Here is a 43,975-nt window from a genome sequence, read left to right as displayed (position 1 = left end):
ATTCGCATCTTCGCGCTTGACAACAGCAACCACGCCTAGATAATCCATAAATTCGAAAGTTACGCTAGCATTAGAGGAKGCTAAATAAGATTTCAAACTTTTGGTAAGCCACCATAAAGGCAAGGCTAATAAGTTGCCAGAGATACATCAGGCTTAAGCGCATTCGCATCTTCGCGCTTGACAACAGCAACCACGCCTAGATAATCCATAAATTCGAAAGTTACGCTAGCATTAGAGGGTGCTAAGTAAGATTTCAAACTTTTGATAAGCCACCATAAAGGCAAGGCTAATAAGTTGCCAGAGATACATCAGCCTTAAGCGCATTCGCATCTTCGCGCTTGACAACAGCAACCACGCCGAGATAATCAATAAATTCGAAAGTTACGCTAGCATTAGAGGGTGCTAAGTAAGATTTCAAACTTTTGATAAGCCACCATAAAGGCAAGGCTAATAAGTTGCCAGAGATACATCAGGCTTAAGCGCATTCGCATCTTCGCGCTTGACAACAGCAACCACGCCTGGATAATCCATAAATTCGAAAGTTACGCTAGCATTAGAGGATGCTAAATAAGATTTCAAACTTTTGGTAAGCCACCGTAAAGGCAAGGCTAATAAGTTGCCAGAGATACATCAGGCTTAAGCGCATTCGCATCTTCGCGCTTGACAACAGCAACCACGCCTGGATAATCCATAAATTCGAAAGTTACGCTAGCATTAGAGGATGCTAAATAAGATTTCAAACTTTTGGTAAGCCACCATAAAGGCAAGGCTAATAAGTTGCCAGAGATACATCAGCCTTAAGCGCATGCGCATCTTCGCGCTTAACAACAGCAACCACGCCTGGATAATCCATAAATTCGAAAGTTACGCTAGCATTAGAGGGTGCTAAATAAGATTTCAAACTTTTGATAAGCCACCATAAAGGCAAGGCTAATAAGTTGCCAGAGATACATCAGCCTTAAGCGCATTCGCATCTTCGCGCTTGACAACAGCAACCACGCCTGGATAATCCATAAATTCGAAAGTTACGCTAGCATTAGAGGGTGCTAAGTAAGATTTCAAACTTTTGATAAGCCACCATAAAGGCAAGGCTAATAAGTTGCCAGAGATACATCAGCCTTAAGCGCATTCGCATCTTCGCGCTTGACAACAGCAACCACGCCTAGATAATCCATAAATTCGAAAGTTACGCTAGCATTAGAGGATGCTAAATAAGATTTCAAACTTTTGGTAAGCCACCATAAAGGCAAGGCTAATAAGTTGCCAGAGATACATCAGGCTTAAGCGCATTCGCATCTTCGCGCTTGACAACAGCAACCACGCCTAGATAATCCATAAATTCGAAAGTTACGCTAGCATTAGAGGGTGCTAAGTAAGATTTCAAACTTTTGATAAGCCACCATAAAGGCAAGGCTAATAAGTTGCCAGAGATACATCAGCCTTAAGCGCATTCGCATCTTCGCGCTTGACAACAGCAACCACGCCGAGATAATCAATAAATTCGAAAGTTACGCTAGCATTAGAGGGTGCTAAGTAAGATTTCAAACTTTTGATAAGCCACCATAAAGGCAAGGCTAATAAGTTGCCAGAGATACATCAGGCTTAAGCGCATTCGCATCTTCGCGCTTGACAACAGCAACCACGCCTGGATAATCCATAAATTCGAAAGTTACGCTAGCATTAGAGGATGCTAAATAAGATTTCAAACTTTTGGTAAGCCACCGTAAAGGCAAGGCTAATAAGTTGCCAGAGATACATCAGGCTTAAGCGCATTCGCATCTTCGCGCTTGACAACAGCAACCACGCCTGGATAATCCATAAATTCGAAAGTTACGCTAGCATTAGAGGATGCTAAATAAGATTTCAAACTTTTGRTAAGCCACCATAAAGGCAAGGCTAATAAGTTGCCAGAGATACATCAGCCTTAAGCGCATKCGCATCTTCGCGCTTGACAACAGCAACCACGCCTGGATAATCMATAAATTCGAAAGTTACGCTAGCATTAGAGGGYGCTAAATAAGATTTCAAACTTTTGATAAGCCACCWTAAGCGCATTCGCATCTTCGCGCTTGACAACAGCAACCACGCCTGGATAATCCATAAATTCGAAAGTTACGCTAGCATCAGAGGGTGCTAAATAAGATTTCAAACTTTTGATAAGCCACCATAAAGGCAAGGCTAATAAGTTGCCAGAGATACATCAGCCTTAAGCGCATTCGCATCTTCGCGCTTGACAACAGCAACCACGCCTGGATAATCAATAAATTCGAAAGTTACGCTAGCATTAGAGGGCGCTAAATAAGATTTCAAACTTTTGATAAGCCAGCCTTAAGCGCATTCGCATCTTCGCGCTTGACAACAGCAACCACGCCTGGATAATCMATAAATTCGAAAGTTACGCTAGCATYAGAGGRTGCTAAATAAGATTTCAAACTTTTGRTAAGCCACCATAAAGGCAAGGCTAATAAGTTGCCAGAGATACATCAGCCTTAAGCGCATTCGCATCTTAGCGCTTGACAACAGCAACCACGCCTGGATAATCCATAAATTCGAAAGTTACGCTAGCATCAGAGGGTGCTAAATAAGATTTCAAACTTTTGGTAAGCCACCATAAAGGCAAGGCTAATAAGTTGCCAGAGATACATCAGCCTTAAGCGCATTCGCATCTTCGCGCTTGACAACAGCAACCACGCCTGGATAATCAATAAATTCGAAAGTTACGCTAGCATTAGAGGGTGCTAAATAAGATTTCAAACTTTTGATAAGCCACCATAAAGGCAAGGCAAATAAGTTGCCAGAGATACATCAGCCTTAAGCGCATTCGCATCTTCGCGCTTAACAACAGCAACCACGCCTAGATAATCCATAAATTCGAAAGTTACGCTAGCATTAGAGGATGCTAAGTAAGATTTCAAACTTTTGATAAGCCACCATAAAGGCAAGGCTAATAAGTTGCCAGAGATGCATCAGCCTTAAGCGCATTCGCATCTTCGCGCTTGACAACAGCAACCACGCCTGGATAATCAATAAATTCGAAAGTTACGCTAGCATTAGAGGGTGCTAAATAAGATTTCAAACTTTTGATAAGCCACCATAAAGGCAAGGCAAATAAGTTGCCAGAGATACATCAGCCTTAAGCGCATTCGCATCTTCGCGCTTAACAACAGCAACCACGCCTGGATAATCAATAAATTCGAAAGTTACGCTAGCATCAGAGGGTGCTAAATAAGATTTCAAACTTTTGATAAGCCACCATAAAGGCAAGGCTAATAAGTTGCCAGAGATACATCAGCCTTAAGCGCATTCGCATCTTCGCGCTTGACAACAGCAACCACGCCTGGATAATCAATAAATTCGAAAGTTACGCTAGCATCAGAGGGTGCTAAATAAGATTTCAAACTTTTGATAAGCCACCATAAAGGCAAGGCTAATAAGCTGCCAGAGATACATCAGACTTAAGCGCATTCGCATCTTCGCGCTTGACAACAGCAACCACGCCTGGATAATCAATAAATTCGAAAGTTACGCTAGCATTAGAGGATGCTAAATAAGATTTCAAACTTTTGATAAGCCACCATAAAGGCAAGGCTAATAAGTTGCCAGAGATACATCAGGCTTAAGCGCATTCGCATCTTCGCGCTTGACAACAGCAACCACGCCTGGATAATCAATAAATTCGAAAGTTACGCTAGCATCAGAGGGTGCTAAATAAGATTTCAAACTTTTGATAAGCCACCATAAAGGCAAGGCTAATAAGTTGCCAGAGATACATCAGCCTTAAGCGCATTCGCATCTTCGCGCTTGACAACAGCAACCACGCCTGGATAATCAATAAATTCGAAAGTTACGCTAGCATTAGAGGATGCTAAATAAGATTTCAAACTTTTGATAAGCCACCATAAAGGCAAGGCTAATAAGTTGCCAGAGATACATCAGCCTTAAGCGCATTCGCATCTTCGCGCTTGACAACAGCAACCACGCCGAGATAATCAATAAATTCGAAAGTTATGATAGCATTAGAGGATGCTAAATAAGATTTCAAACTTTTGATAAGCCACCATAAAGGCAAGGCTAATAAGTTGCCAGAGATACATCAGCCTTAAGCGCATTCGCATCTTCGCGCTTAACAACAGCAACCACGCCTGGATAATCCATAAATTCGAAAGTTACGCTAGCATTAGAGGGTGCTAAATAAGATTTCAAACTTTTGATAAGCCACCATAAAGGCAAGGCTAATAAGTTGCCAGAGATGCATCAGCCTTAAGCGCATTCGCATCTTCGCGCTTGAAAATAGTAACCACGCCGAGATAATCAATAAATTCGAAAGTTACGCTAGCATTAGAGGATACTAAGTAAGATTTCAAACTTTTGATAAGCCGCTTGAGATACTACAAGAGTAGCAGTTGTATCAACCTAATTGATTTTAAGTTGAGCATAAACATCGCGCTTAGAAATAGCCCGGTCGGTAGCGACTTTTTTCATGGCATCTTTTTCGGAAAATCCTTGCTTCAAATAGAGATCCATATGTGCCTCAAAGCTCATGTTGATCCATTTTTTGGCAGAATCAGCCTTAAGCTCATTGGCATCTTTGCCTTCGATAATAACAACGAACTCACCTTTAGGAGTAGTAGATTCGAATTCAACAATAGCATCAGATATTGTTGAGTGTATTAGTGTTTCAAATTTTTTTGTAAGCTCCCGTGCAAGCGTGATATTGCGATTGCCAAGATGCTCCAAAAGAAGCGATAGTGTTTTTGTAATTCTATGTGGAGATTCGTATAAAATAATCGTACGAGTTTCGTCCACAAGCGATGCGACGACGGCTAACCGTTCTTTTTTATCAGATGGTAAGAAACCTTCAAATACAAATCGACGTGTAGACTTTCCGGATAAAATGAGTGCAACAACAAAAGCTACAGGCCCAGGAGTTGCAGTAACTGAAATGCCTTCTGCAGCACAAGCTCGTACCAAATCTTCGCCAGGGTCTGATATTCCCGGAGTCCCGGCATCTGTTACTAAGGCAATAGAYTTMCCTTCGCGTAGTTGCCGYAAAATAGAGGCGGTCTTCGAATTCTTGTTGTGTTCATGATAACTTTCGAGTCTAGCGGTAATGTTATAATGATTTAGTAGTCTGATAGAAACTCGAGTATCCTCGCAGAGAATCAGATCTGATTCTTTTAATATTTCTAAAGTTCTAAGTGATATATCAGCTAAATTCCCGATTGGTGTTGCGCATAATGTTAGCATAAATTTTCCTTTGTATATTTGATATATATGTGTGTGTAATAGCAGTAAATGGGCTGATGCGCAAGAGATAATACGACATTATTCATACATTACAATGCCTATCATTTCAAGTAAGTATCTAGCATTGGTTTTTGTGCTAACACCATGTTTAAGTTTATAATCAAAAAACATTTGCTGATTATCAAAAAAGTCTTCAAAGTGGTAATTTTTTATGCCATCGAGCTGATCTAACGTACACATTTCAAGATCATGAGTAGTAATCAATCCGATGGCGCCATTGTTTTTGAGAGATCTGATAACCCCTTTAGCGCCGTTGATCCGGTCTTTAGAATTGGTGCCTCTAAATATTTCGTCTATAAGAAAAAATAGTGGCTTTGTGGATTGTAGAGCATTTAAAATAAGCTTGATGCGCTTAATTTCTGCATGAAACGACGACGTGTGCTCACCAAGATTATCATTGATGCGCATAGAAGTGTGAATATTAAATTCGCCGCAGTGAAAATTTTTTGCAGTGACGCCCGCACCTGCATAAGCTAAGACCAGATTGATGCCAATGGTTCGCAAAAACGTAGTTTTACCAGACATATTAGATCCTGTAATGATTAATACTTCATCATTCATCTTAAAAGTATTTGCAACGCGTGTTTGTGCCGAAATGAGAGGATGTCCTAACGCTTCTGCTCGAATTATTTTTGTTGCAGTTACTTGAGGAAAGATAGTCTGATCAGTTAAATTTAGCGTTGTCAAACTAGCGAGTGCTTCAACCTCAGCCAAAAAGGATATGGCTTGTCTAAGATTGCCACTGTATTGCTGTTGCCATTGTAGACACAGATGTGTGATCCAAAAATCCCACATGAATATACCATTTAGCGGCAAAGCTAACAACGGTTGTCGTGTGACACTTGCTAAAGAAGAGATTTTCTCCAGCTGTTTTAACGAATCAATCGCATTAAAAATATCGCTTGATTTATATGAAAGATAAGAAGAAGTAAAGCTTTTTGATGCCGCAACAGACAGCGCGTTAAGGTAAGGCTCAATTTGATATGACGCACTTTGAATTAACGCAACATTGGCTTTATTTTTATCAAGCAAGTATAAACCTATATTAATAATAACTAAAATTACTGCCGCTATAGTAAAAAAATTGCCTAAAAATAGCATTATAATAATCGCATAAGGAGTAGTTTTCATCAGCAAATTGACTAAATTAGACTCAAAAATCTTGATATTTTCTATATTAAGCCAAAATTCTGGATTCTTTCTAATCTCGGATTTTTCACCTAGGGCAACTTGTAAATCGATCAAAAAATCTATATCGTAGGTAAGCTCATTGACCGCCTTTTGCCTACTTTCAGAAACTTTAATGTCGCTCTGATGCAACAAAAAATCTGCTAATTTAATTCTGCCCATAAAACTCTTGCAAATGCTAATCTTCTGAAATAGCGAAGCTGGGCCAACGATATCCAAATCAAAAGCATATGGATGGTTGGCATCTGCAAGATCGACACCGGTATCGATAAAGTTCTTCCATTCATCTCCGATGCGCCGAATATAGTCTTGATTAATTGCTTGAGTGATTTGAGCAACACGAAGCTTTTTCTTAGTGTAAACATGCAAAACTACTTCTATAGCAAATGTAAATGATAAAGCAGTCGCAAGAACAGCAGAGGTAAAGGCAGCGCTTTTAATATAAAAATAAAGACACARTAAAAACCCTATAACTGTAAAAAGTCGCAAAGTCACAAATTGATTGCTTCTATTAGTTAAAAATATTTCTTCTTGACGTGCTTTATATATACGCACATTAAAATCATCAATTGACATAAGCCACCTCCACTGTTTTTATTACCATTATAATGGGTTTTTTAGAAAAAGAAAGGGGGTAAATGAAATTTTTTTTTTTATACCTAGTAGTTTGGCATTGCGTATTATATGATTGATAGTAGCAAAAATTATAGTAAAGGAAGTTATATTTATGATAGATACATTTTCAAGAACTCAGATGCTACTAGGAGAAGATGCGATGGAGCGCCTCAAATCTAAAACGGTCGCGATATTTGGAGTGGGAGGAGTGGGTTCATATACTGCAGAAGCACTGGGGAGAACGGGTGTGGGCAGGCTARTTTTAATAGATAACGACAACATTGCAAGGTCCAATATCAATMGACAAATTCATGCAACGCAAAAAACTGTGGGCTACGCTAAGGTAGACATAATGAAAGAGCGCCTACTCGAAATCAATCCCGAGATAAAAGTGACCGCATACAAAGAGCTCTACACCGAGGCGTCGGCAGCAGAACTGTTGCTAGATAGCTATGATTACGTGGTAGATGCGATAGACATGGTAACTGCAAAGATAGACCTAATTGTGAGATGCGTAGAAAGAGAAATAGCAATAGTGAGTGCGATGGGCGCTGCAAACAAGCTGGATCCAACAAAGCTTACAGTTGCAGATATTTATAAAACGTCGATGTGCCCTCTTGCTAAGGTGATGCGCCATGAGCTTCGCAAACGGGGTGTCAAAAAGTTAGATGTGGTATATTCAACAGAGCCGCCAATCACGCCAGCAATGTGTCCGAATGGTGAGACAAAAGGGAGACAAACTCCAGGATCCGTAGCATTTGTGCCGTCTGTATCTGGATTAATTTTGGCTTCTATAGTGGTACGCAACCTGGTAGCGAATTAGTATGCCGTCTTAATAAAATATTCAGGAGTGCTCTCTAGTAGTTGCTCAAATCTCGTGATACCCGAAAAAATATGCTCTTTATAAATGATTTTGATGGCATCGAGATCTTTTTCTTTAATATGCTGCAAAATAGCTGCATGCTCTAGATACAATTTTTCGAGAGTAAGATCTGTGTTAAGACGTGCAGAAACGACACGAAAGCGACTGTAGTCAGGAAGCAGGTTAATAAAAAATTTCCATAAATCAGGTCTATTAGAAAATCTGCAAAGAGTCTCATGAAATAGATTGTCTAGCTTATAAAACTCTATTGCACGATCCTCAATGGAAGCTTTGGATTTGTAAATTAGATCAGATTGCTCTGCAATGATTAATGAAAGATGTATAATTGTATCGGCAGTAAATAGCGAAAGACTTTCTTCCAAGATGCCGATCTCCACTTTTTCGCGTATAAACATAAGATCCAAAATTTTACGCAAATTGATGGGGCTGATCTGAGTCCCCTTATTTTTAATAATATTGATAAGTCCATCATACTCGAGGCGTTTAAACACTTCGCGAATGGGAGTTCGAGAGATATTAAAGCGTTTAGAAATTTCGATTTCGCCAATAAAGGTGCCGGGTTCTAGCTCCAAATTAATAATCTCATCTTTAAGTGTCTGATAAATGCCTGCTGTTGATAAATAAGGATTTGCTGCCATATGATTTTCCTCCTAAAACGTTTCTAACATTATATCATCGATTGCAAGGTTAATAGCGGAATGAGCGATTTGCGTGTATACATGCTCTAGTGTAAATATATAGGAAAAATAGTGTATAAAATTTTAAAGTTGAGACTTGTATACAATGGAATTTATTGCTATAATGTAATTATACAAATTAATTAAGGGAGGTTCAGCCTATGAAAATGACTTTTAGATGGTATGGAGAAGATGATAGAGTCACCTTGGACAAAATTAAACAAATCCCCAATATGAGTGGTGTGGTAACAGCAGTTTACACTGCAAAAGTTGGTGAAGTGTGGCCTACAGAAGATATCGTAAGATTGAAAAAGTTGGTTGTTAGAAGCGGTCTAGAAATGGAAGTTATAGAAAGCGTTCCRGTTCACGAAGACATAAAGTTGAAGCGCGGAGATTATAAAAGGTATATTGCAAACTATAAAGAAAATATTAGGAGATTGGCAAATGCGGGAATTAAGGTGATTTGCTATAACTTTATGCCTGTATTTGATTGGACTAGAAGTCAGCTAGATAAAGAGCTTGCCGATGGATCTAATGCACTAGTTTTCTATGAAGAACAAGTGGCAAAGATGGACCCGATAGCAGGAAATTTGGCATTGCCAGGCTGGGATTCTAGCTATTCCAAAGATGAGATGGCGGAGCTGATTGCTGCGTACAAAGAACTGGGAGAAGATGGGCTTTGGGAGAACATGGAATACTTCTTAAAGGAAATCATCCCCGTTGCTGCCGAGTGTGATGTTAAAATGGCGATTCATCAGGATGACCCCCCTTGGCCTATTTTTGGAATTCCACGAATAATCACAAACGAAGCCAACATCGACAGATTCTTAAGTATTGTTGATAGCAAATATAATGGACTCACGTTGTGTAGCGGCTCGTTAGGATGCTCTCCAGAAAATGATTATATCAAGATGGTCAGAAAGTATGGCGCGATGGRTCGMATTCACTTTGCGCATCTGCGTAATGTAAAATTACTAAACAATGGATTTGAAGAGTCCGCGCATTACAGCCCTTGCGGTTCGCTAGATTTTGTAGAGATTCTAAAAGCCTATCATGATGTAGGTTATAACGGGTATATCAGACCAGAYCATGGGAGAATGATTTGGGGCGAAACTGGGCGTCCGGGATATGGRCTATTTGATCGCGCTTTAGGTGCTATGTATATAACAGGTATATGGGAAACGCTTTGTAAAGTGAGGTGACATATGTTAAAAATTGGAATTATTGGAATCGGAACTGTAGCGCAAGTGCATTTCAAAGCAATGGARGAAATTGCGAGCGGCAAAATTGTTGCGATATGCGATATTGATGCTGCAAAGATGGAATCGTTTGAGAATGTTGCAAAGTATACTGATATGGACCAGATGCTAGCCAAAGAAGAGCTAGATGTAGTTCACATTTGCTTGCCGCATCATCTACATGTGCCAACTGTAAAAAAGTTTTCTAAAGCAGGAGTGAACGTGTTCGAAGAAAAGCCTGTTGGAATAAATTCTGCCGAGGTTGCGGAGTTGTTTGGGCTTGAACAAAAATATGGCGTTAAAATTGGAGTTTGCTTTCAAAATCGTCTAAACAATACAACAATTAAGTTGAGAGAGATCGTAAAATCAGAAGAGTATGGCAAAGTTTTGGGTGCAAAAGGAATGGTAACTTGGGATAGAAAAATGGGTTATTACAACCAATCTAAATGGCGCGGAACTTTGGCAGAGGCCGGCGGYGGAGTCATGCTAAATCAAAGCATTCACACTATCGATTTGCTAAGTTTTATTGTAGACGATTTTAGTGATGTATTYGCAAAGACTGCAAACCTCACGTTGCCCGAAGTAGAAATAGAAGACTCGGTAATGGCAAGTCTAACGTACAAAAATATCGATGCKAACGCAATCTTCTTTGCAACAGTGGGGTATTGCRCAAACTCAAGCGTAGAAATAGAAGTGGTGTGTGAAAAGGCTACATTTAAGATGGAAGACGGTGCGCTATATAAGCTGGTAGAAGATACCAAAGAGCTGATTTGTGAAAATGTAAAAGCAACAGGCACAAAACACTACTACGGCGCTGCCCATAAAATTTGCATAGAAGGGTTTTATCAAGCAATTCTAAACGATACAGACAATTATGCAACTGTTGAGAGTGCGGCAAACAGCATAGCGATTATCGATGCAATCAACTTATCAAGCAATACTAACAAAAAGGTGACTATTGGAGGATAGAGTATGAAAAAGTTTATGGATGACAATTTTTTATTAGCTGGTGAAGTTGCACAGTGGCTTTATCATGATGTTGCAAAGGCAATGCCGATTTATGATTATCACAATCACTTATCTGCAAAGGAAATTTATGAAAATCGAAAATATGATAGCATTACGCAAGTGTGGTTGGGTGGAGATCATTACAAATGGAGAATTCTAAGGTCCAATGGCTACGATGAATCTTATGCAACTGGTGATAAAGCACCATATGAAAAATTTTTAGCATTTGCAAAAACTATGCCATATGTTATAGGAAATCCGATGTATCACTGGACGCATCTGGAATTGCAGCGATTTTTTAATATATATGAAACTCTATCAGAAAAGACTGCCCAAGAAATCTACGACAAATGTAATGCAATGTTGCAACAAGATGAGTTTAAAGTTAGAAGCCTCATCGAGCGTAGTAATGTAAAAGTGATGTGTACAACTGATGATCCCAAAGATGATTTGCAGTATCACAAGCTGTTAAAAGAGGAAAATCTCGATTTTAGAGTGTTGCCAACATTTAGGCCAGACAGCTTGGTAAACGCAGAAAAAACGTTCTTCCTTCCTTATATAGATGCGGTAAGAGCGATGGGATACACAATGGAGAGCATTGCAGATGTTACGAAATTTTTGGAAGATAGAATAAATTATTTTCATGAAGTAGGTTGTAGATTGTCTGACCACGGAATGGATGTAGTGATGTATGAGTTTGCAGAGGCAGAAGAGGTTGATGCTATATTTAAGAAAGCGATTTCTGGAGGAGAGCTGTCTGCATGCGAGCTTGCAAAATATAAAGGATATATCTGGAAATTTGTAGGGCAAGAGTATGCTAAGAGGGGCTGGGTAATGCAGTTACACATCGGGGCGCTTCGCAATAATTCTGCAAGGATGCTAACAAAGTTAGGGCCAGACACTGGATTTGACTCTATTGCTGACAGTCCTGTTGCCGCGCCGTTGTCAAAATTGCTAGATGCATTAGACGCAACAGATAGCTTGCCAAAAACCATATTATATTGTTTAAATCCAGCAGATAATGCGGTATTAGCTGCGATGCTAGGCAATTTTCAAGGTGGAGGCGTCGTGGGCAAAATCCAGTTTGGATCAGGCTGGTGGTTTATGGATACCAAAAATGGGATGATCAATCAGATGAGAAGCCTTGCCGATATGGGTCTGTTATCTAGATTTGTGGGAATGCTTACCGATTCCAGAAGCTTTTTATCATTTCCTCGCCATGAATATTTTAGGAGAATCTTATGCAATGAAATTGGCAAGCTGGTTGAAAACGGTGAGTATCCATATGATAAAGACGTGCTAAAAGAAATCGTAGAGGGCATTTGCTTTAACAATATCAACAACTATATTGCAAAGGAGTAATTTTATGAAATTGAAACTAGCAACTTCTAAAGTTTTGTGGGAACAAGTGGGGGTTAAAACTCCTCGTTACGATATTAAAAAGATGGCAGAAAATACTGTCGCAAGCCCTAAGTGGGTGCATTTCGGTGCCGGAAATATTTTTAGAGGATACATCGCGGCCATAGCAAACGATTTGTTAAATAAGGGATTGGTTCATACAGGAATTATAGCCGTAGAAACATTCGATTTCGATATAATTGATAAAATATACGAACCATACGATAACCTAGCGTTGCTKGTGAGACTAAATCCAACAGGTGTGTTAGAGAAAGAAATAATTGCCAGCATTGCAACAGGAATAAAGGGCAATTCGGCGTATGCGGACTACRCAATATTAAAGAAAGCATTCAAAAATCCTTCGCTACAAATGGCAAGCTTCACAATTACAGAAAAGGGATACGCGCTGGCAGATGCCCATGGAGTATATTTTGGAGAAGTGGCAACAGACATTACAAACGGGCCAGCTAAATGTAATCATGCAATAAGCGTGGTATGTAGTTTATTGTTAGACAGATTTAATACAAATGCTGCACCGATTGCATTAGTRTCRATGGACAACTGTGCAGGAAACGGTGACAAGCTAAAGAGTGCAGTATTGACAATTGCCAATGAATGGTATAAGCATAATTTTGTGCCGAAAGAATTTATCMAATATCTAGAAGACGAATCCGTCGTGGCATTTCCGATTAGTATGATAGATAAGATTACGCCAAGACCGGCAGCAGAAGTAGAAGCCGAGCTAAATAAAATAGGCATAGAAAATATTCAAGCAATAACCACAAGCAAAGGAACATTTATAGCGCCATTTGTAAACGCAGAAGTGGCGGAATATCTCGTCATAGAAGATAAATTTCCAAATGGCAAGCCTCCTCTAGAAAAGGCAGGTGTGTATATAACAGACAAAGCGACAGTGGCAAAAGTAGAAACGATGAAAGTAACCACTTGCTTAAACCCGTTGCATACGGCTCTCGCTGTATATGGCGTAGTGTTAGGATACAACCGCATATATATGGAGATGCAAGATGAGCAGCTAAAAACTTTGGTCAAAAAAATCGGTGAAGAAGGAATGAAAGTTGTCGTAAATCCGGAAATCATAGAGCCAAAGCAATTTTTAGCAGAAGTGTTTGAGCGATTAAGCAATCCATTTATTCCAGATGACCCAGCTCGTATAGCGACAGATACATCTCAAAAAGTTGGAATACGTTTTGGAGAAACTATCAAAGCATATGTAAAAGTTGATCAAGCACAAGAGCTAACATTTATTCCGCTAGCAATAGCAGGATGGCTGAGATATCTAATAGCAGTAGACGATGCGGGCGCAGAAATATCCTTAAGTTCAGATCCGATGTTGGATGAGCTAAGAGCATCGTTGGCAGCAGTAAAATTGGGCAAAGAATATAAAGGTGAAGCAGCCAAGATTCTAGCAAACGAAAAGATATTCGGCATAGACTTAACCAAAATAGGACTTGCTGCAAAGATAGAAAGTATGTTTGTAGAGATGATAGCAGGAGAAGGCGCTGTAAGAGCAACATTAAAAAAATATTGTATATAAAAGTCAGGGGGGGCGATAAATTGTCGGTCCCTCTTTTTTTGCTCGTGGTAGTCTTTTTAAAAAGACTGGTATATAATGAAATTGTGTTTAAGAAAGATATGGAGGGGTAACTATGTTTAAAGTTGTGATAGCAGATGATGAGCGCATTATTCGTATGGGACTTAAAAGTTTGAGATGGGATAATTACAATATGGAAATTGTGGGAGAAGCCAAAAACGGTTTAGAAGCAATAGAGCTTATTGACTCGTTAAAATTTGATATTTTGATATCAGACATAAAGATGCCAGGTAAAACAGGTTTGGAGATTGCAAAGTACTTAAAGGAAATAAAATCCAATATAAAGATCATTTTRTTAAGCGGATATGGTGAATTTGAATACGCAAAAGAAGCATTGGCTTTGGGCGTTTTTGATTATATTTTAAAACCATCAACTCCAGCAGAAATACTAGATACAGCAGCGAGGGCAAGAGATGAACTGATAAAAGAATCAAAGGAAAAAGAGTATGTGGAAGAAATGGAACAAAAGATAACTGACTATCAAAATATTGTAGGTGCAAAGATAGCAATTAACAATGACAAAAACCAGGATATCAAAAAAATATTAGAGTATATTTACAGCAATTATGAAAAAGAGCTTACATTGCAAGTGTTGGCGGATCAGCATCATTTTACTAGTGTGTACTTGAGTTCATATATAAAAAAGAATACGGGGCACACTTTTTTAGAGATACTTACATCGGTGCGAATGTATCATGCTGCCAAATTATTGAAGACAACAAATCTCAAAAATATCGATATTGCTAATAGAGTAGGAATTTTGGATAGCAGATATTTTAGCCAGGTTTTCAAAAAATATCATGGGCAAACTCCTAATGAGTACCGCAAAGATAAATGTATAAAAAACCTGTCTTTAAGCAATTATTTGTCTAATATTAAAGAATCTTAAAGGAAGTGAAAAATGAAAACAATGGGTAATAGACTTTCGTTTGAAAAAAAGCTAATTTTAGCGGTAATCTTATCGATCCTTATGCCTATAATTATAAGCATAATTCTTATGTATAGCATCTGGGAAAATACATTATATCAAAAAAGTAATGAGTATTTAAAGTATGTGGCAGATAATACAGTGTTAAAGATCGATAAAAATATATTGGAAATGGAAAATGTTGCCATAGATTTATGTGAAAGCAATACGCTTAATAGGTATTTGGAAGAGGTAACTCTAGCAAATAGAGACAAAACTATCAAGTTGCTTAAAGACTATGCGATAACAAAAGAAGAGATAGATGCGATATATCTAATTGCTGAAAATATAACGACAGTGAATTTTATAAAAGATAATAGCGACTATAATAATTTAAATGTTAGAGAAAGTTATGGAAAGCTCAAAGAAGGTTGGTATATTAAGCAAAATACACTGCTCTATATTAAAGATGTGAGAGAAAAGAAAGGGAAGCTGATTATAGAGATTAACGAAAGTTGGTTTAATGATATATTAAGAGATATACACTATAAGCAGGCAAAGGAAGTATACTTGGTTAATGATTTGGGGCAGCTAATTGCAAGTAAAGAAGAAGAGTCGACGGGTCAGATTATTTCTATTGAGTACCATAACTTTCTAGACAAACAAAGTTCTGTCTATGAAAATATTGTTCGTTCGGAAGACTATATCGTGTTTGTGAGTGAACCGCTATATAATGGGTGGAAGCTAATATTTTCGACGCCYAGAAATGAGTATCTAAGCGACGTRTTAACATTTCAATACCAAATGACTGTATGCATCTTGATTATTGCTATTGCGGGGTTGGTTATTATTGTAGGCGTATCAAAGCAGTTAACGAGACCTTTGCGAGACTTAGCAAATGAAATGTATAAGGTGGGGCAAGGAAACTTAGATAGTCACTTAGAAATACGCACTCAAGATGAGATTGCARTRCTAAATCATACGTTTAATCAGATGGTATGGGATATGAAGCAATTAATAGAAAGTGAGTATGARCAAAAGGTACTAAAGCAAAATGCAGAAATACGATCGCTACAAATGCAAATAAACCCTCATTTTTTATATAACACATTAGAAACAATAAATTGGCTCTCAAGAATGCGCGGAATGGACGATGTTGGAGATATTACGGCATCGCTGGGCAGATTGATGCGGTATTCGCTTTCCAAAAAAAAGTATGTTCAGATTAAAGAAGAAATTCAAAACCTAATAGATTATGTGGAAATCCAAGAAGTTAGATATGGAGATAAAGTTTCTGTGATATTTGAAGTAGATGAGGAGTTGGATTTTTTTTACATTCCAAAGCTGCTAATTCAGCCTATGGTAGAAAATGCCATTGTGCATGGAATAGAAGGCAAAGTGGAGCCGAGTATGATTTGGGTGCGAGTAAAAAAAGTGGGGCAARATATAGATATAGAGATAGAAGACGATGGGGTGGGAATTAAGTCGGAAATTTTAGATAAAATTCTGGCAAATAAAGACACAAAAACCGCTGGGCATAGCTCGATAGGAATGATGAATGTAAACAGACGGATTCAGATGTTATATGGAAAGGARTATGGAATGCAAATAGAGAGCACAGAGGGAAAAGGGACCAAAATTATATTGCACATAAAAAAGATCGTGGATGCCGAAATTATATAAGAAGCTTGCAAATGTAAAAAGCCAATACATATGTACAATTTCTTTTATGGGACTAATTCTAATTTATTGTTATCCTCATAAAATAATAATATCGTATAAGTTTAAGGAGGTACATATATGTCATGTTATTTTAGAAATGTCCTACGCGGATTTGTGCCTGAAGATACTAAAGTGGAGCTAACAGAAACAGCGATAGATACTACAGATTTTTTGATCTCAGATGTTGATGACGATGATCAACCTGAAATTATTATGTTAATTAGATACAATAAGAAAACTTATCTAACAATGCTAGATAGAAAAAATTTTAAATGGAGCGTATGTTTCTATCACGAAATAGATGCGACTACGGAGCAATTAGAATTTTTGACTATAATAGATATTGAGATTAATATTTCGAACTTGGCTACCATTGAGATAAAAGATCTGTTTAACAAAGAGGTATTAAACTGCGTTGCCATTGTTGATGAGGTAAGATATGAGTTACAGTGTAAACTAAAATTTGAAAGCATTGAAATTGTTGCAAACGAAGAATATAGAGAAGAAGAAATAGAAGAGTTTATCTATCAAGCATATGAAGAGGAAATTGCCGTTGTAAACCCTATTACAGAGGGACTAATTATAACGCCAACGCCGGTGGTCTATAAAAATAAAGCAGTGTTGGATGATTACGATGTTGTAATTGATGAAAAAGAGCTTTTGGGTAACAAGAGTTATCCTACGCATATGGCTAAATTGGTAGGAAGAACTGCAGCGATTGGACCTGCCTTTTATACATCTTTATGCATTTTTATAGAAGATCTTGTCGAAAAAACTTCCATCAAGTTTGATTTGCCTATATCAAGTGGTACCAACCCAGAATTAGAACTCATAGAATTTACAAACCAAGATTTAGTTATAGCCCAAAATATTGAATATATAGTAGTTAAAATTGGTACGGACATAGTGGGAACAGATGTTTTAAATACTTTTATATATACATTTGACAGAGGCGATCTGCAGATGCATTTTAGCTCGGAGTATTTTGAGTATCAATTTGGTGGAAGACTGATATTGCGAGAAAATTATGAAGCAGTGATACAACTTAGAAATGGCAATTTTTTTGAATGGAATTTGGAGCAGCCAGAGTATGTAAATGTAATATATGATGACGAAGGAATATTGCGAAAAGTTTCGGGAAAAACCATGATAGTAATGAATAATTTAAAATTTGTAGAGAACGAAATTTCTATTGATGTAATAGTAACGCAGAATATTGTGAGTCAGTATGATAACGGCTCGGCAGCTATAAAAACTGTTTTGGGATATATTGAGACAACTCTTAGATATACAAGATATGGTGAATTGCAAATGAAAGATCAGCAGTTGTATTTGTTAGAGTAATAAGATCGAGAAAAAATGATTGCTATTGACAGTTTGGCCTTTTTATATGGGACTAATTCTAAAAATTTATCAGTTTCATAAGATATTATTATATCGATATTAAGGAGGCAATCAAATGGGTATAAATGAATTATTAGAACAATCTTTGCAAGGGTTTGTACCAGAGGATGCAGAAGTGGAGTTGCTGGGAAATAGTATGAATGACGCACACTTTTTGCTATCAGATGTCGATGGAGACGGGCAGTCAGAGATCATAATACTAATGGAAAATAAAGATAGAAATTACCTAGCTGTACTGGATAAAAATAATACAGACGCGTGGACATTAACGTATGCTAGATCAATAGGAGACTCAGAAAGAAAAGAAGGGTACTGGAAAAATTTAGATGAAATAGAAGTAGTTTCTAGTGTATTAGAAAAAAACAACAAAGCATTGAGTGCAGAAAGACTGTTCTTTCACGATGATTTTTTAAACTTCATAGCTATAATAGGAAATGTTAAATATAATGCTAAAGTTAAGTTGTATCCTAATTTGTTAGTTAGTCCAGCGATACAAATTTTAAAAAATCAAATGCCAAAAGAAGCAAAGGAGCTGTCGGGATCGTTAACAGATGAGTTAAAAAAGGTAGAATTGCCTCCTGATTCAGCATCAATAGTAAAAACAATCGCCGCAGAGCCGTATAATGAACCAGCAACAACAGATTTTGTGGTGAATCCACTGAATCCAGGCTATCCTGTTACACCAAACATTCCAAGACCAGACATTCCGGTAGGTCCCAATGTTACAACGCCAAATTTGCCAGTAGGGCCAAATACTTCAACACCAGAAGTGGGGGGGCCGGTAATTCCGTTGCCAAATGAAAATACACCAGTTGCACCTGTGGGAACAGTTCTTTCTGCAACGTCGCCAAGCTATGTGTTGGGTGCGCAGATGGGAGCAGATGATGTGATATTGGATCAAAAGCTGGGAAATGTAAAATCTGGATCAACATCAGAGATAATTAAGTTGGTAGGTAGGCGCATAGGAGACGTGTCAGGGTATTGTGCGGATATGTATTTGTTTGTGGAAACTGGCCAAGGTGAACCAAGCATACGAATAAATTTACCTGTTACGGCAGGGTATAATCCATCGCTACAAGTTGGATATTTTTCGGGAGAAGCATACAAAGATATTTCTGTAAAAATAGAGCCCAACCCATATGCCGATCCAATAACTACTGGGCTTTCATTTTTTGTATACTCATTTAATACGGGCAGCTTAAAAATGATTTTTAATTCGCAACAATTTAATGTTAGCTTTGGTGGAATGACATTAGTAGGCAATGGCTATGGTCAAATAATGCCTCTTAGTCAAGTATATTACGAAGACATAGATAATGCGCAGAGCTTAGTAACGATTCAGGCAATTTTGGGATTAAATAATCAGACAGTGCTAGGATACATAAATATGGCATTGAAATTTGATTATCAGGCAAATGGACTTAAAGTATATTCGCAATCTATTACTCAAGGAGTGGATCCGTTAAAAGAGCCAAATTCAATTGCAACATCACAAGAAGCAACAACAGCGGCAAATACACCAGTGACTATACCATCGAACATAAAAGTCGCTCCAGTGAGCAATGAAGAGACCATCAACGCAAACACGCCAATGACTATACCATCGGCCATAAAAGTCGCACCGCTAGGCGATGACAAAACAGAGGCAACATCAAACGGAGTAGCGGCAATCACAACAGCAAAGGAGGATATGCCAGTTGCAGAGCCAAATAAAAAACCTGGTAGYTATATAGTGGGGGCAAAGATCTCTCCAGAATATACCATCTTAGATAGCAAAGTCGGCAATATTAAGGGAGGATCACACACAGAAACTGTTTCGTTAGTGGGAAAAACCACCAGTGTAGAAAAATATTTTACGGCTTTAACATTGTTTATAGAAAGCAGCGATGCCAACACACCTACTATGCAAATTATCTTGCCATATACAACAGGATATGATCCAACTTTAGAACTTGTGAATTTTTCAGGRGAAGCATATCTGGATACTGTYGTAAARATCGAGGCTGATCATACCGATACCAACTCAGAAATATTTATCTATTCGTTCAATACTGGAAGCTTGAGAATGATTTTTGATTCACGAGATTTTAATGTGCAGTTTATTGGTGATGTGACATATGCAGATGACTATAAGGTAAAGGTTGCGTTATCAACTGGCAAAAAATTCGTATTRGATATTAGTCAAATTAAACTCAACTTGAGTTCGATATATAGCAAAGACGGAAAACTGATAGCTCCAACTACTGGCCAGGTGCGCCCTCTAAATAAGATAGAGTTTTTGCAGTATTGGAAAGAACCTACCAAAAATTTGGTTGTAGTTCAGCCGATAACAGGGCCAAATCCGGGCGATGTAATAGGATATGTAGAAACTGTGTTTGTTTTTAATTACGAAATTAATGCCCTCGTGGTTTATGACCAAGAAGCGGTGTTAGTAGGAACCCCATTTTTAGTATAATAATATTATGAGAGGCTGTGACAAGGGTCGCAGCTCTTTTTAGGAGGAATAAATGTGGATCATTATCTCAAAAATGCATTAAAGGGCTTTTTGCCAGATGATATAGAATTAGTTTTACTAGATCCTCAACTAGAAACCGCAGACTTCTTAGTAACGGATATTGATAACGATGGTGAAGTAGAAGTAATAATGTTGCTAAGCAATGATGAGAAAAACTATATTGCTGTATTAAAAGTTAACAATTATATTTGGGCAATCGATTTTATACAAGAAGCATCAGATACAAATGAAGGGCACGCAAGATTTTTGAGCGCAATAGAAGTGTCAAAAAATATAATAGAAAACGATAAAAAATACGTACATGGCAATATGCTATTTCCTGATAAAGAGAAGTTGAATTTTATAGCAATAGTAAATGATGAAAAATACGAAGTAGAAGCGGATGTTAACGATTCAATTTTTCGGGGAGGATTTTTGGAGACATATCTTGGGATAACTATACCGGCGGTGTGTGTAGACTATGTAGCTGCAGGTAATTTGGCAGAAGACGATGTGGTAATAGCAGAAGTGGCGGGGCGAGTGCGAGATGGCATATATGAGGATGTAGTCAAATTGATTGGAAAGATGTCAGATGTTTTGGAATATTACACTGAAATGTATGTGATTATAGAAAGCAATAGAGGTGAAGATGCAATCCGCTTTGATCTATATGGAGATAGGGTAGGATTTAAACCTTCGTTGGAGCTTATAAATTTTTCTGAAGAAATCTGTAAGGATATACTTATAAAAACAGATCCTGAGCCAGAAAACCTTGCAACAAAGTCAAAAGATTTGGAGCCGAATGCTATTTTGGGGGCATATGTTTATTCGTTTAATGCCGAAATGTTAAAAATGCTGTTTAATTCTCAGACATTTAATTATAGTTGCAGTGGAAAGGTAACTTACGAAAATAATTATAAGGTTAATGTAAAACTAAAAACTGGCAATAGTTTTGAGCTAGATTCTAGCAACAGTAAATATTTGCGGCAGATATATCAAAGCAACGGTTTACTAATAGGCGCAAGATTTGGTCAAGTGATGGCTGTAAATCAAATTAAATTTATACAGCATTGGAATGAAGTGACCCAAGATTTGGTAGTAATGCAGCCGATAGTTGGGATTAGTGTAAATGATGTGTTGGGATATATTATGACAGTCTTTAAGCTCAATTATCAATTTAATGGGTTATATATTGTGGATCAGCAAGTGACTCGAGGAAAAGTTGATCTAGATGAAGGAGCAGTTAACACATTAAATAATGTGCCTCTATTAGAGAATGAGAAAAACGAGACAGGCAAATGTATATCCAATGCGTCAATACCAGAAGACGCTATAATAATTGCTCAAAAAAGTGGAAATGTCGATGCTGAAATCGAGATAGAAACAGTAAAATTGGTTGGAAACATAATAAATTACAAAGTAGGCGAGGGACAAATCAAAAAATATTACAATTCGCTAAGTTTATTTATAGAAGGTGAAGAAAACGAACCTATTACTCAAATTCAGTTGCCAATACTGCAATGCGTAGACATCTCTTTAGAGTTGATTAATATTTCTTCAGAACACTATAAAGATATTGTCCTTAAGATAAATAAAGGTGTAGAAGAGATGGAGTTTTTGATTTATTCGTTTAAAAATGGAAAATATAGCCTAATATTTAATGCAAAAGATTTTAATAGACATTTTATGGGGCTTGTAACATATCAAAATTTTTATAAAATTGATATCGCTCTGTCAACAGGCAAGAGATTTAACTTTAACATAACGCAAACAGATTTGGACGTTGATGTCGTATATCATTCAGATGGAATTTTAAAGCGTGCCGCATATGGAACCGTTATGCCAGTTTCTAAAATTGAATTTATTCAAAATTGGGGAGATTTTACAAAAAAGATAGTTACAATACAACCTATAATAGGTATATATAGCATTATTGTTGTAGGGTATGTGGTGACAACGTTTAGGTTTAATTCACAGATTAAAAGGCTACAAGTAGATAATCAGCAAGTTTATGCAGAAGTGGTTTCTGAGTGAGAAATATGAATTTTTAGGGACTAATTCTAAATTAAAAATGGATTCATAAAATGATATTACAGTATTGTTTAAGGAGGAAGATTTATGGATTTCTATTTAAAAAATGCATTGAATGGTTTTTTACCAAGCTACGCGACGGTAACAATAATTAAAAGCGTAGATGATGCAGATTTTTTATTATCCGATGTTGATGGTGATGATCAGCCAGAAATTGTTATTTTGTTCGAAAAAGAAGATAAACCATATTTAGCAGTACTGGATAGAGAAAATTTTAAATGGACTGTTAGTTTTGTAAGAGAATTAAGCAAAGCGGAAGAAAATGAGCTATATTTTTTGGATGATTTAGATGTAGCTGAAGAATTGATGGTAGTAGGAAATACTGTTAACTTAGAAATGCTTTTTGAAAAGGATGAAGACGATTTAGAGTTTGTCGCATTAGTGGACGGAGTTAAATACGAAGCAAAAGCAAATCTAAAAGGAAATGATAGTAGAGGAAACTATTTATCAGATTATGACTATGGCTACCCAACAAATCCAGACTATGGTTCGTCAAATTATGGGTATTCTGGGCCTACTGCAAGCTCGCAAACAGGAGGGGGTTGGATCCAATCTGTTATCGGGGCCGATTATCCAGGATCTGACATGGGATTTCAACCAGCAATAAGGCCAAATGCACCTGGTTCAGGGTCAGGTTCAAAAAATGGCTGGATAGACTATAATGCACCTCCAGGAGGAATATTAATAGAACCAGATACAAGTTATGGGAATAGCAATTATAATCCAAGACCAGACATGGGCTACGAAAATATTAATTATAATCCAGGGCCAGTGCCGAGGCCAAAGCCAGGAATGTTGCCTCCAACAGTAACGCCAGAACCAGATTATGGATATAACACGCCGACAGATTCGGTATTGATATGGCCAGATTATAATCCGGGGCCAGTGCCGAGACCCAAGCCAGGAATGATATCAAATACACCCGATATTAACCCAAATTCATATCCGGGAGAGTATTTGGTGGGAGCACAGATTCCGTATGATTTTATGATAGTGGATCAAAAGATCGGCAATGCGAAAGGTGGCTCAAGTAAAGAAATCATAAAACTGGCCGGTATATCAAAAGGTCAAAACTATTACGAATCTTTAAGTGTGTTTATAGAAGATGGTAACAATGGGCCAATGATTCAAATTATTTTGCCAATTGCATATGGATACGACCCATCGTTAGAGTTGGTAAATTTTTCCGGAGAAGCCTATAAGGACATAGTGGTGAGAATCAAAAGTGATTACACAAATACCAGGTTGGATGTTTTTATCTATTCGTTTAATACTGGTGAACTGAGAATGATATTTGATTCGCGTGATTTCAACATGATCTTTAAGGGTGTTGCCACATATGCAGATGACTATAAGTTGATTGTATCGATGTCTACAGGCAAGAAATTTATTTTGGATATAAGCCGCCATTATTCCAAGGGGCTGGGTCAGATATACGGAAATAATGGCAAACTATTTTATGAGCAATATGGCAGGGTGATGACACTTAGTCAGATTGAGTTTGTGCAATACTGGGGAGAAGCTACTGAAAATTTAGTTGCTGTACAATCAATTTTGGGAACAGCAGAAGATGATGTCTTAGGATATGTAGCAACAACATTTTATTATGATTATAAATCTAATAGCTTGCAGATGTTGAGACAAGAAGCATATGTTAAAGGAATTCATTTTTAAAAAAACTATCTATCTTACCTCAGAAAATTTAAAAACTCTGAGGTTTTTTTTTCTCTATCGGGTAATTTTTAGAAAAATGCATATAATATACTTGAAATTAAGTTACAAATATTTATGGTTGAATAAAAAAGGGAGTGTTGTATGAAAAGAAGTAGTGGAATTATTATGCATATTTCTTCACTAGGCGAAAAATATGGTATTGGAACGTTTGGTAAAGAGGCTTATAGGTTTGCAGATTTTTTAGATCGCGCGGGACAAAAGTATTGGCAGATTTTACCTATAGGGCAAACTAGCTATGGTGATTCGCCATATCAAAGCTTTTCGGCCTTTGCGGGAAATCCATATTTTATAGATTTCGACCTGTTAGTAGAAGAAGAGGGATTATTAGTAGAAGAAGACTTTAAACATAGAGATTTTGGTGATAATCCTAAGTGCATCGATTATAAGAAGCTGTTTAAAGAACGATTAGAAGTTTTGGAGATTGCGTATCAAAACTCTAAAGGAAAACTAGAGAATCAAATCAAGACATTTAAAGATGAGAATTTTTTCTGGCTGGATGATTACGCATTATTTATGGCGATAAAGGAGAAATTTAACTTTGTAGCTTTTATTGAATGGCCAGAGGATATTAAATTTTATCAAGACGAAGCTGTTGCGCACTACAAACAAGAGCTTAAGGATAGAATCGGATTTTGGGAATTTGTTCAATATGAATTTTTTAAGCAATGGAGAGAACTTAAAACGTATGTCAACAGTTTAGGAATTCAGTTTATTGGAGATCTTCCTATTTATGTAGCATTTGACAGTGCAGAAACTTGGGCAACTCCGCATCTGTTTAAATTAGATAACAAGAAATTTCCAACTGTAGTAGCAGGATGCCCTCCAGATGCGTTTTCAGCAACAGGCCAGTTGTGGGGCAACCCAATATATGATTGGGACCTAATGGAGGAGAATAATTATACTTGGTGGATTAGTAGAATCAGACAAAATTTAACAATGTTTGATGTAATCAGAATCGACCATTTTAAAGGATTCGAATCGTATTGGGAAATACCATATGGCGATACGACAGCAGAAAGAGGGCGCTGGAGAAAAGGTCCTAAGATGCGCTTGTTTAATGCTATTAAAAAATCTTTAGGCGAAGTTAATATCATTGCAGAAGATCTGGGGCATATCACTCCAGAAACTAGAGAGTTTGTAAAAGAAGCTGGGTTCCCAGGAATGAAAGTTTTGGAATTTGCATTTGACTCTAGAGAAGAGAGTGATTATATTCCGTATGGATACGACCACAATTGCATTGCGTATACGGGCACTCATGACAATGATACTGTTATAGGTTGGATAGAGGATAGCGGTGGAAAGGCAGATGTTGAGCATGCCAAAGATTATTTCCAACTAAATTTGGCAGAAGGATATAACTGGGGCTTTATAAGAGGAATGTTTGCCAGCACGGCAGATGTCGCCATTATGCAGATGCAAGATGTATTAGGGTTGGGATCTAAAGCTAGGATGAATATCCCATCTACATTGGGAGGCAACTGGACTTGGAGAATGACTCCTAGTTATCTAACTACAGAATTGGCAGAAAAATTATATGCGCTAACCAAACTTTATGGTAGATGTAAAAAAGGCTCTAGTATTACAAAGCGTCGCCTAGATAAGACTGCAGTTCTTGCTAGTATGGCAAAATATTCTAAGGTAAAATATGGCAGAAAGATCGACGATGCAAACTACAAAGAAGTTCTTAACTGCTTAGGTTTGGCATTGCTAGAGCAAATACAAGATGACATCGATAGTACAAGTAAGCTCTACGATACAACAAAACGAGCATATTATTTTTCTGCAGAATATTTGATGGGTCGTGCATTAGGAAACAATCTGATTTCGCTTGGATTATATGATGAAGTAAAAGAAATTTTGGATCAACTGAATATTGATATCAATAGAGTAGAAGATGCGGAAGACGACGCGACGCTGGGCAATGGAGGTCTTGGTAGGCTTGCGGCATGCTTTATGGATTCTGGAGCATCATGTAACTTGCCGTTGATGGGCTATGGAATTCGATATAGCAATGGGTTGTTCAGACAGATCATTAAAGATGGCGCTCAGTATGAGATTGCCGATACTTGGGGTAGCGATCCGTTTAGCATCAGAAAAGACTATCTTGCAATTGACATTGAGTTTAATGGTGAAACTGTAAAAGCAGTGCCATATGATATGCCTATAATTGGATACGGAACTTATAATATCAATACGCTTCGTTTATGGCAAAGTGAGCCGATTGTAAGCTTCGACTTTACGCTGTTTAATGCGCAACGATATGATGATTCGGTACGCGAAAGATGTAGAGCGGAAGATATTTCTCGTGTACTATATCCAAATGATTCCAATTGGGAAGGGAAGCGTTTGCGACTTAAGCAACAATATTTCTTGGCAAGTGCGTCATTGCAAGATATTATAAGGAATCATAAAAAGAATCACGCGAGCTTGCAAGATTTTGATAAGTGGCATGTTATTCAGCTAAATGATACGCATCCAACGATTTCTATCCCAGAATTTATAAGATTGCTAGTAGATAAAGAGGGAATGGAATTTGACGTAGCATTGGGCATTGCTAGAAAAGTATTTGCGTATACAAACCACACTATTTTGCAAGAGGCGCTTGAGAAGTGGGATATCAACTTGCTTCGCGACCTGCTACCGAGAGTGTATGAGATTATACAAACTATAGATTATATATGTATGGAAGCGCTAGCTAACAAAAACTATAGTGACTATCAAATCCACAGCTATAGAATTCTAAAAGACAATAAAATTCATATGGCAAATCTTGCAATACACATTGGGTTCGCTGTAAATGGCGTGGCGGCTTTGCACACAAAAATTTTAAAAGAAACAGAGTTTGCGAACTGGTATTATCTATATCCGCAAAAGTTTCAAAACAAAACAAACGGAATCACGCCAAGAAGATGGATTCGTTACTCAAATCCAGAGCTTTCAAAGTATATTACAAAATTGCTTGGAAACCCAGAGTGGATAAAGGATCTGTCGCTGCTAAAAGGCTTGGAAGCGTATATGGAAGATGATATAGTACTTGACAAAATTATGCAAATAAAGCATCATAATAAGAAGGTGCTAGCAGCATATGTTTTGGAGCACGAGGGAGTGGTTGTTGACCCGGATTCAATATTTGACATTCAGGTTAAGCGTTTACATGAATACAAGCGTCAATTCCTAAATGCACTATATATTTTGGATCTATACTTTAGACTTAAAGATGACCCTACTCTTGATATTCCAAAAATTACGTTCTTCTTTGGAGCAAAGGCGTTTCCTGGATACGCAAGAGCAAAAGGCATCGTAAGATTTATTGGTGAAATTTCAAAACTAATCGATAGAGATCCGGTAGTAAAAGGTAGGATAAAAGTACTATTCGTTGAAAACTATCGAGTAACTTATGCAGAAAAGCTGGTTCCAGCAGCAGATGTTTCGAAACAAATTTCTACTGCAGGTAAGGAAGCATCAGGAACTGGAAATATGAAGTTTATGCTTAATGGAGCTCCAACATTTGGAACTTATGATGGCGCGAACGTTGAAATTGTGGCAGAGAGTGGCGAAGAAAATAACTTTATCTTTGGRCTACGYGTCGAAGATATAGAAAGAATACAAAATGGCTATGATCCTGTTAGAATTTATAACGAAAACCCAGATATTAAACGCGTGGTCAATGCACTGGTTGATGGAACACTAAACGACCACGGAACTGGCGAATTTGGTGCATTATATGATAGCTTAGTTAAGCAAGATGGGTGGAATCGTCCTGACGAATATTATATTTTAGGTGACTTCGAAGCGTTTAAAGAAAAAGAAGACGAAGTGTTTGCGGCGTACAAAGACAAGAGACATTGGGCTCAGATATGCTTAAAAAATATTGCAAATGCTGGAATTTTCTCAAGCGATCGTACGATTTTAGAATATGCAAAAGATATTTGGGAGATTACTCCTTGTCCTTTAAAAAAGAAATAAGAACTTAAAGAGGGGGCAACCTCTCTTTTTTTAATTGAGGTGTGTGTTGTATAAGAGAATTGTAAATGTAATAATAATTTTTGGACTGATATATATTTTTGTAGAATATATTTTTGGTCTGTTTGCTCCGTTTATCTTGGCATACTTAATTGCTTTTTTGCTAAATCCGTTTGTAAACATACTAAAGAAAAGATTCAATATACCGCGTGGAATGGGAACATTRCTATGTATGCTAACAATTTTGAGTGCATTAATATGGGGATTGGTGGAAGTTATTAAGAAGTTGATCAGCGAAGTKGTAGCTCTGAGTGAGTCGTTTCCGGCATATAAAGCAGAGTTAGAGGCAAAGCTGATAGAAATATCAGAAACATGGGCGATACCGTTGCCAGCAGGGTTTACCTCGATAGACGATATATTGGTTGAGTTGCTAAACTGGTTTTCGGATTCGCTGGCGCAGATTGTGCCGTTGGCATATGGAACAATAAAGTTTGTGCCATCAACGCTATTTTTTATGATAGTGATGTTAATAGCGACATTTTTTATAACGAAAGATTTTTACTTTTTGAGAAGATTTATGTATGCGCAAGTTCCTGATAATATCAGACCGCATATAGACAAGATGCAGATAGGATTGAAAACAGCATTTGGTGGCTATGTGAAAACACAGTTTATCTTGATGGGCGGAACATTTTGCATATGCTTTACAGGGCTTATGGTACTGAAGCGAGACTATGCGTTTTTGCTGAGTGTATGTATTGCAATATTCGATGCGTTTCCGGTGTTGGGAAGCGGAGCRTTTCTAATAACGTGGGGAGTGTATCATCTGATATTGGGAAATTGGTCGTTGGGGCTCTCGTTGCTGTCGATATATGGAATCATTGTAATAATGAGACAAGTTCTGGAGCCGAGAGTGCTTGCGGGGCAGATAGGAATGTATGCACTTGTGACAGTGATGAGTATATATATTGGATTGCAAGTGTTTGGTGCAATCGGAGTTTTTGTAGGGCCGATGATAGCGGTRTCAGTTCAAACATTACAAACGATGGGTATAATTCCAAAATTTAAAGAACCTTCTGGAGAGTAGAGGGAGGTTTTTTGTAGAAAATTGGAAAATTATTTATAATTTATGCTATAATAAGAGCTATGACAATCTTTGAGATTGCATTACCTAATTATAAAGGAGTTTTGTAGTAATGAAAATTGAATTTGAAGTTACCCCTGGTAGTTTTGATACAAGTGTTGAATCACTTCAAAAATATGAATGTCCCGAGTGGTTTAGAAATGCAAAGATAGGGTTTTGGTCACACTGGGGACCGCAGTCGGCTCCGATGTATGGAGATTGGTATGCTAGAAATATTTATATAGAAGGCCATGATCAGTATAAGTATCATCTAGAGCATTATGGGCATCCGTCTGAGTTTGGATACAAAGATATTATTCCGTTGTGGAAAGCAGAGAAATTTGACCCAGAATCGCTAGTGGCAAAATATAAAAAAGCTGGTGCAAGATACTTCGTTGCTTGTGCGGTACATCATGACAATTTTGATAACTGGAACTCGAAGCATCATAAATGGAATGCAGTAAATTATGGACCTAAGAAAGATATTATCAAGATGTTTAAAGATGCGGCGGACAAAGAAGGGCTGCCATTTGGCGTGACAGTGCACCATGAAAGAAGCTACTCATGGTTTAATACCAACAAGGGCGCAGATAAAGAAGGCAAATGGGCAGGGGTGCCATACGATGGCAACGATCCGGCATATGAAGATTTGTATTATCCTCCACATGAAGAAAATCATATGAGCTATCCGCATAATCCGAGCCAAGAGTTTGTTCAAGGCTGGTATGATAGGGTAAAAGATGTTGTGGAGCAATATGATGTAGACTTACTATACACTGATGGTGGCGTACCGTTTGGTGAAGTTGGTCGCGCTGCGATAGCAAATTTATATAATCACAGTGAAAAAACTCACAACGGAAAATGTGAGGCGGTATATAACTGTAAAAACTTTACGCTTAGCGATAAGAAGAAAGGCGGATTGCATTTTCATGGCGATTATTTTGAGGGCATCTGCGTAGAAGACTTAGAGAGAGGTGTGGTCGACGATATCAGAGATGAGCCATGGCAAACAGATACTTGTATTGGAAAATGGTTCTATAGAGTAGGGCAGCAATACAAGTCTGCAGCGTTCGTGATAAAAATGCTATGCGATATCGTTAGTAAAAATGGAAATCTATTGTTGAACATTCCTGTGAAGCCAGATGGAACATTAGATGAAACAGAAGAGAAGTTTATAGAAGATTTTGGCGCATGGATGGCGGTAAATGGGGAGGCAATATACGATACTCGTCCATTTGTAGTGTTTGGCGAGGGAAAAAAAGTTGAAAAAAATGAGTTTACTTCTTTCAATGAAAAAGAAATAGAAGGAGATGCGTCTCAGATTCGATTTACTGCAAAGCCGGGCGTTGTCTATGCCATATGCTTTGGATGGGCAGAAGAATTTTTGGTAAAATCCATAGATACGACTTATAAGGTTAAGAGGGTGAGTATGCTTGGTGCTGATGGTGAATTAGAATTTAAGCAAACTGCAGAAGGGCTTGTGGTAACATCTCCTGTCGCAAAACCATGTGAAGTAGCATATTCGCTAAAAATAGAAATAGAATAATTGGGGGCCTCCGTTTYAGGGGGCTCTTATTTGTACCAAAATTGTTGCATATAATTGAAAAGTAGATAATATGCTATATTATAGAGTATTTATAAGAGAAAGGGAGTGTTTACTAAATGCCGCCACCGCCACCACATAATAAGGCACAAGATCAGTATAGAATTGAGCCACCAAAAAAATTAAAAGAGGTACCAGCTTATGTAAAAGAGATGTTTGTTGCAATTACAGGGCGAATGTCATATATAATAAAATTGGTGTGGGAAGCAAATCCAGGAATTATTTTTGTAATGATGTTTATGACAGTGTTCAACGGACTGATGCCGGTTACGGGTTCGCTAATAGGAAAAGAGATTTTGAATGCATTGGCAAAGTCGTATACGCATGAGATTACAAGTTTTAATATAATTCTCTGGTTGTTAATGCTACAATTTGGATATTTGTTGCTAAAGAGTATTGTAGACCGCATATATGTTACCCTAACTAGAATCTCGGGAGAAGTAATTGGGAACCATATTAAAATTAAACTGATGATTAAGTCTAAAGAAGTAGATTTGGCAAGTTATGATAGTCCAGAATATTACTCAAAACTCGAAAATGCAACGCGTGAGGCGTCAAGACAGCCAATAAATGCCTTAACTTCAACGTTTTCTATTATTTCGACTGTTATTAGTATCGTAAGTTACATAATCGTTATACTTGCAATAGGAATTTTGCCGGCATTGGCTATTATAGCAATCGCAACGCCATCTACATTTATCAACTTTTATTTCAGAAAAAAGAATTTCAATTATATGTGGCGMAGTAGYACAGAGCGTCGTCAACTAAATTATTATTCGCAAATCGTAGTTAATAAAGACCTAATAAAAGAAATCAARTTGTTGGGGTTAACTGATACGTTTACTGATAAATATACAAATGTTTTTGATGTATATTATAAAGGYCTAAAAAAGCTAATTGTAGATGAGTGCAAATGGAATGTGGGCGCATCATTACTATCAACTTTGGTAAATTGTGTATTATTTGTGTATATAGCAAGAGGGGTTTTTGACGGCAACTACGAAATTGGTAACTATGCATTATATACTGGCGCGCTAAATGCGATCTCTGCAGGAATAGCAAAGCTGATCACAACTACCGCTTCTATCTACGAATGTACATTATTTATCAATAACCTAATAGACTATATGCAAGCAGAGCCAACAATAGTGCCTAGTATTTCGCCAGCGCGTAAGGTCGAGAGAGGCGTTGATCACAGAATAGTCTTTGAAAATGTATCATTTAGATATCCAGGAACAGAAGCCGATGTATTAAAAAATATCAATATAACAATTGACCCGCGGGACTCCATAGTGATCGTGGGGCTGAATGGTGCCGGGAAAACGACATTAATAAAATTACTTATGAGGCTATATGATCCAACAGAAGGGCGAATTATACTAGATGGGCATGATATAAAGGAGTATGAAATAGAGGGATTGTATAGTTTATTTGGAACGGTGTTTCAAGATTATGGCAAATACGCAGTGACAGTAAAAGAGAACATTGCATTTGGAGAGATATTAAAAGAAGTGATTGATGACGAAATTGAAGCGGCGGCGAAGCATAGTAATTCGAGCTCATATATAGAAACATTGCCACACAAATATGATACACCGCTGATGAGATATTTTGACGACAAAGGAACCGAGCTTTCGATTGGGCAATGGCAAAAATTAGCAATAGCACGATCATTTTATAGCGACAGCGATATCTTTATTTTAGACGAGCCAACTGCAGCGCTCGACCCTATGGCAGAGCAAGAAATCTTTAATCAATTTGATGAATTGAGAAGCGATAAAACCACGATTTTTGTATCGCATAGACTTTCGAGCGCAACTACCGCAACAAAGATTATGGTTATGAAATACGGCGAAATTATCGAGCTTGGAAATCATGCAGAGTTGATGGAATTAAAAGGAGAGTATCACACATTGTTTTCTACACAAGCGAATAGATATACCATCTCGTTGGATGAGCATAGAGATAATAGAGATAGAAGAGAGAAGCGTCGCCGTGGCAAAGGTCAATTTGCTGATGGAATGCCGAGAGATAGAAGAGATGGCAGAGATGGAAACAGTATGTTAGGAGAAGGTAATTTCGGAGGGGAAGGCAATAAAGGAAGTCGCACAGTAAATATATAAGTTAGTGAGGAGGGAGCAGAAGCCCTCCTATTTTTGTGTCTTTTTATAGATATAATGATAAAACATTATATTTAACATAAAGATATTTTTGATAAAATATAAAAAATGTTAAAATGATAAAAAATATGTTAAGAAGTGTATTGAATAAGTCGATCTATATTTATAGAACAATTTATTTTAGGAGGATGGATTATGCGAGTTAATGATATAGCACGTATGCAAATGTTTCAAGGTAGCATGGGAAATTTCAATTCAATAATGGGAATAGGCGCTAAAACACAAAAATTTCCTAATGTTATAAATCCGTTGAATAATAAAATGAATGCGAAGAGTAAGATGAATGTAGATAGTGAACTTTTAGATACAGAGGCATATATAAAGAAATTAGCGGCGCAAAGACCAGATTTGGATTGGAGTATGTGTATTAACGGGAAAGATCCTAGTAGCTATCAAAAAATTATAAAGGTATCAGATGAGGCCAAAAGACAAATGATAGATATTGTTCACAGAGAATTTACTGAGGGAAGAGGATTTACTGATGGAGAAGAATTGAGTCAGGCATATAAAGATTATAGAGAAACGATTGAACCAGAGACAAGACTGTCTGCTACATATACTTTGGCTCAATTTAGAAGAGAAGCAATTAAGCTATATAGAGAAAAAATTGATTCTCATTATCCAGGTTGGAAGAGTGGCGACTATTTTGATGAATCTATTTTAGACGATTTTGACCCGTGGGAACAATTAACATCATCCTCGTCTGCATTCGCATCTTCATCCTCATCTTCATCCTCGTCTGTTTCGATAGATGTAAAAATATAATGATAAAAGAAAAGAGTAGATATCTATTAGGTATCTACTCTTTTTATGCTGCTGTTAATAACGATTGACAACTTTCATTGCGATCTTTGCCCAACGAGCGAGCCTGTTTGGATCATTTTTTAATGTGGAAACGTCTTTTAACAAAAATTCTACACGCAAACCATGGCTCTTGGCAATCTCGCAGGTCTCTATGAGGTCTTTTTCGATAAAGGCTTCATCAAAGTCTGGCATGGCTAAGAATGCTGGCGAAGGCTTATTTGACATAATGAATTTTGGGTTGAGATTTGCGGCAAAGTTTTTCTTGTCGCTCCAAGGACTGCAGGAGATTTTGCGTAAATTTGGAATCGTTTGAACAATGTCAAGTCTGTCATCGAGTCGCTCACAGCAGCCATAGTAGATCATGCCAAATTTTTCTGCTATCTTAGAAATATAGGGAATTTCAAACTCGGCTGTAACGGCTGGAGAAGTGCTACTAAATAGCTGAGCCATCGTGAACGTCCAAGCATTTTTCGTTACTGGTTCTTTGGTGGAAACAAAATCTGGAAGAAGCTCATCGGTATATGCGGGAGAGCAATGGCAATAATTGTTTGATACACTTGCTAATTGTAGCTTATTAATTTGCTCAAAGCCAGATAACGTAACATTGGTAAGCCTATCCATTAGTGCGTGCAAAAGTTCAGGATTGTCGATTAGCTGATAGTATATTTCTTCGACACCCATCAGCTCTGTTAATACATCCCATAACGATGTACGAATATATGCGCCACCCTCTTGGTGGATAGGGATGATGTCGCCGATCATGGCAGTAACAAGGTCTAGACGCTCTTTGGATAGATTGCGGTCGCAAGAAACTGTGACATCTTTAATCTTTGCAACATCCTCAAGGTCCTGAAATTGATTTATATATGAGTGTGACTGTACGCTGTTTTGTGGATCGGTAGCAAGCAATGTTTGCTGAACATTAGGAGCGTATCTACTAACTGTTGCTGCAAAAGGGATTTTAAGAACGGGTTCAAGAGGCATATCGGTTTGATGATGATTCCATCTATAAATTTCTCGTCTAAAAAATACTTCTACATGATTGCGCAAAAACTTATCTTCACATTGCAGCTTCAAAAAGTCATTTTTGCTAGTGAGTTCATTCCAAGGCAGCTGAAAAATGGTCACCAATGGACGAGTGTTATCGCCCCGGTTGAATGCTTTGATTAAGTCTAGAGTTTCTCTCTGAATAGGAAGTGTGGCAATGTCCATATATTGCGTTGCAAGTTGACGTAAAATCGCTTTATCTGACATAATATAACTCTCCTTCAAAATAAATTTTATATTGAAAGATAAGTATAGCATATTTGTGCGATGTGGCAAGAGGTGCGCGAAGTTTTGTTGGCTATTAACGAAGAAGATATTCCTCTAGCGTAATGCCAGCTTCGTAAATTTCTGTTGCTACATCACCTACATATCGATAATGCCACGGTTCATAGTTGATGCCTGTAATATGTGACTTTCCCTCAGGGTATCTCAAAATAAATCCAAATTTATGCGCATTATTGGCAAACCAGACATAGACTTCATCGCTGGTAGAGTTTACCCAGTCGCCGCCAATATCAACTGCAATGGCRATTTCGTGCTCGCTAGTTCCGGGAAACGCAACCCAACCGCTGGTAAGATCTCTTGCTTGTTCGAGAGTAGAGCCTTGAGAAAGATACATGTTAATGCGCTCATCGTATAATTCCTGTTGTTCTGAGTGTGAGCGATACCCGCTATTGACTCTAGGAAATATTCCTTCGGCGCGAGCAGTATCAAACATGAGTTGTAATGAAGGATATATTCTTTTATCTACCTTGTTGCCGTTAGATAATGTAACGAATTCGAGAAGGTAGTCGGCGGGTACGGGGTTTGCGGCATTGATCAGAATCAGCTCCCAACTCTGAGCTACGGGGGCGGTAATGGAGAAGAGTTCTGGTGTTGCGGCAGAAAGCATTGCTGTTCCAGCAATAGGAAAAATGGTGGCATATAAAAATATAGATGATACTAATAACTTTTGCATAAATACCTCCTAAATGATCTTCTATAATCATTGTATTGCGGAAAAGGAAAAAAATGTATATTTGAAATAAAATAATGCAAGGAGAGTATCTAAGCGTATTGCAGGAGCCGATGCGGTTGCCGTAACGGTGGTAAAAAAAGTTTATTACTTTCTGAATGTAAATCTGACATCATTGTAGTCATCAGAAGCTGGAGCAGTGAGGATGTCGTAGTTTGTATTRCTGATGGACCCCGAGTAGTTAGAATCTAGAAGAGTTGCTTGAATTAAGTTTAGCGCGGCATCGACATCTGAGAGGCCTAATTGCGTTAGAGCAGCAGAGATCATCGCAGCTTGGGGGGCTGTAAGGCCGGTCTGGTCTGCTATAACGGTGGTAAAAAAAGTTTATTACTTTCTGAATGTAAATCTGACATCATTGTAGTCATCAGAAGCTGGAGCAGTGAGGATGTCGTAGTTTGTATTGCTAATGGACCCCGAGTAGTTAGAATCTAGCAGAGTTGCTTGAATTAAGTTTAGCGCGGCATCGACATCTGAGAGGCCTAATTGCGTTAGAGCAGCAGAGATCATCGCAGCTTGGGGGGCTGTAAGGCCGGTCTGGTCTGCTATAACGGTGGTAAAAAAAGTTTATTACTTTCTGAATGTAAATCTGACATCATTGTAGTCATCAGAAGCTGGAGCAGTGAGGATGTCGTAGTTTGTATTGCTAATGGACCCCGAGTAGTTAGAATCTAGCAGAGTTGCTTGAATTAAGTTTAGCGCGGCATCGACATCTGAGAGGCCTAATTGTGTTAGAGCAGCAGAGATCATCGCAGCTTGAGGGGCTGTAAGGCCGGTCTGGTCTGCTCTAAAATAGTCTGAGGATATAGCAACTTGGACGACGGTAGCATCTTGGAGTTCCACATTAATTCTCATATTGGCATCGTCAGTTATTTCGTTGTATTGCAACAAAGTGCGTTGATCACCGAGATAAATATTGGCTAACGCAAAGGTGTCTTGTAATAATAGATTGTTTAGTACACTGATATCTGGATCGGCAACTTTAAATTCGACGACTATAGTGACGCGCTCCGCATCGAAGTTGATAATGTGGATGCGAAAATCGTGTGTATGGTAGATTGCATAGGGCGAAGCGAGGTCTGCTGTGATGCCTAGCAGATTTGCAATTGCGTCAAGATCATCAGATGCCAAGGAAAAAGAGGAGTAGCCTTCGTAGTAGAGGCCTTTATATATGTCGATATTATGAGAATCGGCAAACTGGTGTATCCTATTTTGAAGCTCATAGGGATCTTGGTCGCTAGTATATTCAACAATGCCGTTGGGATGTTGCAGAGTGAAGCTATAATCGAACATCGAGTTGCGGTTTGTGTTAGCTGCGAGAACAGTGCGTGTAGTATATAAATTATAGGAGTTGATACCGAGAGAAATTACAGTTAATCCTAAAAATAATGTTATCCATTTCATAGTGATCTACACCTCGCTTTCTAAATCTTTGCGTATAATTTTACTGATGAAGAGGTATCCAGCGATGGCAAATACTGCGGATAAAATCAGGTGCATGATACCAGTTATTTGACCAAACAATATTGAATAGTAGAATGGCAATAACGCAAAACACAATGTAAACATTATTTTTAGAGTTGCATCAAGCCATTTGGAACAAGTGAAATGGCTAAATCTGGTAAATCCTACTATATTAACCAAGTGTAGCGAAAGACTAATCAATAAGAGACAGGTGAAAATTAGAGAGACTTCTTCAAAACTCAATCTATGAACACGGACCCAGACAAAAGATGCTTCATCATACGCAATGGGTGTTTTGTCAATAGCAAAAATATATGTTTGAACTATAGATTGATAAAAATTTTCGAGCTGATTTTGAAAAGCGTAATGCGAGAACCGTTCATGTAAGTAACCTAAAAGATATGGTACGGCGCAAGCACTACAAAACGTAATGATGATAGCGGCACCAGCACGTTTTATCAGCATCTGTCCTGCAACAAAAAACAAATAGACTGCAACCATATTTAATGTGAATCGAAAAGTCATCGACACTATGCTAAATACGTTATACGCATCGGCAAGAGTTTCGCCACCCGGCAATACAGCCCAAAGTTCGTTGGATATTGGAAGTGTATAAAGATATGTGCCAACCAAAAATGAGGTAAAAATTATTCCGGCAACAGCAATGATCGACACCCCTGCTATCATTTTGGAGATGAGAATTGTCTTTGCGGTAAATGGCAATGACAAAATAAATTCGGAGATAGTGGAATCCTTAAYATCTCGAAACTGGGTGTATACTATAGCGATTACAAATATAATTATCAATAATTGATGATCACKTATCAGATAGTAGAAGTCGTTATGAAGATCTGGGCGTGCCACATAATTGCTAATATATTGTAATTTGAGATTTGATCCCAAAAGCATTGCGGAAGTGCCTATAAGAACAGAGCCTATTAGAAAGATTAATATAAACGTAGTTAAGTTTTTAAATTCGTGCTTCAGTAGCGTCTTCATTGTAACCTCCAGTCTCAATTTGCTTAGATTTGGTAAAAATTATGCTTAAACAGGTAAAAATAACCAAAATATAAATGATATTGCAGAAGATATTGTTGGATCTGAGAAAAAAGATATCGGTAAAATCGATATAAAACAAATTTTGTAATAAAAAGATAATGGCAAAGGTCGCAGAAAAAACTAGCGAGGTCATTAAGATGGAGTTCACCCTGCCTGTGTTAAAAAATTGTCCGGTAGCAAAAATGAGATATACAGTAAAGCATCTCAAAGCGGATATAGCCACAATGAAAATGAGAGAAAAAGACATTAGAACCAATTCGATTATGGCCGCYGCACCAGCTAATTGAGAAAACTCGGTTGCATAGTTAAAATATGCAAAGGCGAGAATGCTGACAGCAATTATAGCGGTTGCGACAAAAAATATGGTAGTGGCCGAAATTTTMGCTGAAACAGATCGCCAAGAAGCAGGGGTAATCTGAAAAAATACGAGCACAATGATGGTCAACATAATATAAGGCTCGGTTGAATCTAAAATCCATATTACTGCCACAGGAAAGTTTGCAGTTTTGTACGTAACGATAGCATTGCTCGACCAGATGGCTAAAGCAATCAGCCAAAAGGCAGCAGGGACAAGGAAAGCGCAAAGTTTTTTAAGTTCTTGCATAATTAATGAAGTCATAGAAACCTCCTATATAATAAAAATATTAGAATCACCCTCTGCAGCTGAGCTAGAATCTTAATCGGCAACGGCAGCTGAGCTAGAATCTACATCAGCATCTGGAGCTGAGACAGAATTTTCATTGGCATCTGCAGTTGAGCTAGAATCTTCATCGGCAACTGTAGCTGAGCTAGAATTTTCTTCATCAGTATCTGCAGCTGAGCTAGAATCTTCATCGGCAACGGCAGCTGAGCTAGAATCTTAATCGGCAACGGCAGCTGGGATAGAATCTTAATCGGCAACGGCAGCTGAGCTAGAATTTTCTTCATCAGTATCTGCAGCTGAGCTAGAATCTACATCAGCATCTGGAGTTGAGGTAGAATTTTCATCGGCAACAGCAGCTGGGATAGAATCTTCATCGGCAACGGCAGCTGCGCTAGAATCTTCATCGGCAACGGCAGCTGAGCTAGAATCTACATCAGCATCTGGAGTTGAGGTAGAATTTTCATCGGTAGCCGCAGCTGAGGTAGAATTTTCATCGGCAACAGGAGCTGAGGTAGAATTTTCATCGGTAGCCGCAGCTGAGACAGAATTTTCATTGGCATCTGCAGCTGGGATAGAATCTTAATCGGCATCTGGAGCTGAGGTAGAATTTTCATCGGTAGCCGCAGCTGGGATAGAATCTTCATCGGCAACAGGAGCTGAGACAGAATTTTCATCGGCAACGGCAGCTGAGCTAGAATCTTCATCAGCATCGGTAGCTGAGGTAGAATTTTCATCGGCAACAGCAGCTGAGCTAGAATCTACATCGGCAACGGCAGCTGAGCTAGAATCTTCATCGGCAACAGGAGCTGAGGTAGAATTTTCCATCGGTAGCCGCAGATGAGCTAGAATCTTCATCAGCATCGGTAGCTGAGGTAGAATTTTCATCGGCAACAGCAGCTGAGCTAGAATCTTCATCAGCATCTGGAGCTGAGGTAGAATTTTAATCGTTAGCCGCAGCTGAGCTAGAATCTTCATCGGCAACTGTAGCTGAGCTAGAATTTTCTTCATTAGTATCTGCAGCTGAGCTAGAATTTTCTTCATCAGTATCTGCAGCTGAGCTAGAATTTTCTTCATCAGTATCTGCAGCTGAGCTAGAATTTTCTTCATCAGTATCTGCAGCTGAGCTAGAATTTTCTTCATCAGTATCTGCAGCTGAGCTAGAATTTTCTTCATCAGTATCTGCAGCTGAGCTAGAATCTCCATCAGCATCTGGAGCTGAGACAGAATTTTCATTGGCATCTGCAGCTGAGACAGAATTTTAATTGGCAACTGTAGCTGAGGTAGAATTTTCATCGGCAACGGCAGCTGGGATAGAATCTTCATCAGCATCTGGAGCTGAGACAGAATTTTCATTGGCATCTGCAGCTGAGCTAGAATCTTCATCGGCAACGGCAGCTGAGCTAGAATCTTCATCGGCAACTGCAGCTGAGCTAGAATCTTCATCGGCAACGGCAGCTGAGCTAGAATCTCCATCGGCAACTGTAGCTGAGCTAGAATCTTCATCGGCAACGGCAGCTGAGCTAGAATTTTCATCGGCAACAGCAGCTGAGACAGAATTTTCATCGGCAGCCGCAGCTGAGCTAGAATCTTCATCGGCAACGGCAGCTGAGCTAGAATTTTCTTCATCAGTATCTGCAGCTGAGCTAGAATTTTCTTCATCAGTATCTGCAGCTGAGCTAGAATCTCCATCAGCATCTGGAGCTGAGACAGAATTTTCATTGGTATCTGCAGCTGAGCTAGAATCTTCATCAGCATCTATAGCTGAGACAGAATTTTCATCGGTAGCCGCAGCTGGGATAGAATCTTAATCGGCAACTGTAGCTGAGCTAGAATTTTCTTCATCAGTATCTGCAGCTGAGCTAGAATTTTCTTCATCAGTATCTGCAGCTGAGCTAGAATTTTCTTCATCAGTATCTGCAGCTGAGCTAGAATCTTCATCGGCAACTGTAGCTGAGCTAGAATTTTCTTCATCAGTATCTGCAGCTGAGCTAGAATCTTCATCGGCAACAGGAGCTGAGGTAGAATTTTAATCGTTAGCCGCAGCTGGGATAGAATCTTCATCGGCAACAGGAGCTGAGGTAGAATTTTCATCGGTAGCCGCAGCTGAGCTAGAATCTACATCAGCATCTGTAGCTGAGCTAGAATCTTCATCGGTAGCCGCAGCTGAGCTAGAATTTTCATCGGCAACAGGAGATGAGGTAGAATTTTAATCGTTAGCCGCAGCTGGGATAGAATCTTAATCGGCAACAGGAGCTGAGATAGAATTTTCATCGGCAACAGGAGCTGAGGTAGAATTTTCCATCGGTAGCCGCAGCTGAGGTAGAATTTTAATCGTTAGCCGCAGCTGGGATAGAATCTTCATCAGCATCTGGAGCTGAGCTAGAATCTCCATCGGCAACAGCAGCTGGGATAGAATCTTCATCAACATCTAGAGCTGAGCTAGAATCTTCATCGGCAACGGCAGCTGGGATAGAATCTTCATCAGCAACTGTAGCTGAGCTAGAATTTTCTTCATCAGTATCTGCAGCTGAGCTAGAATCTCCATCAGCATCTGGAGCTGAGCTAGAATCTACATCAGCATCTGGAGCTGAGACAGAATTTTCATTGGCATCTGGAGCTGAGATAGAATCTACATCAGCATCTGGAGCTGGGATAGAATCTTCATCGGCAACAGGAGCTGGGATAGAATCTTCATCAGCATCTGGAGCTGAGCTAGAATCTTCATCGGCAACGGCAGCTGAGCTAGAATCTCCATCGGCAACTGTAGCTGAGCTAGAATTTTCTTCATCAGTATCTGCAGCTGAGCTAGAATTTTCTTCATCAGTATCTGCAGCTGAGCTAGAATCTCCATCAGCATCTGGAGCTGAGACAGAATTTTCATCGGCAACAGGAGCTGAGGTAGAATTTTCATCGGTAGCCGCAGCTGAGGTAGAATTTTCATCGGCAACCGCAGCTGGGATAGAATCTTCATCGGCAACAGGAGCTGAGGTAGAATTTTCATCGGTAGCCGCAGCTGAGGTAGAATTTTCATCGGCAACCGCAGCTGAGGTAGAATTTTCATCGGCAACCGCAGCTGGGATAGAATCTTCATCGGCAACAGCAGCTGAGCTAGAATCTTAATCGGCATCTGCAGCTGAGCTAGAATCTTAATCGGCATCTGGAGCTGAGGTAGAATTTTCCATCGGTAGCTGCAGCTGAGACAGAATTTTCATCGGCAACCGCAGTTGAGGGAGTAAGCCAAATTATAGCATACGAATATGTAGTTGCGACGAATGTAGTAGGGGAAGCGGGGCGTTATAGGAGCTAGTTTTTGTTGGCATAGACGAAGATTTCTTCTAGAGTCATTGGCAGCTCCTCCAAGAGGTTGGCGCCGATAGCTTTGATTTTGGCTTCGATATGAGGCAGGTTGTTGGTGACGATGTAATGTACACTGCCGATAGTTTGGATGTCGAGAATTGCTGTATCGGCTGCAAATGAAGAGAGGTCAATGGGGGTTGTGAATATTACTTGCAGCTTTTTTATTTGATTTTGATGTTCGTTGAGTAGGGTATGTGTATTGAGTTTGCCGTGATTAATGATTGTGATGTTGTCGCAGAGAGCGTTGAGTTTGCTTAAATGATGCGATGAAATTAGCACGGTCATTTGGTTGGTGTTGACTTCTGTAATGATAAAGTTTAGGACATCGTTGATTGCAATGACATCGAGACCAGAGGTGGGTTCGTCTAGTACGAGTACTTCTGGGCTTCGCGATAAGTTTAGCATGATCGACAGTCTCATTTGCATTCCTTTTGAGAGCGAGTTGATGCGACTGTTTAGAGGAAGTTGCATCTTGTCGTTGTAGACGGCGAATTTTTTTATACTAAATTTGGGATATATTTCGGAATAAAATTTGATGAGCGCGTTGACCGTGTAATTTTTGAAGAAACGATTTCTGTCGGCAACGTAACCGATGCGAGCCTTGACAGCAGGATTTTCGAAAACGGGTTCTCCAAAGACTTTGATCTGGCCAGAAGTGAGCTCGTGAATACCAACCAATGCTTTGATAAGAGTTGTTTTGCCTGAGCCATTGACACCGATTAGACCGTGGATACGACCTTTATCTACATTGAAAGAAAGATTATCGATAGCTTTATGTTTGCCATAGAATTTAGTGGCGTTGGTTATTTCTATTATCATGGCGTATGCCTCCTTTTAGAGATTGCTGTATATTTATGAAGGTTTTAGGTCATTTTCATTATATCCTGTAAAGTTCGATTTTATGCATAATTAGAAAAGCGGCGTTGTAAGTGCGCGAAATTGGGTTTTAATGGAGCATTCGTTACCATAAATTTACTTAGCAGCCGTTTTGTGACATATGATATAATGAAAAAAAAAGGGAGGTTGTATCAATGAAAATATTAAATCCGATGCCTTTAATTAGAGGATTGTTGTTGTCGATGATATCGATGTGTATAGCGTTAGTAATTGTATTTCCAGAAATAAGAAATTGGTTTATAATAAACCAGGAGGTAATTTTAAATAACATGTTAATAGGAATATCCATATTGCCTGTATTTATGATTGTTGTATTAAAAGATGCAACAAATTGGTATAAAAAATTTTCGTCGTGGTTTACATTTATACTGTCTGGATGCGCAATAGTGGCGACGGTCTTGTATAGTACATATGGTTGGACAGCAGATGAAATGACRGCGGTGGTGGATACATGGATCAGCTTCGTGCTTTTGGAAAGGCAATGAACTTTTAGCGGGGAGATGGTGGCCTATAGTATATGGCAGAGTTGTTCTATTTTAGAAAGT

Annotated in this window: 59 protein-coding genes; 20 read left to right on the top strand and 39 right to left on the bottom strand. The window is 38.4% G+C overall.

Annotation, left to right across the window (positions count from 1 at the left end):
- Window positions 1–125: 125 nt before the first annotated feature.
- The 28 genes from EPU_RS14390 to EPU_RS02740 all read right to left on the bottom strand — a co-directional run bounded on the left by EPU_RS14390 (window position 126) and on the right by EPU_RS02740 (window position 7,071).
- Window positions 126–257: a hypothetical protein gene (locus EPU_RS14390; protein WP_010166574.1), complete on the bottom strand. Its 132-nt coding sequence runs from the start codon at window positions 255–257 to the stop codon at window positions 126–128.
- Window positions 258–286: 29 nt separating this feature from the next.
- Window positions 287–418, bottom strand: a complete 132-nt coding sequence (locus EPU_RS14385; RefSeq protein ID WP_010166572.1) for a hypothetical protein — start codon at window positions 416–418, stop codon at window positions 287–289.
- 29 nt (window positions 419–447) lie between these two features.
- Window positions 448–579 carry a hypothetical protein gene (locus EPU_RS14380; protein ID WP_010166570.1) on the bottom strand — a complete coding sequence of 44 codons (132 nt, stop codon included), beginning with the start codon at window positions 577–579 and terminating at the stop codon, window positions 448–450.
- Between the two features lie 29 nt (window positions 580–608).
- Window positions 609–740: a hypothetical protein gene (locus EPU_RS14375; protein ID WP_010166570.1), complete on the bottom strand. Its 132-nt coding sequence runs from the start codon at window positions 738–740 to the stop codon at window positions 609–611.
- Window positions 741–769: 29 nt separating this feature from the next.
- Window positions 770–901, bottom strand: coding sequence for a hypothetical protein (locus EPU_RS14370; protein ID WP_010166578.1), 132 nt, complete (start codon window positions 899–901; stop codon window positions 770–772).
- Between the two features lie 29 nt (window positions 902–930).
- Complete coding sequence (locus EPU_RS14365; RefSeq protein WP_010166543.1) at window positions 931–1,062, bottom strand: hypothetical protein; 132 nt, start codon at window positions 1,060–1,062, stop codon at window positions 931–933.
- Between the two features lie 29 nt (window positions 1,063–1,091).
- Entirely contained in the window at window positions 1,092–1,223 is a 132-nt protein-coding gene (locus tag EPU_RS14360) for a hypothetical protein (RefSeq protein ID WP_010166576.1), read from the bottom strand.
- Window positions 1,224–1,252: 29 nt separating this feature from the next.
- Window positions 1,253–1,384 (bottom strand): hypothetical protein, encoded by a 132-nt coding sequence (locus EPU_RS14355; RefSeq protein WP_010166574.1) that lies wholly within the window; start codon window positions 1,382–1,384, stop codon window positions 1,253–1,255.
- 29 nt (window positions 1,385–1,413) lie between these two features.
- Window positions 1,414–1,545, bottom strand: coding sequence for a hypothetical protein (locus tag EPU_RS14350; protein WP_010166572.1), 132 nt, complete (start codon window positions 1,543–1,545; stop codon window positions 1,414–1,416).
- A 29-nt stretch (window positions 1,546–1,574) separates the two neighbouring features.
- Window positions 1,575–1,706, bottom strand: coding sequence for a hypothetical protein (locus EPU_RS14345; RefSeq protein ID WP_010166570.1), 132 nt, complete (start codon window positions 1,704–1,706; stop codon window positions 1,575–1,577).
- Between the two features lie 29 nt (window positions 1,707–1,735).
- Complete coding sequence (locus tag EPU_RS14340) at window positions 1,736–1,867, bottom strand: hypothetical protein (RefSeq protein WP_010166570.1); 132 nt, start codon at window positions 1,865–1,867, stop codon at window positions 1,736–1,738.
- A gap of 29 nt (window positions 1,868–1,896) precedes the next feature.
- Window positions 1,897–2,028, bottom strand: a complete 132-nt coding sequence (locus EPU_RS14335) for a hypothetical protein (RefSeq protein ID WP_010166568.1) — start codon at window positions 2,026–2,028, stop codon at window positions 1,897–1,899.
- Entirely contained in the window at window positions 2,003–2,149 is a 147-nt protein-coding gene (locus EPU_RS13875; protein ID WP_010166566.1) for a hypothetical protein, read from the bottom strand. Before EPU_RS13875 ends, EPU_RS14335 begins: the two co-directional genes overlap by 26 nt.
- A 29-nt stretch (window positions 2,150–2,178) precedes the next feature.
- Window positions 2,179–2,310: a hypothetical protein gene (locus EPU_RS14330; RefSeq protein ID WP_010166562.1), complete on the bottom strand. Its 132-nt coding sequence runs from the start codon at window positions 2,308–2,310 to the stop codon at window positions 2,179–2,181.
- On the bottom strand, window positions 2,307–2,432 hold the full coding sequence (locus EPU_RS14325) for a hypothetical protein (RefSeq protein ID WP_255347264.1): 126 nt from the start codon (window positions 2,430–2,432) through the stop codon (window positions 2,307–2,309). Before EPU_RS14325 ends, EPU_RS14330 begins: the two co-directional genes overlap by 4 nt.
- Window positions 2,433–2,622: 190 nt before the next feature.
- A complete protein-coding gene (locus tag EPU_RS14320; RefSeq protein ID WP_010166562.1) occupies window positions 2,623–2,754 on the bottom strand; it encodes a hypothetical protein in 132 nt (43 codons plus the stop codon).
- Window positions 2,751–2,915, bottom strand: a complete 165-nt coding sequence (locus EPU_RS13870; RefSeq protein WP_010166560.1) for a hypothetical protein — start codon at window positions 2,913–2,915, stop codon at window positions 2,751–2,753. The genes EPU_RS14320 and EPU_RS13870 overlap by 4 nt, the downstream gene beginning before the upstream one ends.
- 29 nt (window positions 2,916–2,944) lie before the next feature.
- Window positions 2,945–3,076, bottom strand: a complete 132-nt coding sequence (locus tag EPU_RS14315) for a hypothetical protein (RefSeq protein ID WP_010166558.1) — start codon at window positions 3,074–3,076, stop codon at window positions 2,945–2,947.
- Window positions 3,073–3,237, bottom strand: a complete 165-nt coding sequence (locus EPU_RS13865) for a hypothetical protein (protein ID WP_010166556.1) — start codon at window positions 3,235–3,237, stop codon at window positions 3,073–3,075. The genes EPU_RS14315 and EPU_RS13865 overlap by 4 nt, the downstream gene beginning before the upstream one ends.
- A gap of 29 nt (window positions 3,238–3,266) precedes the next feature.
- The gene (locus EPU_RS14310) at window positions 3,267–3,398 is read right to left on the bottom strand and encodes a hypothetical protein (protein WP_010166554.1); all 132 of its coding nucleotides are present in this window, start codon (window positions 3,396–3,398) and stop codon (window positions 3,267–3,269) included.
- Window positions 3,399–3,427: 29 nt separating this feature from the next.
- Entirely contained in the window at window positions 3,428–3,559 is a 132-nt protein-coding gene (locus tag EPU_RS14305; protein WP_010166552.1) for a hypothetical protein, read from the bottom strand.
- A 29-nt stretch (window positions 3,560–3,588) separates the two neighbouring features.
- On the bottom strand, window positions 3,589–3,720 hold the full coding sequence (locus tag EPU_RS14300; protein WP_010166550.1) for a hypothetical protein: 132 nt from the start codon (window positions 3,718–3,720) through the stop codon (window positions 3,589–3,591).
- 29 nt (window positions 3,721–3,749) lie between these two features.
- Window positions 3,750–3,881, bottom strand: coding sequence for a hypothetical protein (locus EPU_RS14295; protein WP_010166548.1), 132 nt, complete (start codon window positions 3,879–3,881; stop codon window positions 3,750–3,752).
- A 29-nt stretch (window positions 3,882–3,910) separates the two neighbouring features.
- The gene (locus tag EPU_RS14290) at window positions 3,911–4,042 is read right to left on the bottom strand and encodes a hypothetical protein (protein ID WP_010166545.1); all 132 of its coding nucleotides are present in this window, start codon (window positions 4,040–4,042) and stop codon (window positions 3,911–3,913) included.
- A gap of 29 nt (window positions 4,043–4,071) precedes the next feature.
- The gene (locus EPU_RS14285) at window positions 4,072–4,203 is read right to left on the bottom strand and encodes a hypothetical protein (RefSeq protein WP_010166543.1); all 132 of its coding nucleotides are present in this window, start codon (window positions 4,201–4,203) and stop codon (window positions 4,072–4,074) included.
- A 29-nt stretch (window positions 4,204–4,232) separates the two neighbouring features.
- Window positions 4,233–4,364: a hypothetical protein gene (locus EPU_RS14280; RefSeq protein ID WP_255347263.1), complete on the bottom strand. Its 132-nt coding sequence runs from the start codon at window positions 4,362–4,364 to the stop codon at window positions 4,233–4,235.
- A gap of 49 nt (window positions 4,365–4,413) precedes the next feature.
- Window positions 4,414–5,247: a 16S rRNA (cytidine(1402)-2'-O)-methyltransferase gene (gene rsmI, locus EPU_RS02745; protein WP_029487887.1), complete on the bottom strand. Its 834-nt coding sequence runs from the start codon at window positions 5,245–5,247 to the stop codon at window positions 4,414–4,416.
- Window positions 5,248–5,325: 78 nt separating this feature from the next.
- Window positions 5,326–7,071, bottom strand: coding sequence for a MutS-related protein (locus EPU_RS02740; protein WP_029487885.1), 1,746 nt, complete (start codon window positions 7,069–7,071; stop codon window positions 5,326–5,328).
- Between the two features lie 151 nt (window positions 7,072–7,222).
- On the opposite strand from EPU_RS02740, the gene EPU_RS02735 reads away from it, so the two are divergent.
- Window positions 7,223–7,933, top strand: coding sequence for a tRNA threonylcarbamoyladenosine dehydratase (locus tag EPU_RS02735; protein WP_029487883.1), 711 nt, complete (start codon window positions 7,223–7,225; stop codon window positions 7,931–7,933).
- On the opposite strand, the gene EPU_RS02730 is transcribed toward EPU_RS02735, so the two are convergent.
- Window positions 7,930–8,631 (bottom strand): GntR family transcriptional regulator, encoded by a 702-nt coding sequence (locus EPU_RS02730; protein WP_010166536.1) that lies wholly within the window; start codon window positions 8,629–8,631, stop codon window positions 7,930–7,932. The two genes, EPU_RS02735 and EPU_RS02730, sit on opposite strands and share 4 nt — an antisense overlap.
- Before the next feature lie 200 nt (window positions 8,632–8,831).
- Between EPU_RS02730 and uxuA the strand changes: the two genes are divergently transcribed.
- The 15 genes from uxuA to EPU_RS02650 all read left to right on the top strand — a co-directional run bounded on the left by uxuA (window position 8,832) and on the right by EPU_RS02650 (window position 33,912).
- Window positions 8,832–9,872, top strand: coding sequence for a mannonate dehydratase (gene uxuA, locus EPU_RS02725; RefSeq protein ID WP_029487882.1), 1,041 nt, complete (start codon window positions 8,832–8,834; stop codon window positions 9,870–9,872).
- A 3-nt stretch (window positions 9,873–9,875) separates the two neighbouring features.
- On the top strand, window positions 9,876–10,877 hold the full coding sequence (locus tag EPU_RS02720; protein WP_029487881.1) for a Gfo/Idh/MocA family protein: 1,002 nt from the start codon (window positions 9,876–9,878) through the stop codon (window positions 10,875–10,877).
- A gap of 3 nt (window positions 10,878–10,880) precedes the next feature.
- Complete coding sequence (gene uxaC, locus EPU_RS02715; RefSeq protein WP_010166530.1) at window positions 10,881–12,278, top strand: glucuronate isomerase; 1,398 nt, start codon at window positions 10,881–10,883, stop codon at window positions 12,276–12,278.
- A 4-nt stretch (window positions 12,279–12,282) separates the two neighbouring features.
- Window positions 12,283–13,869 (top strand): mannitol dehydrogenase family protein, encoded by a 1,587-nt coding sequence (locus tag EPU_RS02710; RefSeq protein WP_010166529.1) that lies wholly within the window; start codon window positions 12,283–12,285, stop codon window positions 13,867–13,869.
- 112 nt (window positions 13,870–13,981) lie between these two features.
- Window positions 13,982–14,815: a response regulator transcription factor gene (locus tag EPU_RS11315; RefSeq protein WP_044149350.1), complete on the top strand. Its 834-nt coding sequence runs from the start codon at window positions 13,982–13,984 to the stop codon at window positions 14,813–14,815.
- Window positions 14,816–14,827: 12 nt separating this feature from the next.
- A complete protein-coding gene (locus tag EPU_RS02695) occupies window positions 14,828–16,516 on the top strand; it encodes a sensor histidine kinase (RefSeq protein ID WP_029487880.1) in 1,689 nt (562 codons plus the stop codon).
- 117 nt (window positions 16,517–16,633) lie between these two features.
- Window positions 16,634–17,899 carry a hypothetical protein gene (locus EPU_RS02690; RefSeq protein ID WP_010166522.1) on the top strand — a complete coding sequence of 422 codons (1,266 nt, stop codon included), beginning with the start codon at window positions 16,634–16,636 and terminating at the stop codon, window positions 17,897–17,899.
- A 115-nt stretch (window positions 17,900–18,014) separates the two neighbouring features.
- On the top strand, window positions 18,015–20,414 hold the full coding sequence (locus EPU_RS02685) for a hypothetical protein (protein ID WP_029487878.1): 2,400 nt from the start codon (window positions 18,015–18,017) through the stop codon (window positions 20,412–20,414).
- 54 nt (window positions 20,415–20,468) lie between these two features.
- Window positions 20,469–22,487 carry a hypothetical protein gene (locus tag EPU_RS02680; RefSeq protein WP_010166519.1) on the top strand — a complete coding sequence of 673 codons (2,019 nt, stop codon included), beginning with the start codon at window positions 20,469–20,471 and terminating at the stop codon, window positions 22,485–22,487.
- Between the two features lie 84 nt (window positions 22,488–22,571).
- The gene (locus tag EPU_RS02675; protein WP_010166518.1) at window positions 22,572–24,218 is read left to right on the top strand and encodes a hypothetical protein; all 1,647 of its coding nucleotides are present in this window, start codon (window positions 22,572–22,574) and stop codon (window positions 24,216–24,218) included.
- A 141-nt stretch (window positions 24,219–24,359) separates the two neighbouring features.
- Window positions 24,360–28,244, top strand: coding sequence for a 4-alpha-glucanotransferase (gene malQ, locus EPU_RS14470; protein WP_010166517.1), 3,885 nt, complete (start codon window positions 24,360–24,362; stop codon window positions 28,242–28,244).
- A 43-nt stretch (window positions 28,245–28,287) separates the two neighbouring features.
- Window positions 28,288–29,328: a sporulation integral membrane protein YtvI gene (gene ytvI / locus EPU_RS02665; protein WP_029487875.1), complete on the top strand. Its 1,041-nt coding sequence runs from the start codon at window positions 28,288–28,290 to the stop codon at window positions 29,326–29,328.
- A 109-nt stretch (window positions 29,329–29,437) separates the two neighbouring features.
- Complete coding sequence (locus EPU_RS02660) at window positions 29,438–30,910, top strand: alpha-L-fucosidase (protein ID WP_010166514.1); 1,473 nt, start codon at window positions 29,438–29,440, stop codon at window positions 30,908–30,910.
- A 116-nt stretch (window positions 30,911–31,026) separates the two neighbouring features.
- Window positions 31,027–33,090: an ABC transporter ATP-binding protein gene (locus EPU_RS02655; RefSeq protein ID WP_029487873.1), complete on the top strand. Its 2,064-nt coding sequence runs from the start codon at window positions 31,027–31,029 to the stop codon at window positions 33,088–33,090.
- Between the two features lie 192 nt (window positions 33,091–33,282).
- Window positions 33,283–33,912: a DUF3879 family protein gene (locus EPU_RS02650; RefSeq protein ID WP_010166510.1), complete on the top strand. Its 630-nt coding sequence runs from the start codon at window positions 33,283–33,285 to the stop codon at window positions 33,910–33,912.
- 54 nt (window positions 33,913–33,966) lie between these two features.
- Here EPU_RS02650 and EPU_RS02645 read toward each other — a convergent pair whose 3' ends face one another.
- The 7 genes from EPU_RS02645 to EPU_RS02625 all read right to left on the bottom strand — a co-directional run bounded on the left by EPU_RS02645 (window position 33,967) and on the right by EPU_RS02625 (window position 39,152).
- Complete coding sequence (locus EPU_RS02645) at window positions 33,967–35,205, bottom strand: uroporphyrinogen decarboxylase/cobalamine-independent methonine synthase family protein (RefSeq protein WP_010166509.1); 1,239 nt, start codon at window positions 35,203–35,205, stop codon at window positions 33,967–33,969.
- A gap of 94 nt (window positions 35,206–35,299) precedes the next feature.
- Complete coding sequence (locus EPU_RS02640; protein WP_029487872.1) at window positions 35,300–35,956, bottom strand: M15 family metallopeptidase; 657 nt, start codon at window positions 35,954–35,956, stop codon at window positions 35,300–35,302.
- 144 nt (window positions 35,957–36,100) lie between these two features.
- On the bottom strand, window positions 36,101–36,280 hold the full coding sequence (locus EPU_RS13130) for a hypothetical protein (RefSeq protein ID WP_010166506.1): 180 nt from the start codon (window positions 36,278–36,280) through the stop codon (window positions 36,101–36,103).
- A gap of 60 nt (window positions 36,281–36,340) precedes the next feature.
- Complete coding sequence (locus EPU_RS13125; RefSeq protein WP_010166506.1) at window positions 36,341–36,520, bottom strand: hypothetical protein; 180 nt, start codon at window positions 36,518–36,520, stop codon at window positions 36,341–36,343.
- Between the two features lie 60 nt (window positions 36,521–36,580).
- Entirely contained in the window at window positions 36,581–37,414 is an 834-nt protein-coding gene (locus EPU_RS14160; protein WP_010166504.1) for a hypothetical protein, read from the bottom strand.
- A 6-nt stretch (window positions 37,415–37,420) separates the two neighbouring features.
- Window positions 37,421–38,473: a hypothetical protein gene (locus EPU_RS02630; protein WP_029487871.1), complete on the bottom strand. Its 1,053-nt coding sequence runs from the start codon at window positions 38,471–38,473 to the stop codon at window positions 37,421–37,423.
- A complete protein-coding gene (locus EPU_RS02625) occupies window positions 38,445–39,152 on the bottom strand; it encodes a hypothetical protein (RefSeq protein WP_010166502.1) in 708 nt (235 codons plus the stop codon). The genes EPU_RS02630 and EPU_RS02625 overlap by 29 nt, the downstream gene beginning before the upstream one ends.
- Window positions 39,153–39,273: 121 nt before the next feature.
- On the opposite strand from EPU_RS02625, the gene EPU_RS14275 reads away from it, so the two are divergent.
- A complete protein-coding gene (locus tag EPU_RS14275) occupies window positions 39,274–39,396 on the top strand; it encodes a hypothetical protein (protein ID WP_255347262.1) in 123 nt (40 codons plus the stop codon).
- Window positions 39,397–39,755: 359 nt separating this feature from the next.
- Here the strand turns inward: EPU_RS14275 and EPU_RS02615 are convergent, their stop codons facing one another.
- On the bottom strand, window positions 39,756–40,409 hold the full coding sequence (locus EPU_RS02615) for a hypothetical protein (RefSeq protein WP_156778392.1): 654 nt from the start codon (window positions 40,407–40,409) through the stop codon (window positions 39,756–39,758).
- A gap of 29 nt (window positions 40,410–40,438) precedes the next feature.
- On the opposite strand from EPU_RS02615, the gene EPU_RS13860 reads away from it, so the two are divergent.
- Window positions 40,439–40,984 carry a hypothetical protein gene (locus EPU_RS13860; RefSeq protein ID WP_010166497.1) on the top strand — a complete coding sequence of 182 codons (546 nt, stop codon included), beginning with the start codon at window positions 40,439–40,441 and terminating at the stop codon, window positions 40,982–40,984.
- A gap of 428 nt (window positions 40,985–41,412) precedes the next feature.
- Here EPU_RS13860 and EPU_RS13525 read toward each other — a convergent pair whose 3' ends face one another.
- Window positions 41,413–41,568 (bottom strand): hypothetical protein, encoded by a 156-nt coding sequence (locus EPU_RS13525; protein WP_156778391.1) that lies wholly within the window; start codon window positions 41,566–41,568, stop codon window positions 41,413–41,415.
- Window positions 41,569–41,780: 212 nt separating this feature from the next.
- On the opposite strand from EPU_RS13525, the gene EPU_RS02605 reads away from it, so the two are divergent.
- A complete protein-coding gene (locus tag EPU_RS02605; RefSeq protein WP_010166490.1) occupies window positions 41,781–42,296 on the top strand; it encodes a hypothetical protein in 516 nt (171 codons plus the stop codon).
- A 183-nt stretch (window positions 42,297–42,479) separates the two neighbouring features.
- Here the strand turns inward: EPU_RS02605 and EPU_RS02600 are convergent, their stop codons facing one another.
- On the bottom strand, window positions 42,480–43,352 hold the full coding sequence (locus EPU_RS02600) for an ABC transporter ATP-binding protein (RefSeq protein WP_010166488.1): 873 nt from the start codon (window positions 43,350–43,352) through the stop codon (window positions 42,480–42,482).
- Window positions 43,353–43,564: 212 nt separating this feature from the next.
- Here EPU_RS02600 and EPU_RS02595 point away from each other — a divergent pair, with 212 nt between their 5' ends.
- Window positions 43,565–43,915, top strand: a complete 351-nt coding sequence (locus EPU_RS02595) for a hypothetical protein (RefSeq protein WP_010166486.1) — start codon at window positions 43,565–43,567, stop codon at window positions 43,913–43,915.
- The last annotated feature ends 60 nt before the right edge of the window (window positions 43,916–43,975 follow it).

It is taken from the genome of Candidatus Epulonipiscium viviparus (assembly GCF_000171335.1).
Taxonomy (GTDB): domain Bacteria; phylum Bacillota; class Clostridia; order Lachnospirales; family Cellulosilyticaceae; genus Epulonipiscioides; species Epulonipiscioides viviparus.
Note: the sequence above shows the minus strand (reverse complement) of the source record. Positions and strands in the feature narration are given on the sequence as shown.

Coding starts and splice junctions, on each gene's coding strand:
- EPU_RS02650 (WP_010166510.1), top strand. CDS start 33,283: ATGCGAGTTAATGATATAGCACGTATGCAAATGTTTCAAGGTAGCATG.
- EPU_RS02675 (WP_010166518.1), top strand. CDS start 22,572: ATGGATTTCTATTTAAAAAATGCATTGAATGGTTTTTTACCAAGCTAC.
- EPU_RS02660 (WP_010166514.1), top strand. CDS start 29,438: ATGAAAATTGAATTTGAAGTTACCCCTGGTAGTTTTGATACAAGTGTT.
- EPU_RS13525 (WP_156778391.1), bottom strand. CDS start 41,568: ATGGAGATTCTAGCTCAGCTCCAGATGCTGATGAAGATTCTATCCCAG.
- EPU_RS14160 (WP_010166504.1), bottom strand. CDS start 37,414: ATGAAATGGATAACATTATTTTTAGGATTAACTGTAATTTCTCTCGGT.
- uxaC (WP_010166530.1), top strand. CDS start 10,881: ATGAAAAAGTTTATGGATGACAATTTTTTATTAGCTGGTGAAGTTGCA.
- EPU_RS02615 (WP_156778392.1), bottom strand. CDS start 40,409: ATGAAAATTCTGTCTCAGCTCCAGATGCTGATGGAGATTCTAGCTCAG.
- EPU_RS02645 (WP_010166509.1), bottom strand. CDS start 35,205: ATGTCAGATAAAGCGATTTTACGTCAACTTGCAACGCAATATATGGAC.
- EPU_RS02600 (WP_010166488.1), bottom strand. CDS start 43,352: ATGATAATAGAAATAACCAACGCCACTAAATTCTATGGCAAACATAAA.
- EPU_RS02690 (WP_010166522.1), top strand. CDS start 16,634: ATGTCATGTTATTTTAGAAATGTCCTACGCGGATTTGTGCCTGAAGAT.
- EPU_RS13125 (WP_010166506.1), bottom strand. CDS start 36,520: ATGATCTCTGCTGCTCTAACGCAATTAGGCCTCTCAGATGTCGATGCC.
- EPU_RS02730 (WP_010166536.1), bottom strand. CDS start 8,631: ATGGCAGCAAATCCTTATTTATCAACAGCAGGCATTTATCAGACACTT.